Origin of the sequence: Luteimonas panaciterrae (assembly GCF_020511115.1) — a bacterium.
In the GTDB taxonomy this organism is placed as follows: Bacteria; Pseudomonadota; Gammaproteobacteria; order Xanthomonadales; family Xanthomonadaceae; genus Luteimonas; species Luteimonas panaciterrae.
Genome location: NZ_JAJAVH010000015.1, coordinates 57,672 through 115,342, shown reverse-complemented (window position 1 = coordinate 115,342; position 57,671 = coordinate 57,672). Strand labels below are relative to the sequence as shown.

Annotated in this window: 53 protein-coding genes (2 of these 53 cut by a window edge); 29 read left to right on the top strand and 24 right to left on the bottom strand. The window is 62.5% G+C overall.

Features of this window, described 5'->3' with window-relative positions; translation table 11 throughout:
* Together LG367_RS16135 and LG367_RS16130 are read left to right on the top strand one after the other, a co-directional pair.
* A protein-coding gene (locus LG367_RS16135; RefSeq protein ID WP_425490992.1) for a glycoside hydrolase family 94 protein crosses the window boundary here: on the top strand, window positions 1–4,180 show its end. Its footprint begins 4,544 nt before the window's first position; 4,180 of the gene's 8,724 nt are visible here — the last part of the coding sequence; the start codon falls outside the window, past its left edge; it ends in the stop codon at window positions 4,178–4,180.
* 379 nt (window positions 4,181–4,559) lie between these two features.
* Window positions 4,560–5,234, top strand: coding sequence for an SRPBCC family protein (locus tag LG367_RS16130; protein ID WP_226470291.1), 675 nt, complete (start codon window positions 4,560–4,562; stop codon window positions 5,232–5,234).
* A gap of 3 nt (window positions 5,235–5,237) precedes the next feature.
* On the opposite strand, the gene LG367_RS16125 is transcribed toward LG367_RS16130, so the two are convergent.
* The gene (locus LG367_RS16125; protein WP_425490994.1) at window positions 5,238–6,380 is read right to left on the bottom strand and encodes a phytase; all 1,143 of its coding nucleotides are present in this window, start codon (window positions 6,378–6,380) and stop codon (window positions 5,238–5,240) included.
* Between the two features lie 21 nt (window positions 6,381–6,401).
* Here LG367_RS16125 and LG367_RS16120 point away from each other — a divergent pair, with 21 nt between their 5' ends.
* Entirely contained in the window at window positions 6,402–8,867 is a 2,466-nt protein-coding gene (locus LG367_RS16120) for a TonB-dependent receptor plug domain-containing protein (protein WP_226470290.1), read from the top strand.
* 51 nt (window positions 8,868–8,918) lie between these two features.
* On the opposite strand, the gene LG367_RS16115 is transcribed toward LG367_RS16120, so the two are convergent.
* The 4 genes from LG367_RS16115 to LG367_RS16100 all read right to left on the bottom strand — a co-directional run bounded on the left by LG367_RS16115 (window position 8,919) and on the right by LG367_RS16100 (window position 12,524).
* Window positions 8,919–9,416: a DUF2306 domain-containing protein gene (locus tag LG367_RS16115; protein ID WP_226470289.1), complete on the bottom strand. Its 498-nt coding sequence runs from the start codon at window positions 9,414–9,416 to the stop codon at window positions 8,919–8,921.
* Window positions 9,417–9,586: 170 nt separating this feature from the next.
* Window positions 9,587–10,915, bottom strand: coding sequence for a sensor histidine kinase (locus LG367_RS16110; protein WP_226470288.1), 1,329 nt, complete (start codon window positions 10,913–10,915; stop codon window positions 9,587–9,589).
* Window positions 10,912–11,652, bottom strand: a complete 741-nt coding sequence (locus LG367_RS16105; RefSeq protein WP_226470287.1) for a response regulator — start codon at window positions 11,650–11,652, stop codon at window positions 10,912–10,914. Before LG367_RS16105 ends, LG367_RS16110 begins: the two co-directional genes overlap by 4 nt.
* An 89-nt stretch (window positions 11,653–11,741) precedes the next feature.
* The gene (locus tag LG367_RS16100; protein ID WP_226470286.1) at window positions 11,742–12,524 is read right to left on the bottom strand and encodes an alpha/beta fold hydrolase; all 783 of its coding nucleotides are present in this window, start codon (window positions 12,522–12,524) and stop codon (window positions 11,742–11,744) included.
* Between the two features lie 296 nt (window positions 12,525–12,820).
* On the opposite strand from LG367_RS16100, the gene LG367_RS16095 reads away from it, so the two are divergent.
* The 7 genes from LG367_RS16095 (at window position 12,821) to LG367_RS16065 (ending at window position 17,714) form a co-directional block, all read left to right on the top strand.
* A complete protein-coding gene (locus LG367_RS16095; RefSeq protein WP_226470285.1) occupies window positions 12,821–13,561 on the top strand; it encodes an SDR family NAD(P)-dependent oxidoreductase in 741 nt (246 codons plus the stop codon).
* Between the two features lie 130 nt (window positions 13,562–13,691).
* Complete coding sequence (locus LG367_RS16090; RefSeq protein ID WP_226470284.1) at window positions 13,692–14,738, top strand: alpha/beta fold hydrolase; 1,047 nt, start codon at window positions 13,692–13,694, stop codon at window positions 14,736–14,738.
* Window positions 14,739–14,760: 22 nt separating this feature from the next.
* Window positions 14,761–15,264: a cytochrome P460 family protein gene (locus LG367_RS16085; protein WP_226470283.1), complete on the top strand. Its 504-nt coding sequence runs from the start codon at window positions 14,761–14,763 to the stop codon at window positions 15,262–15,264.
* Between the two features lie 31 nt (window positions 15,265–15,295).
* Window positions 15,296–15,712, top strand: coding sequence for an organic hydroperoxide resistance protein (locus tag LG367_RS16080; protein ID WP_226470282.1), 417 nt, complete (start codon window positions 15,296–15,298; stop codon window positions 15,710–15,712).
* A gap of 132 nt (window positions 15,713–15,844) precedes the next feature.
* Entirely contained in the window at window positions 15,845–16,549 is a 705-nt protein-coding gene (locus LG367_RS16075) for a cytochrome c biogenesis CcdA family protein (protein ID WP_226470281.1), read from the top strand.
* A gap of 2 nt (window positions 16,550–16,551) precedes the next feature.
* Window positions 16,552–17,109, top strand: a complete 558-nt coding sequence (locus LG367_RS16070) for a thioredoxin family protein (RefSeq protein WP_226470280.1) — start codon at window positions 16,552–16,554, stop codon at window positions 17,107–17,109.
* Window positions 17,110–17,129: 20 nt separating this feature from the next.
* Entirely contained in the window at window positions 17,130–17,714 is a 585-nt protein-coding gene (locus LG367_RS16065) for a MarR family winged helix-turn-helix transcriptional regulator (protein WP_226470279.1), read from the top strand.
* Between the two features lie 94 nt (window positions 17,715–17,808).
* On the opposite strand, the gene LG367_RS16060 is transcribed toward LG367_RS16065, so the two are convergent.
* The 4 genes from LG367_RS16060 to LG367_RS16045 form a co-directional block, all read right to left on the bottom strand.
* The gene (locus LG367_RS16060) at window positions 17,809–18,342 is read right to left on the bottom strand and encodes an Ohr family peroxiredoxin (RefSeq protein ID WP_226470278.1); all 534 of its coding nucleotides are present in this window, start codon (window positions 18,340–18,342) and stop codon (window positions 17,809–17,811) included.
* Between the two features lie 126 nt (window positions 18,343–18,468).
* Window positions 18,469–19,248 carry an SDR family oxidoreductase gene (locus LG367_RS16055; RefSeq protein WP_226470277.1) on the bottom strand — a complete coding sequence of 260 codons (780 nt, stop codon included), beginning with the start codon at window positions 19,246–19,248 and terminating at the stop codon, window positions 18,469–18,471.
* 151 nt (window positions 19,249–19,399) lie between these two features.
* Window positions 19,400–20,443 (bottom strand): LysR family transcriptional regulator, encoded by a 1,044-nt coding sequence (locus LG367_RS16050; protein WP_226470276.1) that lies wholly within the window; start codon window positions 20,441–20,443, stop codon window positions 19,400–19,402.
* Window positions 20,440–20,706, bottom strand: a complete 267-nt coding sequence (locus tag LG367_RS16045) for a sigma factor-like helix-turn-helix DNA-binding protein (protein ID WP_226470275.1) — start codon at window positions 20,704–20,706, stop codon at window positions 20,440–20,442. Before LG367_RS16045 ends, LG367_RS16050 begins: the two co-directional genes overlap by 4 nt.
* A 175-nt stretch (window positions 20,707–20,881) precedes the next feature.
* Between LG367_RS16045 and LG367_RS16040 the strand changes: the two genes are divergently transcribed.
* The 4 genes from LG367_RS16040 to LG367_RS16025 all read left to right on the top strand — a co-directional run bounded on the left by LG367_RS16040 (window position 20,882) and on the right by LG367_RS16025 (window position 24,750).
* Complete coding sequence (locus tag LG367_RS16040) at window positions 20,882–21,361, top strand: carboxymuconolactone decarboxylase family protein (protein ID WP_226470274.1); 480 nt, start codon at window positions 20,882–20,884, stop codon at window positions 21,359–21,361.
* Window positions 21,362–21,446: 85 nt separating this feature from the next.
* Window positions 21,447–21,860, top strand: a complete 414-nt coding sequence (locus LG367_RS16035; RefSeq protein ID WP_226470273.1) for a cupin domain-containing protein — start codon at window positions 21,447–21,449, stop codon at window positions 21,858–21,860.
* An 86-nt stretch (window positions 21,861–21,946) separates the two neighbouring features.
* Window positions 21,947–22,837 carry an RNA polymerase sigma-70 factor gene (locus LG367_RS16030; protein ID WP_226470272.1) on the top strand — a complete coding sequence of 297 codons (891 nt, stop codon included), beginning with the start codon at window positions 21,947–21,949 and terminating at the stop codon, window positions 22,835–22,837.
* Between the two features lie 365 nt (window positions 22,838–23,202).
* The gene (locus LG367_RS16025; RefSeq protein WP_319004031.1) at window positions 23,203–24,750 is read left to right on the top strand and encodes an MASE1 domain-containing protein; all 1,548 of its coding nucleotides are present in this window, start codon (window positions 23,203–23,205) and stop codon (window positions 24,748–24,750) included.
* On the opposite strand, the gene LG367_RS16020 is transcribed toward LG367_RS16025, so the two are convergent.
* Window positions 24,693–25,181 (bottom strand): hypothetical protein, encoded by a 489-nt coding sequence (locus tag LG367_RS16020; RefSeq protein WP_226470270.1) that lies wholly within the window; start codon window positions 25,179–25,181, stop codon window positions 24,693–24,695. The two genes, LG367_RS16025 and LG367_RS16020, sit on opposite strands and share 58 nt — an antisense overlap.
* A 639-nt stretch (window positions 25,182–25,820) precedes the next feature.
* Here LG367_RS16020 and LG367_RS16015 point away from each other — a divergent pair.
* Entirely contained in the window at window positions 25,821–26,321 is a 501-nt protein-coding gene (locus LG367_RS16015; protein WP_226470269.1) for a DUF6496 domain-containing protein, read from the top strand.
* A 30-nt stretch (window positions 26,322–26,351) separates the two neighbouring features.
* Here LG367_RS16015 and LG367_RS16010 read toward each other — a convergent pair whose 3' ends face one another.
* Window positions 26,352–26,588, bottom strand: a complete 237-nt coding sequence (locus LG367_RS16010) for a hypothetical protein (protein ID WP_226470268.1) — start codon at window positions 26,586–26,588, stop codon at window positions 26,352–26,354.
* Between the two features lie 283 nt (window positions 26,589–26,871).
* On the opposite strand from LG367_RS16010, the gene LG367_RS16005 reads away from it, so the two are divergent.
* Window positions 26,872–28,398, top strand: coding sequence for a Gfo/Idh/MocA family oxidoreductase (locus LG367_RS16005; protein WP_226470267.1), 1,527 nt, complete (start codon window positions 26,872–26,874; stop codon window positions 28,396–28,398).
* A gap of 34 nt (window positions 28,399–28,432) precedes the next feature.
* On the opposite strand, the gene LG367_RS16000 is transcribed toward LG367_RS16005, so the two are convergent.
* From LG367_RS16000 to LG367_RS15985, 4 genes are all read right to left on the bottom strand, one after another.
* A complete protein-coding gene (locus tag LG367_RS16000) occupies window positions 28,433–29,161 on the bottom strand; it encodes a M15 family metallopeptidase (RefSeq protein ID WP_226470266.1) in 729 nt (242 codons plus the stop codon).
* Window positions 29,143–30,717, bottom strand: coding sequence for a serine hydrolase (locus tag LG367_RS15995; RefSeq protein WP_226470265.1), 1,575 nt, complete (start codon window positions 30,715–30,717; stop codon window positions 29,143–29,145). Before LG367_RS15995 ends, LG367_RS16000 begins: the two co-directional genes overlap by 19 nt.
* Before the next feature lie 99 nt (window positions 30,718–30,816).
* The gene (locus tag LG367_RS15990) at window positions 30,817–33,825 is read right to left on the bottom strand and encodes a TonB-dependent receptor (RefSeq protein ID WP_226470264.1); all 3,009 of its coding nucleotides are present in this window, start codon (window positions 33,823–33,825) and stop codon (window positions 30,817–30,819) included.
* A gap of 69 nt (window positions 33,826–33,894) precedes the next feature.
* Window positions 33,895–35,349 (bottom strand): transglutaminase-like domain-containing protein, encoded by a 1,455-nt coding sequence (locus LG367_RS15985; RefSeq protein ID WP_425490989.1) that lies wholly within the window; start codon window positions 35,347–35,349, stop codon window positions 33,895–33,897.
* A 383-nt stretch (window positions 35,350–35,732) separates the two neighbouring features.
* Between LG367_RS15985 and LG367_RS15980 the strand changes: the two genes are divergently transcribed.
* The 8 genes from LG367_RS15980 to LG367_RS15945 all read left to right on the top strand — a co-directional run bounded on the left by LG367_RS15980 (window position 35,733) and on the right by LG367_RS15945 (window position 43,487).
* Window positions 35,733–37,154: a C40 family peptidase gene (locus tag LG367_RS15980; protein WP_425490988.1), complete on the top strand. Its 1,422-nt coding sequence runs from the start codon at window positions 35,733–35,735 to the stop codon at window positions 37,152–37,154.
* A gap of 33 nt (window positions 37,155–37,187) precedes the next feature.
* Window positions 37,188–38,285 carry a dipeptide epimerase gene (locus LG367_RS15975; protein ID WP_226470262.1) on the top strand — a complete coding sequence of 366 codons (1,098 nt, stop codon included), beginning with the start codon at window positions 37,188–37,190 and terminating at the stop codon, window positions 38,283–38,285.
* Window positions 38,286–38,301: 16 nt separating this feature from the next.
* Complete coding sequence (locus LG367_RS15970; RefSeq protein WP_226470261.1) at window positions 38,302–39,153, top strand: MurR/RpiR family transcriptional regulator; 852 nt, start codon at window positions 38,302–38,304, stop codon at window positions 39,151–39,153.
* A gap of 6 nt (window positions 39,154–39,159) precedes the next feature.
* A complete protein-coding gene (locus tag LG367_RS15965; RefSeq protein ID WP_226470260.1) occupies window positions 39,160–39,957 on the top strand; it encodes a L,D-transpeptidase family protein in 798 nt (265 codons plus the stop codon).
* 15 nt (window positions 39,958–39,972) lie between these two features.
* Window positions 39,973–41,256, top strand: a complete 1,284-nt coding sequence (locus tag LG367_RS15960; protein WP_226470259.1) for a dicarboxylate/amino acid:cation symporter — start codon at window positions 39,973–39,975, stop codon at window positions 41,254–41,256.
* A 99-nt stretch (window positions 41,257–41,355) separates the two neighbouring features.
* Window positions 41,356–42,063: a deoxyribonuclease V gene (gene nfi / locus LG367_RS15955; RefSeq protein ID WP_226470258.1), complete on the top strand. Its 708-nt coding sequence runs from the start codon at window positions 41,356–41,358 to the stop codon at window positions 42,061–42,063.
* Window positions 42,064–42,121: 58 nt separating this feature from the next.
* A complete protein-coding gene (locus LG367_RS15950) occupies window positions 42,122–42,526 on the top strand; it encodes a hypothetical protein (RefSeq protein ID WP_226470257.1) in 405 nt (134 codons plus the stop codon).
* 100 nt (window positions 42,527–42,626) lie between these two features.
* Window positions 42,627–43,487, top strand: a complete 861-nt coding sequence (locus LG367_RS15945; RefSeq protein ID WP_226470256.1) for a pirin family protein — start codon at window positions 42,627–42,629, stop codon at window positions 43,485–43,487.
* A 61-nt stretch (window positions 43,488–43,548) separates the two neighbouring features.
* On the opposite strand, the gene LG367_RS15940 is transcribed toward LG367_RS15945, so the two are convergent.
* From LG367_RS15940 to LG367_RS15925, 4 genes are all read right to left on the bottom strand, one after another.
* Complete coding sequence (locus tag LG367_RS15940; RefSeq protein ID WP_226470255.1) at window positions 43,549–44,208, bottom strand: ankyrin repeat domain-containing protein; 660 nt, start codon at window positions 44,206–44,208, stop codon at window positions 43,549–43,551.
* 83 nt (window positions 44,209–44,291) lie between these two features.
* Window positions 44,292–45,362: a Tle-like phospholipase domain-containing protein gene (locus LG367_RS15935; RefSeq protein ID WP_226470254.1), complete on the bottom strand. Its 1,071-nt coding sequence runs from the start codon at window positions 45,360–45,362 to the stop codon at window positions 44,292–44,294.
* 423 nt (window positions 45,363–45,785) lie between these two features.
* Window positions 45,786–47,018, bottom strand: coding sequence for a Tle-like phospholipase domain-containing protein (locus LG367_RS15930; protein ID WP_226470253.1), 1,233 nt, complete (start codon window positions 47,016–47,018; stop codon window positions 45,786–45,788).
* Between the two features lie 86 nt (window positions 47,019–47,104).
* Window positions 47,105–47,764 carry an ankyrin repeat domain-containing protein gene (locus LG367_RS15925; protein WP_226470252.1) on the bottom strand — a complete coding sequence of 220 codons (660 nt, stop codon included), beginning with the start codon at window positions 47,762–47,764 and terminating at the stop codon, window positions 47,105–47,107.
* A 265-nt stretch (window positions 47,765–48,029) separates the two neighbouring features.
* Between LG367_RS15925 and aqpZ the strand changes: the two genes are divergently transcribed.
* Together aqpZ and LG367_RS15915 are read left to right on the top strand one after the other, a co-directional pair.
* On the top strand, window positions 48,030–48,752 hold the full coding sequence (gene aqpZ / locus LG367_RS15920) for an aquaporin Z (RefSeq protein ID WP_226470251.1): 723 nt from the start codon (window positions 48,030–48,032) through the stop codon (window positions 48,750–48,752).
* A 100-nt stretch (window positions 48,753–48,852) separates the two neighbouring features.
* Window positions 48,853–49,305, top strand: a complete 453-nt coding sequence (locus LG367_RS15915; RefSeq protein WP_226470250.1) for a hypothetical protein — start codon at window positions 48,853–48,855, stop codon at window positions 49,303–49,305.
* A gap of 16 nt (window positions 49,306–49,321) precedes the next feature.
* Here LG367_RS15915 and dapE read toward each other — a convergent pair whose 3' ends face one another.
* The 5 genes from dapE to map all read right to left on the bottom strand — a co-directional run bounded on the left by dapE (window position 49,322) and on the right by map (window position 55,255).
* Window positions 49,322–50,455, bottom strand: a complete 1,134-nt coding sequence (gene dapE, locus LG367_RS15910; protein WP_226470249.1) for a succinyl-diaminopimelate desuccinylase — start codon at window positions 50,453–50,455, stop codon at window positions 49,322–49,324.
* Between the two features lie 38 nt (window positions 50,456–50,493).
* Window positions 50,494–50,847 (bottom strand): Spx/MgsR family RNA polymerase-binding regulatory protein, encoded by a 354-nt coding sequence (locus tag LG367_RS15905; protein WP_226470248.1) that lies wholly within the window; start codon window positions 50,845–50,847, stop codon window positions 50,494–50,496.
* Entirely contained in the window at window positions 50,844–51,764 is a 921-nt protein-coding gene (gene dapD / locus LG367_RS15900) for a 2,3,4,5-tetrahydropyridine-2,6-dicarboxylate N-succinyltransferase (RefSeq protein WP_226470247.1), read from the bottom strand. The genes LG367_RS15905 and dapD overlap by 4 nt, the downstream gene beginning before the upstream one ends.
* Entirely contained in the window at window positions 51,761–54,403 is a 2,643-nt protein-coding gene (gene glnD, locus LG367_RS15895; protein ID WP_226470246.1) for a [protein-PII] uridylyltransferase, read from the bottom strand. The genes dapD and glnD overlap by 4 nt, the downstream gene beginning before the upstream one ends.
* Window positions 54,404–54,478: 75 nt before the next feature.
* Window positions 54,479–55,255, bottom strand: coding sequence for a type I methionyl aminopeptidase (gene map, locus LG367_RS15890; RefSeq protein WP_226470245.1), 777 nt, complete (start codon window positions 55,253–55,255; stop codon window positions 54,479–54,481).
* 468 nt (window positions 55,256–55,723) lie between these two features.
* Here map and LG367_RS15885 point away from each other — a divergent pair, with 468 nt between their 5' ends.
* The 3 genes in view from LG367_RS15885 to LG367_RS15875 are tightly spaced (at most 10 nt apart) and all read left to right on the top strand, a layout consistent with a single transcriptional unit that may run on beyond the window.
* On the top strand, window positions 55,724–56,248 hold the full coding sequence (locus LG367_RS15885) for a Csu type fimbrial protein (protein ID WP_226470244.1): 525 nt from the start codon (window positions 55,724–55,726) through the stop codon (window positions 56,246–56,248).
* 10 nt (window positions 56,249–56,258) lie between these two features.
* A complete protein-coding gene (locus LG367_RS15880; RefSeq protein WP_226470243.1) occupies window positions 56,259–57,059 on the top strand; it encodes a fimbrial biogenesis chaperone in 801 nt (266 codons plus the stop codon).
* 1 nt (window position 57,060) lies between these two features.
* Window positions 57,061–57,671, top strand: the beginning of a protein-coding gene (locus tag LG367_RS15875; protein ID WP_226470242.1) for a fimbria/pilus outer membrane usher protein. It continues 1,846 nt past the right edge of the window; 611 of the gene's 2,457 nt are visible here — the first part of the coding sequence; it begins with the start codon at window positions 57,061–57,063; its stop codon lies beyond the right edge, outside the window.

The following is a 57,671-nucleotide window of genomic DNA, read 5'->3' as shown; positions in this document are numbered from 1 at the left end:
GCCGCATGGGCAGGAATACGTGGTGGTCCGCTCCTTCATGGCCCACCACCAGGGCATGGGGTTTCTTTCACTCGCTCATCTGCTGCGCCAGCAGCCCATGCAGCGACGCTTCGTGGCCGATACTGAGTTTCAGGCGACCTTGCTGCTGTTACAGGAACGCATCCCGCATACCGGCGTGTTCCACCCGCACGAGGCCGAGACTCTTGGGGCGCACGCGGCACTGGTCGAAACTGAAACACAGCTACGCATTTTCCGAAATCCGAGCGCCTCGCGCCCGGCCGTGCAGTTGCTCTCCAACGGGCGTTATCACGGCCTGCTGACAAGCGCCGGCGGCGGTTACAGCCGCCAGAAGGACATGGCGGTGACGCGCTGGCGAGAGGATGGAACGCGCGACCACTGGGGCAATTTCTGCTATCTACGCGATGTGGAAAGCGGCGAGTTCTGGTCCACCTCGTTGCAGCCGACCTGTGTGCCAGTGGAGCAGTACGAAGCGATTTTCTCTGATGCCAAAGCCGAGTTCCGCGGACGCAAGCGCGGCTACGAAAGTCACCTGGAGATCGCAATATCCGCCGAAGACGACATAGAGCTGCGCCGGCTGCGCCTGAGCAACCGCAGCCGACGCACGCGAACCATCGAGATCACCACCTACGCCGAGGTGGTTCTGGCACCCGCCATCGCTGACGAACTGCATCCGGCCTTTAGCAATCTGTTCGTGCAGTCGGAAATCGTACGGGAGAAGCAAGCGCTGCTATGCACGCGCCGGCCTCGCGCGCACGACGAGGTACCGCCGTGGATGTTCCACCTGATCGCGGTACATGATGCCGACATCAGCGCGATCTCATATGAAACCGACCGTGCGCGCTTCCTCGGTCGCGGCAATACACCACGTGCGCCTCATGCGCTTCGTGCAGAAGAGGAACTCTCGAACAGCGAAGGATCGGTGCTGGATCCCATCGCCGCAATCCGCTGCCGCATCGAGCTGGCACCGGGACAAACCGCCATGATCGACATGGTGTACGGCGTGGGAATGGATCATCACGTCTGCGACGAGCTAATCGACAAGTACCGCGACCGCCGCCTGGCGGACCGTGTTTTCGACCTGGCCTGGACTCATAGCCAGGTGGTCAGACGCCAGATCAATGCATCTCAGGCCGATGCGCAGCTCTACGAGCGCCTGGCCGGGCTGATCGTCTATGCACATCCACTTCTACGCGCGGACGCGGATGTCCTGCTACAGAACCAACGTGGTCAATCCGGGCTGTGGGGCCATGCGATCTCCGGTGATCTGCCTATCGTGCTGCTGCAGATCTCCGACGCGGACAACATCGAGCTGGTCCGCCAGATGGTGCAAGCACATGCGTATTGGCGCCTGAAAGGACTGCGCACCGACTTGGTGATTTGGAACGAAAGCCAAGCGAGCTACCGGCAGCAGTTGCAGGACCATATCCTGAGCATGATCTCGGCCGACCCGGAAGCCAATGTGCTGGACCGCCCCGGCGGCATCTTCGTGCGGCCCAGTCACCAGATGTCGCATGAAGATCGCATCCTGCTGCAATCGGTGGCGCGAGTGATCATCAGCGACCAACAGGGAACGCTGGCTGCGCAGCTCGGCCGTCACGAGCCAACGGAGCGGACGATTCCGCCCCTGCTGCCCGAAGGCCCGCGAGAGGAACCGCGCGACATCGGCCAGTTAGAGGCACTGACCGGCCTCCCCTCTCCCAGCGATGCGAGGAAAGCGACAGACACATGGCCATTCGATGCCGTGGCTGATGATTTCCTCTACGACAATGGCACCGGCGCCTTCTCCGCCGACGGGCGCGAGTACGTGATCATCACGCGTGCGGATGCCCCGACACCGGCGCCGTGGTCCAACGTGCTGGCAAATGAGAAGCTGGGGACAGTGGTCAGCGAAAGCATGGCCGGCTACACCTGGTTCGAGAATGCGCATGAGTTCCGCCTGACCCCATGGCACAACGACCCGATCGTCGACAGCGGCGGCGAAGCGTTCTATCTACGCGATGAGGATACCGGGCACGTGTGGTCGCCCACCCCTCTGCCATATCATGGACGTGGTGCTTATCGCACGCGGCACGGCTTCGGTTATAGCGTGTACGAACATTTAGAAGACGGCATTGCCAGCGAATTATGGCTCTACGTGGCGCTCGAGGATGCGGTCAAGTTCTCGGTGCTGAAGGTGCGCAATCTTTCCGGCCGAGAACGCCGCCTTACCGCGACCGGTTATGTGGAATGGATACTGGGCGACCTCCGCAGCAAATCACAGATGCACATCATCAGCGAACAAGATGCCGCTAGCGGCGTCCTCACCGCGCGCAATCCTTACAACACGGAGTTCGGCGGACGCGTCGCCTTCTTCGATACCGATGCCAGTGGTTGCAGCTTCACCGCCGATCGCACGGAGTTCCTGGGCCGTAACGGGAGCCTGAGCGATCCGGCGGCCTTGCGCCGCGAGCGCCTGTCCGGCCGGTTGGGTGTGGGACTGGACCCGTGCGCCGCCATCCAGGCTCCGCTGATACTGGCCGATGGACAGGAGTCAGAAACGATCTTCCGCCTGGGTATCGGCAAGGACCATGGTGAAGCACTGCTTCTGGCCCGCAGAGTGGAAGGTGCGCAGTGTGCGCACGATGCGCTAGATGCGGTTCGGACCCATTGGCACAAGCTGCTGACCACCGTGCAGGTGAAAACGCCAGATCCGAGCATCGATGCATTGGCGAATGGTTGGTTGATGTATCAGACGTTGGCATGCCGCTACCTGGCACGCAGTGGTTACTATCAAAGTGGTGGCGCGTTCGGCTTCCGCGACCAACTGCAGGACACTATGGCGAGCGTTCATGCGAAGCCGGCGCTGACCCGTGAACACCTGTTGCTGTGCGCGGCCCACCAGTTTCCGCAAGGTGATGTGTTGCACTGGTGGCATCCACCCCAGGGCCGCGGCGTGCGCACGCGTTGCTCGGACGACTACCTGTGGCTACCTCAGGCAGCCTGCCGCTACCTGCAGATTACCGGCGACCTCAGCGTGCTGGATGAAGAGGTTCGCTTCATCGATGGACGTTCCGTCAACCCCAATGAAGAGTCTTACTACGACACACCCATCGCATCCAACATACAACAATCGTTCTACCAGCACTGCGTGCTAGCGCTGCGACGCGGATGTGATCTTCTGGGCGAACGCGGCCTGCCGTTGATCGGCACCGGAGACTGGAACGACGGTATGAACCGGGTCGGCGAAGCTGGCCGTGGCGAAAGTGTGTGGTTGGGTTTCTTCCTCTACGACACTCTGCAGCAGTTCGTAGATGTGGCACGCGCACGTGGCGATGACGCATTTGCCGGCTATTGCCTGGAACAGGCGCAACGCCTGCGCGAGAATCTGGAATCCCATGCCTGGGACGGTCAGTGGTATCGCCGCGCCTGGTTCGACGATGGCACGCAGCTTGGCTCTGCCCAAAGCGATGAATGCAAGATCGATTCGATCTCGCAGAGCTGGTCGGTGCTGTCGGGTGCCGCCGACCCCGCGCGTGCGCGACAGGCCATGACATCGCTGGAGCGCCACCTGGTGAAGCGCGATGCTGGAATCATCCAACTACTAGACCCACCCTTTGATAAGACGCCAAAAGATCCAGGCTACATCCGCGGCTATGTGCCCGGCGTACGCGAGAACGGCGGCCAGTACACGCATGCTGCGGTGTGGGCGGCAATGGCGTTCGCCCAGCAGGGAGATGCGGTACGGGCGTGGGAGCTGGCACGCATGATCAATCCCATCCATCACACCCAGGGCACAGACGCCACCGCGATCTATAAAGTAGAACCGTATGTGTTGGCCGCGGATGTTTACGGCGTGGCGCCGCATGTCGGCCGCGGCGGATGGACTTGGTATACCGGCTCGGCAGGCTGGATGTACCGACTCTTGATCGAATCCCTTCTGGGACTGCAGCGCAAAGGCGACAGACTGTCGCTGAAACCTTGTCTGCCTGCCGACTGGACGGAATACCAGCTGCAGTATCGACATGGGACCGGCCTCTACTCAATCCGGGTAATACAGTGCGATGCAGGGCCCGCAATGCTGCGACTGGATGGACGAGATCAGCCTGACTTCCAATTCCAGCTGGTTGATGATGGCGCCGCGCATCAGGTAGAGGCGTATTGGCCGCGCCATATGACATGAATACGCGGGCGCAACTAGACACGGAACTCGATCACCTGGCAGACATGCTCCCATCATGGCTACAGACCCCTCGCCATGAAAAATTGTTCTGGCCACAGTTCAGTGCGCTTGCGCAACAGATACTGGATCACGTTGAAGAGCATGATCGGCCTTATGTGCTACAGCGCCTGGATGCCATGCTCATGGCGAATCGAGTGACACGACAGAGCGGCTGGATGTTTGATTTCAGCCAACAGTGACCGCGTCTTGAATCAAGACCTTAGAGACAAGTTTGGCGTGAGTCTGAACACAGCGCCACCATCAAAACCGTCAGCTGTCTTGACCCTGTCATGACCTTGGCATCGAATCCGCGCAACAGCTCAGGTGCGGGAGACGAGAAATGGATTCGCTCCATACACGAATCACATATCAGAATCCGACCATTCCGCAGTGGATCACCCAGGCCTGGGCGTGCCTCCTGTTCTTGTCGGCGGCATGGCCGGTGACCGCCGACGCACAGACCCAGCAGTGGCGAACCGTCAGCGACAAGAACGGTATCCGGATGGAGGCCCGACGCATTGCAGGCGAACGTTTCGATGAGCTTCGTGTCACCACCTCATTGAAAGCTTCGCCGGAAATGATCGCGGACTACATGTTCGGAAAGTATCTCGATGAGAAGAACAAGAACATCAGCCGTACGTTTGTCCAGCGAGGGCCGGATGTTACGGTCTGGTCCGACGTCCTCAGCGCGCCGATGATCAGCGAGCGTTGTTACTCCATGCGCTTTGAACGGCAGGCTCTTGCCAATGGCGAGATACGGGTGAAGTTCGCATCCCTCGACTATGTCGGGAAAAAGCCGAAGCCTGATTGCATTGCGCTACGCTCGCGTGGCGAGTGGCTCATGACTCCGACAGGCACCGGGACGCGATTGACATATACATCGCTGACAGACATCGGCGGCAAGGCTCCCGCTGTTTTAGCGCGCGGTTCACTTTCGTCTGCCGCCCTCTCGAGCATGCGCAAGGTGGTCGCGGGCGCATCTGGATTAACGCTGCCCCGGGGAATCGGCGACTGATCATCACATGCACTCCGGCAGATTCAGCGCCTTACTGATGTCACGCCAATCGAACGCGGATACCGCTATGTCCAAGTGCGAAGCGTAGAACACGCCCTGCGGGAAACGCGCATCGCCGCGCCTGTCCAACCACACGCCATCGGTCAACCCGGTACTGTGGCCGACAAAGGAACCGACGTGTTCCAACGTCTTGCGATCGAACAGGTGGAACACAGTGCGGTCATTGAACTGATCGCTGGCGATCCACCAGCCGCCGCCCCCCTTGCAATCCATCAATGCAATACCTTCAGCTTGTGCCTTGTAATTGGCCGCGCCGACATCACGGCCAGCGTACTTGCCATCGAGCGTGTATTCGCGCAATCGGGTTCCCGTGGCCACGTCTTCTTCGGCGATCAGCAGCCGATTGTTGGCTTCGTCGCCAAACAGCGATTCGGCCACCCGAATCGCACCAGCCTTGCTGGTGTCGCCAAAGTAACCATTGGCGCTGGCCACCCATCCCCGCCCCTCCTGATGCACCTCATAACGACGGAAGCGCTTGCCCAGCTCTACTAGCGGCGGAATGATGTCGTCGCCATTGGCGTCTTCTCCCATCGTGTAATTGTCACTGACAATCACTTCGTAGCCTTCGCTCCGTTTGCGCACCCACAGACCATAGGGCTGGATGAGGTCGGCGTCGGCGAAGGTCAGTAGCGGCTGGAAATCCGGCAAGGCGAACATCTGCACACGGTGGTTGTCGCGCTCGACGACGAACACATATTTGTCGTCCACCGTGGCAATGCCATTGGGACGGTTCAATTTCCCCAACCCATTGCCGGAACCACCCACGGTGCGCAAGCGTTGCCCCGTATCGCCGTCGTAAATGATGAGCTGGTCGGTGGACTTGGCCGTGGCCGCGACCATCATCTTGCCGTCCTGCAACCAGCTGGCTGGCGAATCGACATTGTCTTCTGGCTTGATTGTGCTGATCCAAGCCTCTTTCACCACGACATGGGGGATGTCGGCCTGGTGCTTGCTGAAAAGGAGATCATCCTTGTCCTTCTCGTCGCCCTCGCTCTCATGCACAGCCTGCACAGCAGGGGCGACAGATGGCGACGTAGTAGAACAGGCCGCGAGCCACAGCAGCGCGACAAAAGAAAGTATACGGATCGTCACTGCGGTGTCCCCATCGTGTCAGAACAAACGGCCGAATGTATGCATGATGCATGTCGGTCATGTTTCACGCGACCAACTCATTCGGCAATCCGGTCATATTCCGGCCATCTTCCCTACGTACAAAGGTCGTTTAGCTTTACTTACGGGGATCCCTGCATGAAATACCACGCCTTGGGCCTCGGCCTTATGCGCGCGCTTGCCTGTGTCACACTCTTTCCCGCAGGCCATGCATGGTCACAGACCGTCGCCCCAGACGGTTCCGCCGACACGGGGGTGAAGGAACTCGACAAGGTTGTGGTGCAAGGCGAGATCGCCTACCGCAACCGGACCACCGACATCGAGCCAGTCCTGTCTTACGACTTGGAATACTTCCAGCGTTTCGAGCCGAATACCGTGGGCGACATGCTCAAGCGCGTTCCCGGTGTGACCTTCGTCGGTTCCGACATCATGGAATTCGATGGCGCGATGATGCGTGGCATGGCTGCCGGGTACACCCAAGTGCTGATCAACGGTAAGAAAGTGCCAGGCGCTGGCGACGACCGCTCGTTCTGGGTGGACCGCATCCCCGCCGAAATGGTCGATCACATCGAAATCCTACGCAGCAACAGCGCCAACCGCAGTGGCGACGCGATCGCTGGCACGATCAATATCGTACTGCGCGATGCCTACGCTTTCGATGGTAGTTATATCCGCATCGGCGTTAATCGCTGGTACGACGGTGAAGTGAATCCCACCTTCGGTGCCGTGACCAGTGGCGAGGCCCTGGGCGGTCGCATTCTTGCCGGCATCAATGTGCAAGACCGTTATCGCGCCAAGACCAAGCGCTCCGACCGCTTCACGGATCCCTCGCGTGCGGAACTGGCTAGTTGGGAGGATCAGACCGAAGTGAAGGACGGCCGCGACTACTCGGCCAACATCTCCTACACCGCCGACGTCGGCCAGACCGGACGCATCAGCATCGACGGTTTCTACGTCAAGACCGACCGCGACGTCAAAGAAGTCTCGCATGAGGTCGAGTTCGACGACGAGGACGTGATCGAAGCCAATGTGCCTGGCTTCAACCCCATCGACCAGAAGAACTGGGGCATTGGCGCGGAGTACAAGTTCGACATGGCAGGCGGCACCACCGAATTAGATCTGGGCTACGCCAAGTTCGAGGATGATAGCGCCGAGCGCGAGGAGTCGCACGAGTACGTCAATGGCGAGTGGGACGCATCCGAAGCCGAGGCCTCGGCGGTGGAAGCCGACGACACCGAGACCAGCTTCAAGATCGCGCACAAGCGCCCCGCCGGCAATACTGAGCTCGAATTCGGCGTGGACTACCGCAAGAAGAAACGCGATATCGCCTACACCAATTACGAGTGGGAAGGCGAGGAAGAAGGCGAACCGGTCGTCTACGAACTAGACAACACCATCGGCTCGTTGATCGAGGAGACCCGTGTTGATCCGTACATCATGCTTTCGGGAAAAGGCGAGGTATTCTCATGGGAAGCCGGCCTGCGTTACGAAACCACCAAATCCAAGATCCGCTATAGCGAAGACGACGAAGTCGAAGGTTCCGCCAGGAACGACTACAACGAGCTGCTGCCCTCACTGCACCTGAAGTGGGATCTGACCGATGCCGACCGCATCAGCCTGTCGCTGGCCAAGAGCGTCAAACGGCCAAACTTCAACGAACTGATCCCAGCCTTGCTGAACGGAGAATTCGGCGACAACGACTACATCGGCAACCCGCATCTCGATCCGGAAACCGCCAACGGCATCGACCTGGGCTTTGAACACCGCCTCGGCAAGCAAGGCGTGATCGGTGTGAACTTCTTCTATCGCGACGTGAAGAATCTGATCGAACTGGTCAACACCGGTAATTGGAGTGAGGACGCGCAAGACAGCTACCAAGAAGATCTGGAGGAATTTCTCGAAGAAAACCCTGGCTCGACCGAAGCCGATTTCGAGTTCGATCCGGAAAGCTGGCTGTTCACATCAGCCAATGTGGGCGACGGCAAGGTTTACGGCGTCGAATTCGACTTGTCGACTCCGCTGACCGCGCTCGACATGCCCAATACCGGCGTGTTCCTCAACTATACCTACCTCAACAGCAAGGTCACGGACTTCCTCGGCAAGCGCCGCTTCAACGATCAAGCCAAGAACGTCTACAACATCGGCTTCATCCAGGACTTGCCTTCGTTGGCCGCCAGCTTCGGCGCGACCTACCGCAAGCAAGGTAACGCCTTCAGCCGCATTCTGTCCGAAGAAGTAACCACCGAATACGGTGCGGATCTGGAAGTATTCGTCGAGAAACGCTTCGGCCAGACACTCTCGGTTCGCCTGAGTGCCGCCAACCTACTGGACGCATCGAAGGACGAATTCTTCCACAAGTTCGATAACCTGGCCGACCAGATCGACCGTGATTACGACGAGTACGAACTGGAAACCGAAGAAGCAGGACCAAGCTACCAATTGGTCATGCGGTGGGCGTTCTGATCGGACTCGTCTTACTCGGTCTTACTCATGGGGAAAGACGCGACCAATGGCTCAGGTGGAGATCGCCAACCGGCGCGAGCGCCGAATACGCGCCACCTGCACCGCCGCACCTACCAGGTAGACGAAAAAACCGGCACCGACGAGTGCCTTCAGCGTCGGATCTTCCGGACCGGTAAAAGCAGGATCACCGATCGGCACGCGTGTCCCGGTTTCAGTCAATCCCGGGATCAGATGGAAGAACAGCGTGAGCGAGTAGCCAAGCACGGCCAGATAACGTGCAACACCGGAACCGCTGTACCGCTCGGCGGCATAGGCGATCGCCAGCACAAGCAACGTCAGGATCGCCAGTATGTGTGGTGGGCCGAAACCGCCGTGCCGGAAGATGAAAAGACCGGTGATGGCCGTGGCCACGGTCAACCAGACGTAAAGCGCACCGGACCGCGTGCGGGTGCCGATCTCGCCATAACGAAACAGTGCGATGAGACCAGAGATCACCGCAATCAGCGCGATGAAGGTGTGGAACATGCCGAACGGACTGATATTCAACATGGCAGAAGCTCCGAAGTTGACGGGCGTTTCCCAACGCTACAACGGGCCGCCGCTTAGGTGACCTTGGACATCAAGGGCACCACCCCAGGCGGCTTCTGTAAACACTACTCTTGTCTGGAAAGCGATTCATCCCCGAAGGAGTGCCCACCGGACAAATGTGCGTCCGGTCACTACGCCTTCGTCCCGAGCACGGCCGTCGCCTGTAGTCCGCCGCCTTCGCGATTGGCCAGCCGCAGATGGCCGCCCAGCGCACTGGTGAGTTGTTGCGCGATGGCCAGGCCCAATCCCGTGCCGCCACTGGAACGGCCACGCGAAGGCTCCAGGCGGCGGAAGGGTTGCAGCACCGCCTCCAGTTGGTCCTCGGGGATGCCCGGACCGCGGTCCAGCACGTCGATGCACACGTGGCCCTGGGCATCCACCCGCAGCCGCACTTCCGCACTGCCGGCGTAGGCCAAGGCGTTGTCGATGAGATTCTGCACGACGCGACGCAAGACCTGCGGGTGGGTTTGCAGCGAGGCGCTATCGCCCTCGATGCCATGCACGGCCTTACCCACGTCCTGATAGTCGCCCACCACACTATCGAGGAAGGCTTGCACGTCGAGGCGCATCGCAGGCCCCATTGCGACGTTGGCGCTGCGCGCATAGTTCACGCCCTCACGCACCAACTGGCTGACCTGATCAACATCCTCGAGCAAGCGCGACTGCACGAGGCTTTCGTCCATCGATTCCACGCGCAAGCGCATGCGCGTGATCGGGGTTTGCAGGTCGTGCGAGATCGCAGCCAGGATCTGCATGCGCTCCGATACATGGGCGGCGACGCGCGACTGCAGGACATTGAGCGCCTGCGCCGCTTTCGTCACTTCCAAGGGACCATCCTGCGGCAAGGGATCGCCGGTACCGGCCGGATCCATACGTTCGGCGGCCGCGGCCAATCGCGCCAGCGGACGGATGGCCAGGCGCACGGCCAGCCAGGCGCAGGCCAGCAACAAGACGACCTGTGCCATCAAAACCCACGGCAACCATCGCGCGATCGGCATCAGCGACGGCGTGACTTCGATGGTCAGCGGTTGCCCGTCGGCCAGCGTCAGTTCCACTTCGTAGCGCTCGGGCGAGACCGATACGGCGCGTGGCCGCAGTGCATATCGATGGCCCAGGGCATCGTCGATCAGTCTCGTCACCTGTCGTGCGCGATCGCTGGCCAGCGGCGTGCCCGGTTGCGCGGGACGCAGGAGATAACGATAGGTACGGCGCTCCAATCGCGAGACCCACTGTGTCCGTTCGGCCGGGGGCAGGTGTTCAAGCAGCGCCACGCTCAAGGGGATGTCCTGTTCGAGGCTGGTCAGCATCATCGATCGCGTGGCGTCGGCGCGCTCGTAGAACAACAGCGCGAAGGAAAGTGCGTGCGCCAATAGCAGACCGGTCGCCAGAATCAGGGCCAGCCGCGCGCTCAGCGTGCGCGGCAACCAGCGTGTGCGACGCCTGGCCTCGCTGATGCTCATGCGTTCTCGCCGATCAGCACGACCGGTTGGCAGAACACGTAGCCTTCATTGCGCACGGTCTTGATGTAGGTCTGCTCGCGCGCGCCGTCGCCCAGGCGCTGACGCAAGCGGCTGACCAACAGATCGATGGAACGGTCGAACACTTCCGCATCGCGCCCCTGGGTCAGATTGAGCAACTGGTCACGGCTCAGCACACGCTGCGGATGGTCGATGAAGACGCGCAGCAGGCGGAACTCCGCGCCACTGAGCGGATAGGCGGTGCCGCTTTCGTCCAGCAGGTGACGTGCGGTGGTGTCCAGTCGCCACTGGCCGAAGCCGATCAACTGCACGGCCTCGCTCACCTGCAGGTTCGGCGGGAGCATGCGCGTGCGGCGGATCACGGCGCTGATGCGCGCCAGCAACTCGCGCGAGGAGAACGGCTTGATGACGTAGTCGTCCGCGCCCATTTCCAGACCGATGATGCGATCGGTCTCGTCGTCGCGGGCCGTCAACATGACCACGGGCACCGCACGATGCTTGCCGGCGCGTAGATTGCGGCACAGGGTGAGTCCGTCTTCGCCCGGCATCATGATATCCAGCACGATCAGATCGATGTCGCTGGTCTCCAGCGCCGCCCGCATCTCGCGCCCGTCCGCGGCCAGGCTGACCCGTAGGCCATTGCGGCGCAGGTAATCGCCGACCATCTGGCGGATATCGCGATCGTCATCAACGATCAGAATGTGGTCTGTGTGGGACATCGTGTCTGGTCTTCAAAATGTAGCGATCGGACGGTGTCTGGCCGTGCATGGTGATAGTAGCGCCTGGACGGCCACAGCCTGCGTGCTGGCTACGGTGCGCCGTCAGCCGCCCTCCTCTCCAGCGGCGTGCCATCGACCGGCTTCAGGCCGCTGGCTTCGAGGATCGCATCGGCGACGTCGCGTGGCGCCGACAAGGGCGACACATGACTGGCCGCGATCGAACGCGTGTGAGCGCCGATGCGCGACGCGGTGGCTGCCTGCAACTGTGGCGACAGCATGCGGTCCTCGCGGGACACCACATACCAGCTCGGTTTCGACTTCCATGCGGCAACGCGGACCGGTTCGGAAAGCGCCGCCGCCTTCAAGGGCAACTGATGTTCGAAGACCCGCCGCGCCACGGCCGGCTTGAGGTCCTGTGCAAAGCCGGACGCGACCGCTTCCCGCGACAGGGATAGATAACCGTCATGCTCCTGCAACCGCTGCAGGCCCGGCGCGACGGGAAAATGCTCGCCCTGCTGCGCAGACGTCTGCCCGACATCCGGGGCGAATGCGGCCACGTACACGAGTGCGCTGACCTTGGGATCGTCGCCGGCCGCCGTGATCACCGTGCCACCCCACGAATGCCCCACCAGCACCACCTTGCCCGGTGCCGCATCGATCGCGCGTCGGGTGGCTGCGACATCATCCTCCAGCGAGGTCAGCGGATTGTCGACCGCGACGACCGGAAGTCCTTGCCTGGTCAAACGCATTACCACCTTGTCCCAGCTGGACGCATCGGCGAACGCGCCATGGACCAGGATCACGGTGGGCTTTCCGGAATCGACATGACGCGCGCTCGCCTCGAGGGCGGTGGCGGCCAGGGGTGCGGTCATCAACAAGGCCAGAAGAGTGGATCGCAACATGGGGAAGACGCCTCGCGGTTAAGGAAACGCCATTGCACTGCCTCGCTGTATCGGCGCGTTGTCGCTCGCGCCGCGCTTCGTAAGCGATCGCGTCCCGGAGCCTTCCGTACACATTCGGATACAAATCCTCGTGATTTGTATCGGCATGTATCGGAGGCCTCATTTGTGCCAATGCCTGACAAATCCAGGGCACTGAGGACACGCAGGCGATACGCCGGCTGGATGCAATGGCCACCTCGCCAACGGCTCCCCCACAGAACACTCCCATGCACTCCACTCCCCCCTTCCCTGCAACATCCGCCCTCGTCTTCGGCGGTTCGCGCGGCATCGGCGCCGCCATCGGCGAGCGCCTGGCTCGCGAGGGCCACGCCGTCGCGCTGACGTATGTCTCCCGCCCGGACAAGGCCGCCGAGGTCGTCGCCCGGATCCAGGCCAGTGGCGGCCAGGCCATCGCGCTCCAAGCCGACAGTGCCAATGCCGATGCGATTTCCAATGCGGCCGCCGAAGCCGTCCATCACTTCGGTCCATTGCAGGTCGCCGTAGTGAATGCAGGCGTCTATCGTGGAAGCCCGCTGGACCAGTTCCCGCTGGAAACATTCGATCAGATGCTGGCTGTCAACGTGCGCGGCGTCTTCCTGGCGATCCAGGAAGCCGCGAAGCGCATGCGTGACGGCGGCCGAATCATCACCATTGGCAGCAACACGGCCGTGCGCGGCGGCATCGTGGGCAGCAGTGTCTACGCCATGACCAAGGCGGCCGTCGCCACGCTGGTGCGCGAACTCGCCCTGGACCTCGCACCGCGGCGCATCACCATCAACAACATCCAGCCCGGCCCCATCGAAACCGACATCACTTCCGGTTTCCTCGACATGGTAGTCGCGCGCAGTCCCGCCAAGCGTGTCGGCCGACCGGAAGAAGTCGCCGCACTGGCGGCATACCTGGCCGGCGACGACGCCAGTTACATGACAGGTACCAGCCTCACCCTCGATGGCGGATGGGTGATCTAGCCCGCCGCCCATTCCGGCCCGTTCCACGCAATCCGCATATCGGCAGACCTCGCGGCCAAGCGCGTTGTCTCCCGCATCCCTCCTCCGACCGCACAGACCGCTGCGCTCATCCCATCCAGGAAGAATGTCCATGCAATCGAACATCACCCCTCGTCGCCCGTCGGCACGTCCACTCCGTATCGCTTTCGGGCTCGCCACCGGGCTGCTCGTCACGCAACTGTTCCTTGCCAGCCTCGCTAGCGCGGCGCCGCTGTCACCCACGGTCGCGGCAATACACACCGCGTTGATCGCCGACAAACACGTAGAGGCCGGTGACTTGAGCATCGGCTATGCGGAACTGGGATCCGCCGGAAGCGATGTCGTCATCCTGCTGCACGGCTGGCCATACGACATCAACAGCTATGCCGAAGTCGCGCCGTTGCTGGCGGCCAAAGGCTATCGCGTGATCGTGCCGCATCTGCGCGGTTACGGCAGTACGCGCTTCCTCTCGGCCGACACGCCGCGCAACGGCGAACCCGCGGCGCTTGCGTCGGATGTCGTCGCACTGATGGACGCGTTGAAGATCAAACGCGCCACGCTGGCAGGCTACGACTGGGGCGCCCGCTCGGCCGACATCGTGGCTGCCTTGTGGCCGGAGCGCGTCAAGGCGCTGGTCTCGGTGAGCGGCTACCTGATCGGCAGCCAGGAAGCCGGCATGAAGCCATTGCCCCCTAAGGCGGAGCTGCAATGGTGGTACCAGTTCTACTTCGCCACCGAGCGCGGCCGCGCCGGCTACACCCGCTACACGCACGACTTCGCCAAGCAGATCTGGCAGCTGGCCTCGCCACGCTGGGCCTTCGACGACGCCACCTTCGATCGCAGTGCCGCGGCGCTCGACAACCCCGACCATGTCGCCATCGTCGTGCACAACTATCGCTGGCGCCTGGGCCTCGCCGAGGGCGAACCCAAGTACGCCGAACTGGAGCGGCGCCTGGCGGCATCGCCAGCGATCACGGTGCCCACCATCACCATCGAAGGTGATGCCAACGGCGCCCCGCATCCGCTGCCGGAGACCTATGCCGGCAAGTTCATCGGCAAGTACGAGCACCGCACCTTCCACGGCGGCATCGGGCACAACCCGCCGCAGGAAGCGCCACGGGATTTCGCCCAGGCCGTGATCGACGCCACTCACCTCTGACACGCGACGCAGGCGCACCCCGATGAAGCGCATCCATCTCATTCTCCTTGCACTTGCCACAGGCCTCACGGCGATCCTGACCGGAATCGCGATAGGACACGACAAACGCCCGGCCGCTCCGATCTACGGCGTGAAGCTTCCCGATGGTTATCGCAACTGGCCGGTGATCGCGCCAGCACAGGAAGCCGCGCCGTTGAACGAATTGCGCGTGGTCGTGGGCAATCCGAAAGCCATGCGTGCCTACCGCGACAACATCCGTCCTTTCCCGGACGGCACGGTGCTGGTCAAGCTCGCCTGGAAACACACCCAGTCTCCGGATTTCGCACCCGCTTCCATTCCTGGTGCGGCCACCACCGTGCAGGTCATGGTCAAGGATTCGAAGCGCTATGCCGCAACGGGAGGCTGGGGTTACGGGCGCTTCATCGATGGCCAACCCGTGGACGAAGCGCAACACCGCACCTGCCATGCCTGTCACGCCGCCCGCGTGAAGGATCGCGACTACGTTTTCACCCGCTACGCGCCATGAGCACGGCGCCATACCCATGAGGAACATTCTAATGACCACGCTCGATACCATTCTGTACACCGGCAAGACCCACACCGTCGGCGGCCGCGAGGGACGCGCCCGCAGCGACGATGGGCAACTCGACATCGCCCTGTCTCCACCCGGAAGCGGACGCCCCGGCACCAACCCGGAGCAATTGTTCGCCGCCGGTTGGTCTGCCTGCTTCGAAGGCGCGATGAAGAAAGCGGCGCGCAAGTTGCAGATTCCCTTTCCGACCGCGGCCGCCATCGATGCCGAGGTCGATCTCGGCATGGTCGGCGAAGGGTTCCAGTTGCAAGCGCGACTCACCGTATCGCTGCCAGGACTGGAGCCCAGTCAGGCACAGGCGCTCGTCGACGAGGCCCACCGCACGTGCCCTTACTCGAAGGCCACGCGCGGCAATATCGACGTGCAAATCCGGGTGGCATGAGGCCGGCGTGTAACCGCATGCCTCCGCGCCGGCATCCGCGCGACAACGGATACAAAAACGCCGTTCGCGAATAAAGACCGGCGACATGCGCGCGGTGGAATGCCGCTTCCACCGCGCAACTAGGCGAATCCCATGATCGAGTACGCACTGGCCATCGTTGCTGGCATGGCCACCATCCTGTCTCCCTGCATCCTGCCCATCCTGCCGATCATCCTGGCCACGAGCGCGGGCCGTGGCTCCAGTGGTCCGCTACTGGTGATCATCGGGTTCACGGGCACCTTCGCCGCCAGCGGATTGCTGATCGGCGCGCTATCGGCATCGTCCGGCGACCTGCAAGGCGACATCCGCACGATATCCATCATCGTGTTGCTGTTTGCGGGCCTGGTGTGTTTCTGGCCCGCGCCTTTCGATGCACTGGTCGCGCGCGTGCAGCAATGGCACGCGAAATACATCCCCGCCACCGCGCACCGTCCACCCGTCGCCGGTGCGTTGGGTGCACTGCTGATCGGCGCCTCGCTGGGACTGGCGTGGACGCCGTGCGCCGGGCCCGTACTGGCTTCGGTACTGGCGTTGGCGGCCAGTGCACAAGCACCGGCCAAGGCATCCGCACTTCTGGGTTTGTACGCCGCCGGCGCCGGATTGCCGATGTTGCTGATCGCCTATGGCGGCAACTGGGTCACATCCCGGCTCGCGCTCTTCGGTGCGCACACCACGTTGTTCCGCCGGCTCTTCGGTGCCATCGCCGTCGGCGTTGCCGTGCTGCAGCTGTTGCAGTACGACGTCCTCGTCTCGGCCTGGGCTACCCGATGGCTTCCCTCCATTGCACAAGGATTCTGACCATGAACAAGACTGCCCCCCTCATCCCCCTGCTGGCCGCCTGCATGATCACCGCCGCCTGTTCGCCGAATGTCCAGGCCAACCAGACTCAGACCGACCATGCATCGCGAGCGCCGATCGCACCCGAATTCACAGGCATCGGCCATTGGCTCAATGGCCCTCCACAAACCTTGAGCCAGCTGCGCGGGAAAGTGGTTCTCGTGGAGTTCTGGACCTACTCCTGTATCAACTGCGTGCACGTCATGCCCTACGTCAAGGCATGGCACGCCAAGTATCGCGACCAAGGTCTTGTGGTGATCGGCGTGCACACGCCCGAGTACGGCTATGAGAAGAAGCTGGACAACCTGCGCGCTGCGGTGCAGCGCTTCGACATCACCTACCCGGTGGCACAGGACAATGCCTATGCGACCTGGAATGCCTACGGCAATCGGTATTGGCCGGCGCTGTATCTGATCAACCAGGAAGGTCGCATCGTCTACCAGCATTTCGGTGAGGGCGAGTACGCCACGACCGAGGCAAAGATCCGGGAGCTGCTGAATGCTGGCGCCCAAGATGGCTAAACAGGCCGCGAAACACTGCGATGATGCCGATGCGAGAGCATTCGCCAGAATCTTCACGTCAAGATACTTGCCGTGGATATACTTTGACCATGGCAAAAAAGCAACGCGAAAATATATCTCCGGATCTCATCGATCGGTTGCTGGACGATTGGCGACACGAGCGCCCGGATCTGGATGCTTCGGCGATGTCGGTGGTCGGACGCATCCTGCACCTGGGACGCTTGTTGGAAACCGCCGCGAATGAATGCCTGCGGGGAACCAGTATCAGCTATACCGACCTCGACGTGCTGGCGACGTTGCGTCGCTCCGGTGCGCCCTATCAGCTGACACCGACGGCGTTGCGGAAGTCGGTGTTGCTGACTTCCGGAGCAATGACTGCATGCCTGAACCGTCTGGAACGTCGCGACCTGATTTCACGCAATGCCGTCCATGGTGACCGCCGCTCGCTGGCCGCCGCTCTCACCACCAAGGGACTGAAGCTGATCGACAAGGTGATCGCCATCCGTTTCGAGCAAGCCCGGCAGGTCGTGGAGATATTGAGTGGAAGCGAACGCACCGAACTGGCGCGTTTGCTGCGCAAGCTGCGACTGAGCTTGCCGAGCTAACGGACCGGGCATATCTAGACCACGATATCGTCCATCAGCCTGGACGACACCGGCACGCTTCCCACATGCATGAGCGCACCTCCCGATGCAGTCGTCAGCGGGATGCTTCGTCGTCGAAACCCGGCGATTCGTGGTCGAGCGCGACCGCCACCACATGATCGATGCCGTGGCGGGACATCTTGGCGTAGGGGCAGATGCGCTCGGTGTTGCGGACCAGCTCCGCCGCGAGTGCACGGTCGAGGCCGGGAAGACTGACGCGGATGTCCGCCGACAACAGGAACAGACCGTCCATCGGATCTCGCGCGAACGTCACCGCGGCATCCACGGTGAGATCCGTGAGCACGATGTCCGCCCGCTTTGCCAGCAGCGTCAGCGCGCCGTGGAAACAGGCGGCGTAGCCCGCCGCGAGCAGTTGCTCCGGATTGCTGCCGCCGCCGGGTCCTCCGAGTTCGATGGGCAAGCGCAGGTCCACCTCGAGCGCGCCGTCGTCGGATCTGACGACGCCCGATGCGCGCCCATGCGCAGCCTCGCCTCCCGTCACGCGCACGCGACCGATGTAGAGCGGCTGGGCTTCCTCGCCGTGGTACTTGTCCAGCAGGCTTGTCGGTGGTGGCTGCAACGGGCTCATGAGTTCGTGATGCCCCTGTCGTTGTCGCCGAGCACGGCGTGGCCGCGCTGACCAGTGCTGACTTCCGCGCGCTGATTCATGAGCCGGCGCAGTGGACGGCTCAGCCTGGAATGCCCACGCCGTTCGTTATCCGGCCTGCGCACGCGGCGCGTAGCGGGCATATTCGGATTTCTCGAGCCAACGCTCGAAGTTCAACGCGCCCTGCCAGGTCGCCTGCGCCGGGACCAGCGTGTCGTCCTGCAACTCGGCACCGAAATAGCGCGCATGCGCATCGCTGATCAATTCGCGCGGGTCCTGGACGATGCTCATGAATCGCTGCGCGAGACCGGACAACGGCTCGCGTTCGGGCCCCGCGATCTCCACGATGCCATTGGCCGGCGCTTGCATGGCCAGACGCGCGACCGCATCGGCGACATCCTCCGATGCGATAGGCTGCACCAGCGCGGGCGACAGGCGAACCGTTCCGCCCTCGGCTCCGGACTGGATGATGCCGGGCAGGAATTCGAAGAACTGGGTCGAATGGATGATGGTGTAGGGAATGCCGGATGCACGGATCAGTTGTTCCTGCGCGTTCTTGGCGCGGAAGTAACCGCTGGCCGACAGCTTCTCCGTGCCCACGACCGACAGCGCCAGGTGATGGCCGACTCCCGCCTTCGCTTCGGCCATCAGTAGATTGCGGCCGGCCGTCTGAAAGAAGTCCATGACCGCCGCATCCTCGAAGGATGGCGAATTGGCGAGGTCCACGACGACATCGGTGCCCGCCATCGCGGCATCGAGTCCCTCGCCCGTCAGGATGTTGATTCCGGTCGACGGTGCCGCGGCGATCACTTCATGCCCCTGGTCGCGAAGACGCGAGACCACCTTGCTTCCGATCAATCCGGTACCGCCGATGACGACGAATTTCACGATCCACCTCTCGTGTGTGTTGGGGGAGCAAGCCGTTGTTCTGTTGAACACGGCCCGGCGCGTACAAGGACGATGCTAGGAGTCCCGCTTCGCCCGCAGTAGCCATCCACCCGGATGCACGATGTTTACCAACGCGCACCAATCACGCGCGTCAGGCCGCGACGCCGGCATGACTGTCGCGGCGCATGTCTTCGCCGGGGATCGAATCGCTCCGGATCTGTGTCATCTCGATGGCATGGTCCAGATTCAAGGCGCGCACCTGCGTGGTGATGAAGTCGATGAAGGCGCGGATGCGTTTGGGCAACTGCCGCCGGCTCAGGTAACACAGATAGTGCCCCCGATCGTCGGGCGCGAATTGGCCGAGGCACGCCACCAACACTCCTTTCCGCAGTGCGTCGCAGACCTGGAACGCCGGCAGCTGCGCGAGCCCCTGCCCGTCCATCACGGCCTGCAGCAGCAGATCGTCATCGTTGAGGACGATATCGCCCTGCGGCATGACGCTGTGCGGGCGTCCGTCGATCTTGAACTCCCAGCTCTGCAGGCGGCCGTTCGGCAATCGTCGACTGATGCAGGCGTGCGTCTCCAGTTCATCGATCGACGTCGGCAACGCATGCCGGCGCGCATAGTCCGGCGATGCGCAGACGAACATCTGCATGGGGATGAGCTGCTTGGCGATCACCTGGCTGTCGTCCAGGCGGCCATCGCGAAATGCCACATCGACGCGATCCACGGCCAGATCGACCGCGCGCTCGTCCAGCATCAGTTCGATCCCGATGCCGGGATAGCGCATGCGGAACTCGGCCATCAGCGGCGCCAGCACCTTGCGGCCGAAGCCATGCGGCGAACTGATCCGCAATTGCCCGCGCGGCGGGCCTTCGCGCAGATCCCGCATCTCTTCCAGCGCCTGCACGATGCGCTCCACACCGGGGCGGCAGTTCTCGAAGAACAGCTCCCCTTCGCTGGTCAACGAAGTGGAGCGTGTCGTGCGCGAGAACAATCGCGTGCCGAGCTGGCCTTCGAGTTTCTGCACGCTGCGGCTCACCGCGGAACGGCCGACACCCAGGCGATCCGCGGCGCGCGCGAAGCTGCCTTCGGTCGCCACGGTGATGAATGCCACCACGCCGGCATAGCTGGCGGAGAAGCTGGACGATAACGAATCGCGGTGATCCGCTGGAATCTGGGGCACTGCGTTCATCGCGATGGCACCTTCGCTTGCCCGTACGGCATGCGTGGCAACGCATGCTCGCGGGCATATTCGACATGGCCACGGCACGTCTCCGCCGGCTGCCCGATCAATCTGGCGATGTCGTCGTAGTTGGTCTCGAATATCTCGTGCAACAGGAACGCCGCGCGGACATCCGGCGCGAGCGTATCCAGCGCCGCCATGAATTCGGACCAGATCCGATCGGCATTCGACGACGTGGGACGGGCATCCTGATCGAGTTTTGGCGTCGCCATGCATCAAGGTCGTTCGAGCGACCAGGTTTGTGACACGGCCGCGCATTGGTGCGCCCTGCTCAACACCGCGCGTCCGCGCGGATGCCTACCGACCCATCATGGTGGCGCCTAGATTGTCTCCGAATCGATCGCGATCACCCGCATCGGTTTTCCCCCAAGCGATGGAGATTTCGTCATGAGTCAACGCCTCGATTACCAGCAGCAGTCCCCGGAGCTGTTCAAGAAGTTCGTCGAGTTCAGCATGCTCACCAAGAATTCGACGATCGAACAGCCGATCCGTGATCTGGTGAACATTCGCGCCTCGCAGATCAACGGCTGCGCGTTCTGTCTGGACATGCATATCAAGGAAGCCACCATCCACGGCGAGCGCCCGTTGCGCTTGCACCATCTCGCGTCCTGGCGCGAGTCGACGCTGTTCGCTCCCCGCGAGCGCGCGGCCTTGGCCTGGACCGAAGTGCTGACGCAGCTGCCCGCGCAGGGCGTGCCGGACGACGTCTACGAGCGCGTGCGCACGCAGTTGTCCGAGAAGGAGATCTCCGACCTCACGTTCGACGTGATGGCGATCAACGCCTGGAACCGGGCCAACGTCGGTTTCCGCACCGTGCCAGGAACCGCCGACAAAGCCTTCGGCCTCGACAAGGCCGAGCTGTCCTGATGTCGAATCACCGGGCGCCACGTGCGTCCGTCGGATTCGATGCATCCTCACGCCGCCTCGCGACGGCAGACACAGGAGTCATCGCATGCGCATCCATCCTCTACTGAGCCTGCCGGCGCTGCTGTGGGCAGGCAGCGTCGCGGCCCACGGCCAGCCAGGCAACGACGCCCCTCCCCCCGCCGTCACCGAGGTCATGACCCAGGCGCTGCCCGAGTATCCGGGCAAGGAAGTCCTGATGCTCACCGTGGAATACCCGCCGGGCGGCGCCGACCCGGTCCATCGCCACGACGCGCATGGCTTCATCTACGTGCTCGAAGGCTCGATCGTGATGGGCGTGGCCGGCGGCAAGGAAGTCACGCTGACGCCCGGGCAGAGCTTCCACGAGGGGCCCGAGGACGTGCATACGGTCGGCCGCAACGCCAGCAAGGAGAAGTCCGCGAAGTTCCTCGTGTTCCTGTTGAAGGATGCCGGCAAGCCCGCGCTGATCCCCGTGCCCTGACCGGGGCGTGGCGGTTGTTTGGCGGGCGACACGCCCGCCGGGCACCGGACGCGTCACAATCCGGCCTTCTGGTCCGTCCTGGTTGCATGGAAGGTCCCACACACATCTTCACCCAGCTGCAGCCGCGCCTGCTCGGCGTGGCCTATCGCATGCTCGGCTCGCTGGCCGAGGCCGAGGACGTGGTCCAGGACGTCTGGTTGGGCTGGAATGACACCGATCCCGGCCAGGTGACCGATCCGGAAGCCTGGCTGGTCACCGCCACCACGCGGCGTTCCATCGATCGCCTGCGCCGGGCGCGCACGGATCGCGAGCACTACGTGGGCATCTGGTTGCCGGAGCCCATCCTCACCGACGGCCCGGCCACGCCCGAGGAGATGCAGGAAGCCTCGAGCGACCTGTCGATCGCCTTCCTGACGGTGCTGGAGCGGCTCGCGCCGGAAGCGCGGGCCGCGTTCCTGCTGCGCGAGGTGTTCGATGCCGACTACATCGACATTGCCAGAACCCTGGACAAGAGCGAGGCCAGCTGCCGCCAGATCGTACACCGCGCCAAGAGCCAGCTGCGCGAGGAACGGCCACGCTACGTCGTCTCGGCGGAAGCCCACCAGCGCCTGATGCGGCGCTTCGCCGAGGCCTGGTCCAACGCCGACCTCAAGGCCATGAAGGAAATGATGGCCGAGTCCGCCACCCTGGTCGGCGATGGCGGCGGTATCGTGACCAGCTTCCCGAAACCCATGATCGGCGGGCAGCGCGTCGCCCAGCTTCTCTTCGCCTGCACGCTGCGCCGCAAGCATGAATTGCGGATCAGGCTCGCTCCGATCAATGGCCGCCTCGGCGTGCTGCGCTATTTTGGCGAGGAGCTCGAGTCGGTACAGGCCTACGACACCGACGGAGAGCGCATCCTGCGCATCTATGTGCAGCGCAATCCGGAGAAGCTACGGCGCATTGCTGCCGCCAATCGCGCATCTTTTTTCAACTGATGTCCGCTATCCGGGGCTGACGAGCTTTCGTCGGTTTTGATCTCAGGAATCCGATTCCTCATTCCTTGCGAAGGCTCGATATCTTCGCGCCAATCAACAAGTATCCAATTGTCTACTTCGGCTTATCGCCCGCATTCATCGATGTGGAGATCATCATTTGTGGGATCGTGATGCGCATTCCCCGACCGAGTTCGCTTGACGGATGGGGCCGTGGGAAGGGATTCTCTCGTGCGGTGGGTCGGCATCTTCGCAGTTTCATAACACGCCCCTGACTCACCATTTCAGCAAAAGGGGGGCTGATGACCGCACGATTTGCTTGGCTTGAAAAGGAACTTCGCCTGAGCTTGAGGCCGAGTGGCCTTCTGGTGTCCGTGGCTTATGCGGTCTGCTACTTGGTCCTGCGCCAGATCTCGATGGACCAGTGGTATCTGCCGGCGGGCTTGCGCGTCGCGGCACTACTGCTCTTCCCGTATCGCACCTGGCCTTACCTGCTTGTCGGGGAATACCTGGCGTTCGCCTATTTCCGTCATTCGATGGTCGATGACTTCGGAATCATCTGGGCGATCGTGGCATCCGCCGTACTGATGCCGACCGTGGGATACATCGTGTACAAGCACGAAAAAATTCGTGCGTCAGGCCGTCAGGATTGGCTGCTTTCGGTTGCCGCGCTCGCCGCTGTTTCAGTGAGCGCCCTGAACATTGCAGCGACCTACTTCCTCATGTCGCCCAAGAGCGAGCCGGTGTCTTGGGAGATCTGGTTCAGATTCTTCATCGGCGATTACCTCGGCATCCTGATGCTGGCGCCGCTGGCCCTGCTGTGGAAGCAACGCAATCAGTCTTTTCCTTCCGCCCGAAAACTGCGCCTGGATGCGTTCTTCGCGCTCTTCACCATCTCGTTCCTGCTGGGCCTCTATCTGGTCCAGGCGCCGGATGCGAATGGTCTGCAGGCAAACAGCATTCGGGTCTTGATGGTGTTGCCCGCGATCGCGCTCACCTGCCTGCATGGTTGGCGGGGCGCGGCGATCGGCGTCATCGGTGTAAACCTGGCCATCGGCGCGACGATGAACAATCCGTGGGTACGCGGATTCCATGACGCGGAAGCATTCATCGCCCAGGAAATCCTCGCCGTCATGGGAACGGCGCTGCTGTGGTTCGGCGCGACGATCTCGCATCACTATCACAAGTTCACGCACCATCGCCTGATCGAAAAACAAGCGATCACCATCGCCAGGACCAGCATCATCTCCAGCGAGCGCGAGATGCGCGAGCGCGCGATCCGGATGAAGATCATCGGCGAGGACATGGACATCTCCTTCCGCAAGGCGGTGCAATGGCTGCAAGGGCGTGGCCACCACGCCGCGGCGATGGACATGCTGCGCACCAGCGTCATCCAGTCGCGCCTGTTCCGGGAACAGCTGAGTCTGGTCTACCCGTCGGAAATCGAGCACTACGGCCTCTACCTGGTGCTGGAATCCAGCGCCATCGCCGGCGTGTGGGAACAGACTGGCCGGCTCGCCACGCCACGCTTGAAAGGTGACCCCTGCCAGCTTGGCCTCGGCATGCAGCTGGCGGCTTATCGCAGCGTCAGTGACGCCGTCGCGCTCTTGCTGGAATTGGAATCCGGGACGATCCTGATCCGGGCGCGTTGCGGACAGCGAGGCGCGCATCGTGGCATCGCCATCACCGTGTCCCTGCTCGACACCTCACTCAATCTTGGACCTGAAACATCCAGGCGCGCCGTCGAAACGTTGGCGGGACGTGCTCTGGCTTACGGCGGCACCGTCCGCTGCCGCCGTAATCGCATCTGCCTGTTGCTGAGCGAACCTGTCGCTAAAACAGCGACAGCCTCGCCGACTTACGGGGTACCGTCGGATTCTTCGACCGCCCAGACGACACCATTGGTGCCAACGTAGGCAACGAATTCGAAGTCCGGGGTGTGATAGACCACCGAGCGCGTGGCATTCGCCGGCGTGACCAGACGGCGCTGTGACGTGGATACCCGGCCAGCATCCCGGCCCATCGGCAATGTCCAAACAGTGCCATCAATGATGCCCAGGGTGACCCGCACGTTTCCGTCGCCGTCGTTCACCTGCAGGTATTGAATGCCGTCCTGCTCGAACTTATAGGCATGCCAGCGAGGATCCCGGCTGATGTCAGGGGTCTGCGGCTGAGGCTGCCCCATGCCGGCGGTCGTGACAGGAGGTGGCGGCACCACCAGACCGTGCCCACCGGACGAACTTCCCCCGCTGCCATCCCCATCCCCAGCAGCCAAAGCTGGTCCAACCGTCGGTATCAGCAGACTTGCAGCGATCGCATAGATGAGTGTGTTGTGCGGTGTGGCCATATTGCCCCCAGTACTCGTGGGTAAGGTAACGAAAACCGAAACGACCCGCCTGGACCTTATTCCATCGTCCTACAGAACGGCTCGCATGCGGCAGATTATGCGCCATCGATTGCAAGCTAGCACAAGCGATCGCTTCCCTCTGTGGTCCCCGCCCCGGCGGGTTCACTTTTGATACGCCAGGCCCATGGCGCTTGAGGCATAAGCTCGGGTTTGGGGCCATTTGTGGGGTTAGAGCAACCCCGCCTTGGTGCCATGTCCAAGCTTTCTCTTCGGTACAGATACATCCGCATCCCATCATCTCGGCGGAAAACGTTTTCTGCGACCGCGCCCATGCGATTCACACATTCTTCCCCTATCGATTACGCGCCATAGATGCGCGATTCACCGATGGCGAACAGCCGCGGTGCGACAGTGAATCAACAGCTGGCGAGTTCGAAGGAGGTTTCGCAGGACTGCTGAAGCCGGCCGCTTCGACCGGTTCGTCTTTGCGTCCCGCCGACAAGCGCTCAGTCCGGACGCTTTCCATTGCAACGATCGGACATTCGCTCGGAAGCGAACAGGAACGGGTTTGACGCCCGTCATAAGACCGATCGCCCATGAAAGCCCCGGCACCGGCTGAAACCGCAATGGAGTCAGATCATGCCAGAGAAGAAAACCCTCGATCGGGCCAAGCAGGACAAACGCGAAGGCAAATCGCCAAGTACCCAGGCGGGAGAGTTCGTCCACGAAGAAATCGAACATATCCGGAAAGGAAAGCATGGCGCCAAATCGACCAAACAGGCGATCGCCATCGGGCTCTCGAAAGCGCGTCGCGCTGGCGTCGAGCTTCCGGCTCCGAAGAAAGGCAAGAAAGCGACCCGCAAAAAAGCAAAGAAAGATCTGACGGCAGCCAAGAAGACCACGAAGAAAGCACCATCGCGCACACGGTCGAAGGCTGTGAAAAAAGTGCTCAAGCGTGCCGGCAGCCAGTCCGCTTCCAAACAGGCGCTTTCACGTCAGGCGAAATCGGCGGCCAAGAAGCGAACCGCCAAGGATCGCTCCGCGGCAGCGAAGAAAGCGGCCAGGACCAAGGGCCCGCGGCAACGCTCCGCGGCCGCGAAAAAGGCGGCAAGGACGCGCGCCAGGAAGAGCAGCCACTGAAACCACCATTTCCATTAGTGCACAGATGTGTCACCGCTGGAACAGCCAACAACCGAGGTATCCCCCATGAGAAATCCCAAACCCCAGACCCAAACCCAGACCGACCGTAACCACACGCCTCCCCGGCACCCGGAACAACCCAATCCAAGCCGGGCGCAGAACCCGCAAATGGATCGTGACATACAGGAACAGCAGCGTCGCAACCAGACTGGACGCGATCAGGATCGCGACGGTGTCGTCGGCAGTGAAAACGATGACACTCGCCATCACTGAGCGGCCCCCGATTCGGATCTGACGCATTACCCATCAAGATTCGAACAAAGATCACGGCCGGAGCCCAAAAAACTCTGGCTGAATGCACGAGCCAGAGTATCGCCACCGAAGGTGATACGCCTCGAACTCTGCCCCCGAAAAAACGGGGGCAATTCGTGTATTCTCTTCCCTCACGATTCCCAGAACCGGCGATTCTTTCGTCGGTTTTTTTGTGCCCGCCCGGCCCACGATCGACCTAGCATCCACGAACCCAAACCCCGCGCTTCCCGCGTCCGGTATGACTTCCAGCACGACACCCCACTCCACCGCAGCACGCTCCATCCAGGAAGTCGTCAACATCCTCCTGATCGGACTCGGACCACATGCGCAACGCACCTATGTGCGCCACACGCACGAACTTGCGCAACGCGACGGCCTCGCGGTTCGGCTCTCGGGCATCGTCGAACTGGAAAGCGAACGGGAACGGATCGACACCCTGGTCCGCTCGCAGGAGCTCGACGCCGATACGTTGTTCGTGTCGCCGTTCACCGAAGAACTCCCCGCGAACGTCGAGTCGGAACTGAATCGCATCACCGATCAACGCGGCATCAATGCCGTCATCATCAGCACCGAGCCGCTGAGCCATCGGGCTTACGCACTCTGGGCGCTGTCGCGCGGTCTCAGTGTGCTGCTCGACAAACCGGTCACCACGCGTGCGAACGCGGTCAGCGACGCGAGGCAGGCACAGCTGATCGCTGACGATGCGACCGAGATCCTCGCCTGCTACGAACGCGCCGCCGCCAAAAGCCCGCTCTGCCTGATCGTCAACAGCCATCGCCGCTGGCACCCGGCCTTCGACCTCACCCTCTCCCTGATCCGCGAGATACGCGATCTCACCGGCTGCCCGGTCACCTCGGTCTCGTCGTCGCACTGCGACGGCAAATGGCGTTTCCCGACCGAGATCCTGCAAATGAACTATCACCCGTTCAATCAGGGGTACGGCAAGGTCTCGCATTCGGGATACCACATCATCGATGCCGTCTACCGCTTCTTCAAAGCCGGCTACACGCGGGAAACCGCACCGGATGGCGCCTCCGTCTATTCCAGCTTCCTGCAACCGGCCGGATTCGTGAAACAGGTGCGCCGGCAGGAATACGAACGCATCTTCGGCGACGAGTACGCAGGTGCGGCGCTCCATTCGGACGCCGAAGTCGTGGCCGCCTCGCCGAAGATCGGCGAGATCGACGCCAAGACGCTGATCGAGTTCAGTGCCGGCGGCGACATCATCGGACAGGCGCAGATTGACCTGCGCCACAACGGCTTCTCGCGCCGCCACTGGCTGTGGCCCCGCCCCGATCTCTACAAGGCCGCCGGCCGGGTAAAGCATGAGACGCACGAAGTGGTTTGCGGCCCGTACCAGACCATCGTGCTGGAATCCAGGCAAGCGAACGACAAGCACGAAACCAACGATCACACCGACATGCATGCCGGTGGAAACAACCACTTCGACGTGAAAGTGTTCCGGAACTCGGCCATCACCGGGGACAAGGAACCTTATCGCCTGTACCGCGCCGGCGACCTGGCCAAATTCGACAACAGCAGGCTGCACATCGAACAGGTCAAGAAGGAAGCGCTGCGGGAATTCGTCTTCTTCATCAGCGGCAGGATCGATCGATCGCAACTGAAGTCGAACATCGATGACCACATCATCCCGGCCAGGCTGATGAGCGCGATCTATCTTTCCCACGTCAACCGGACGCTTGGCGCGAATCCGGTCGCTTCACTGGCCCTGGGCAACAGCGACCTCATCGAACGTCCCGCGTGACCGCACCGCCTCGAAACGCCGCCCACGACGAACTTCATTTCACGGGGAAGTCATAAGCCGTCTTCGGCGTCGGTTCCGGCACCAGGCTGTAGTGCCACCATTCGTCCGGGTAGTTGCGAAATCCTTCCCGCTCCATCGCGGCCCGCAGTGCATGCCTGTTCTCGCGCTGCGCCTGGGAGACATTCGGAGAATCCGTGTGTGCGAGTTCGCCGAAATAATCGAAGCTGGTTCCCATATCCAGCGGCGTGCAGTGCGCATCCGCGTCGCACTGCATCAGGGTCAGATCGATGGTCGCTCCGCGACTATGGCCGGAACGCTCCGCGATGTATTGCGGGACCAGACGGGATTTATCCAACGCCGGATAGAACTCGGCTTTGTGAGCCTGATCGCCAGAATCGCGCGCCCAGCGCATGAAATGCGCAACTGCCCGGACCGGACGATAGCAATCGTAGATCAATAGCCGCTGCCGCTTTTCGCGCAACGCCTGCTCCACCCTCTGCAAGGCTTCGGCCGCGGGCCGCAACAGATAACACTCCGACGCCTCGTAACCCTCGATCGGCGTACCGACGAAATTGTGGCTTCCAGCATAACGAATCTCCATCCTGAGATCGGGGACAAGCGCCCGCATGCTGACGAAGCCTGCTTCCTCGGGCGTCCTGGCGTCGTTGACTTCAGGCGCATCCTTCGTGGACACACTCGCGCAGCTTGCGAGGGCCACGAGAACCATGGCGGAGCACCAGCGTTTCAATGCAACCCTGGGCATGCGCCGATCCGTTCAAATGCAAGATCCTCGAAGTCGTTGCTGAAATCGCCTTCCGGATCGACCTTCGACATTTTCAACGCGGTGCCGCTGCCATCGGCAGGAGACGAGAAATCCAACCAGGCCCCGACGTCTGGCCCATCACTTTCCCACTCCACGAGCCAGCGCTGACCTGCCCGCATCACTTCGCCCCGTATTCTCGGCGACTTCCGTGCCGAGAAAACCACACTCTTTCCCACCGGACAGATATCGACTTCGCCCAGCCAGGGATCGCGATATACACCAAGCTTGCTCCTGATTTCAGCGACCGAAGCCGGCTGCCGCTCTCGTACTTCCGCCTTCTTTTCATCCTTTTCAGAGGCACCAGCCTCCGCTTCAAGGAGATCGGCGTAATACGCCACCGTCCGCTTCTGTTCGGGCGCCGTGAAGTATTTGACCAGCACCTGATTGAGCACGGTACGCGCATCATCGGCGTCGCCATTGATCAGGATCACGAAGCCGGCGTTCTTTTCGGGCAGCAGGGTCACCGCCGAATACATGCCGGACAAGGTTCCGGTATGGGATACCTTTTGCGTGCCATCGACATCGGCCAGACGCCAGCCATAGCCGTAGGCGGAGTAATGACTGTCGTCCCAGTCCCGCATGCGCTGTGTGAGCGTCATGATCATCTGCGAGGACCAGACCGCCTTGCGTTGTTCGGCGGATAGCCATGGCTTTCCGTCGATCAGACCGGACCTGTCCGGCTCCAGCCACATCGAGATCCACTTCAGCATGTCATTCAAGCTGCAGCGAATTCCGCCAGCCGGGGCCATCGGGATGTTTAGGATGACCTCGTCATCGACGCGTCCCGGCACATACCGCCCTTCCTTGCGGACATGCGGTTGCGCGACATTGCCGACCACATCCCGCTTCCACTCCCCGACCTGGCATCGTGTCATGCCCAACGGCTCGAACAACTCCTTTCGCACCAATGCTTCATAGGGCATACCGCTGGCCGCGGCCGCCACCTCTCCCGCGACGATATAGAGAGAATTGTCGTAGGCATAACGGGAACGAAAACTGTAAACCGGCTTCAGGAATCGCAAGCCATGAATCACATCCTCGCGCGTGAACAGATTCGGCTCCGGCCACAACATCAGATCGCCGGCGCCGGCACCGAGGCCACTGTTATGGATCAGCAGATCGCGCACCTGCAGCTCGCGCGTCACCCACGGGTCGTACATGCGGAAATCCGGCAGGTACTTGATGACCGGATCATCCCATTTCAGTTTTCCGGCATCGACTAGGCGCGCCAATACCGCGGCAGTCATGGCTTTGCTGTTGGAGGCGATCTTGAAGAGGGTGTCGGCATCGATTCTGCGATTACTACTCGCGTCACCAACAGCACGAGCATAGACGACCTCCCCCTCCTTAACGATGCCTACGGCAAGACCGGGCAATCGATAACGAGCTACAACATCATCATATATCTTGTCGAGACTTTCCTTTGAATTCGTTGAGATCGCCGAAGATTCAGCCGGCAATGAGAAGACAATCGCAATGACGCACAGCAGCGTCACCCCAGCGAAGCACCTGATCCTTCTCAACAACATCTGCCTGCCTCAGTTATCGGCAGGCATGGCAATCTGTTTTCACGATGCCATGCCTGCGTCAATCCATCAAAAATTCCAGTTCACAACCAACTGCGCATAACGAGGAGATTGGAACGATTCGCCATAGCCGAACAAAGGATTATTCGTACCAATACTGTCTTGCGGTTGAAGATCTTGATCCACAGTCAGCACGCGCTGCTGATTCAACACGTTGTAGACAGCCAGCTTCACCGTCAAGTCGGTTGGGATCGGAACCTTATAGGCAAGACTGAGATCCAAGCCATAAATCCATGGCGTCCTGCCACGCCCGCCGCGTGGCGAGTACTCATAAACACGTTGACTAGGGGCGTCACCACACCTTTCCACACAGATGTACTGGCTATGAAAATCGGTGGCGTCAAATGGATTGCCGGCGCCAAAGGCGGTGATCGGACCACCGGAATGAATATTGAGTGCTGCAGCCGCCGTAAGGTTTTCGGTAATGGCGTAGCTTCCGCGGAACTTGAACTGATGACGCCTGTCGTTAGCCAAGTATCCATAACTGCGATAATTGACCCAGGGATTGTCGAAGCTTTCCGTTCGTCCGCTATCGGCGAAATCGGTATCTGAATTGACCGGACCCTCGGCGTTACCTTCGCTATACGAGAGCGTATAGGAAGCATTCAATGCCCACTTTCCATCCCAGGCGCGATCTATCTGCAATTCTAGCGCCTTGTAGGTACGCTCCGGCTTCCCCCAGCCGCGCTGGCCGATGTAATTACCATCATCATCGTAGAGCGCCCATCCCTCCTTGGAGGTGTCAATATCGATCCATCCGTCATTGACCCCATCGCAGTTCGTATCACCAAAAACCGTGACAACCTTGCCTGGATTGGCCATTACGAACCCAGGCCCTCCGTCGCCGCATTGGGGAGTCGCGGTAATCTCCATATCGTCGATCGCATTATGCAGTTTTCGATATGTTCCGGTGACACCCCAGGACCATTTTTCGCTGATCATGGACTGGAGCCCAAGGATCAATTCGTCCTGATAGACCGAATCCATGTCGCGATCGACCTCCGAACGCAGGTCTCCCACGGTGCCATCGCCCTGAGAGTTGTCGACCCCCCCAATTTGACCGCCCAGAATCGGAAGCGCATAAGGCTGACCATAGCTCGCGCTTACTAGGTCTTGATAACCAAGAAATTCATACCATCGCCTCTCATCAAGAAAGGCGCCGGCTTGTTTGATGTTGATGACATTAGCCACGGGGAGGAAGTAACGACCTAGATTACCGAACACCTTAGTAGTGCCGTCACCCTTCATATCCCAAGAGAAGCCAAATCTTGGTGCATACATATCATCGATCTTGATATAACTGCGACCATCGCTATCCTGGTTGTCAAATGCCTCTTTGCGGATACCAATGTTCAGCAACAGATTGTCTGTTATGGACCAATTGTCTTCCAAATAGAGCGCGGAATTGATCGTCTTGAATGAGCCTTCGACCTCATTCTGGCGCGTCCGCACCACCAAGCCGCTCGCCGGCACGGTACCGCCATTTAGCGAAGATCCCGGCGTGCGGTAGTACACGTCATAGCGGAGCCGCCTCGGACCTGGATAGTAGCGCTCCTGCACCGAGGTGTTTTCCTCACGATCCGCACCAAATCGGAATAAATGCGAGCCAATGCTCCATTCAAAATCCAATCTTGCAGCTTTTCGTGTATCGGTTGCGGTTACTACTTGAGTCGCAGTTGTACAACCACGATCCCCTCGCAGATTGGATGGAATTCCATTTGACGAAGTTCTGTTCTCGAAGACGCGGTTACACTCAATATCATTCGCACTACTAGCTGAACGCTCACGATCGTTCTCGCCGTAGAGTGCCTTCATCGAGAAGTTATCGGTGAAGCTTCCAATATAGGTGACCGCCCAGTTCTTTCCTCCGCTATCCTCAACAGTCTGATTGGTCTGACCTTCCACTCTGCTCGTATCGAAATCATAGTCATACACATCCGTTACGGTTTTGTTCTTGTCGGAGAACCCAAAGAACGAGAGCGAATGGCGATCAGTGATCTGCCAGTCGAGCTTCCCGCCCCAGAATGGATCATTGGCTTGACCCGAATAGAAGATTGATCCGGCATCATTCGTGCTATTCGGCCGATAATCACGCACCTCATACATCGCGAAAAAAAACAAACGGTCACGAATGAGTGGACCAGAGGCGTAAGCATTGAGCTTTGTGCGCGAGTAATCGTCTTCGCTCGAGGTGATATAGCGTTGACCATTGCCATCATATCGATTCCTTGCCGAAGACTGCCAAGCACGCGGCTCGAACGTCAGGCCCAGACCGGACCTGAACTCATTGCTACCGGATTGGGTAATGGCATTGATGACACCGCCAGTGCTACGACCAAACTCGACCGAATAGCCGCCTGTCTTGACTTGAAATTCCTGAAAAAACGCGAACGGAACAGATGAAAATCCAACCCTATTGTAAAAGTCTGTGACATTCAGACCATTGATGTAGACCGTATTCTCGGCTACGGACGAACCGCCAAACGACAGCCCCTGCCCTCCCAGACTGGACTTCCCTTGCACCACGCCCGGAGCAAGCAAGGCAACCGAAGTCACATTCTGATCAACGGGCAAACGAGCAATCTCTTCACGCGTGACATTCGTCGCCGACTCCGTGGACGTGACATCCACCGCATTGATCACACGCGAGCCCGTAACCACGACCGTCTCCAAATCTTTCGCATCCGCCGACCCGATATTGACCGTAGTGGCGTTGCCGAGCGTTACGGTGATGGGGACGGCATTGCCGACAGGCGCGCCGTCCTTGCTGGTCTGCAGCGAGTAGTTTCCGGTCGGGAGCAACGCCAGTCGGTAGTTGCCGTTGGCGTCGGCGGTGACTGTGCGCGTATAGCCGGTCTGCGGATTGGTGATCGTGACCTGTGTGCCGGGCTCGGTGCGTCCGACCACCGAACCGGTCGTGTTCTGCGCCATGACGGGCATGGCCGTCAGCGATGCGAGGCATAGCCCCATCGCCATGCAGAGTGCGCGCTTGCGCGGATTCTTGTAGTGCTTGCTCATGACGCTCTCCCCGTCCGATGCCGTAATGAATGGTGGTGCCGATGGCGCTGCCATCAGCGAAACGTTGATTCAGTGCTTGCCCCGCTCTTCCTTGTCGCTGCCCGCCCCTGGCAGCATCTTCCATGCGAAGTCGTAATCCCATTGATCGAAATACAAATTGCCGCCGCGCCATTCGGCTTCGCCGCGCTGCAGGTCGACGGTCTCCGAACGCTCGAAGCGTTTGGGCGGAACGAAGTCGCGGCTGTAGTCGTCGTTGAACGCGATGCGGTAGGCGTCGAAGCCGCCGAGGTAGAAGTTCTCGATTTCGGGAGCGCCGCCCGTGAGCTTGCCGAAGGTGACGTCCATCGGCACCCAGCCGTAGGGCGCGAGATACAGCCAGCCCCAGTCGTGCATGTTGTCGTAGCCGACATCCGAATAGATCCAGCCCGACTGCCACTTGGCGGGAATGCCATTTAGGCGCAGCAGCGTGATGAGCAGCAGGGTCTGCTGTCCGCAATCGCCGTGGCCCGCATGCAGGGTGTAGTCGCTGATGTTGGTGATCGTGGAGTACTCGCGCGCGCCAGCCCACGGAATCCGGTCGACGGCGGCGAAGAGTTTCTGCGCGATGCGGTAAGGATTTTTTTCATCGCCGACCACCTGCGCCGAATACAGCCGCATGGCGTCGGTGAACACGACATGCGGTGGCCGCTCGGCGACGAAGGAAGCGAGCTCCGACGTGATCTTGGCCGGGACGACCCGCTCGGGATCGATGTCGACGTACTGGCCGTAGACCATCAGTTCGTAGGTGATCGAGAAGACGGTCGGTTGCCCCTTCCGCGCCGGTTTTTCCAGATAGACGGTGCGTTGCAGCGTGGATTCCGGCGCGATCTTGTGCCGTGCCGGCTCGCTGCGCAGGAAGCGGATGTCTTCCTGCTGTCCCGGCAGCGCGCGCGGATACGGAATCCAGGCACGCAACGTCTCACCCGGCGGCACCGCATCGGCATGCACGGTCAGCGACTGCGTCACCTGCAAGCGCCTGGGCGCGACGTGACGAGTGTGCTGCGCGAGCGCGGCGTCGCGTACCTCGCTGTGGTGCGGATTCGGCGATTCCATCGGGCCGTTGGCGTTGCCCAGCCGCGACAGTTGCGAATCGCGGCGGGACAGCGCTTCAGGGCTGAGCCGGAACAGATTCGAGGGCGCGCGGCTGAAATAGACGGTGCGGCCGTCGATGGTCATACGCTCGAACAGGCCGGCGGCATTCCACTTGGCGAATTCCGCGTCCGTCAGGTCGGGGATCTGCTTGCGCACGCGCTCCCGGACTTGATCCTCGATGAGGCTGAAATCGAGCAGGATGCGGCGCATGCGCTCGCGCTGGAACGCGTAGGCCGCTTTTTGCTTGGCCGTCAGCCGGGAATCCTGCAACGCCGCGGCGATATCCGATTCGGCGGCCTTGAAGTGGCCGGCATCGATGGCCGCGATGACCTCGGATAGCGGCGTCGGCGCCGTCTTGCCCATGCCAGCCAGGACGGGTGCGAACAAGACCATTAAGAAAAAGATGGCCGCCAGCCGGCGCCCGCGCGCCCACGGCACGCCGGGCGTTGGAGTCCGATTGGCCAAGGTGTGATTCACGCCATGCCGCGCCTGGTCGCCCCGTGACGGTCGGCCTGACGGCCGACGCTCAAATTCCCCTGTCACATCTGTTTAACATGGCGCCCTGCTAGGGTCAATAATTTATTCCATAAACTTGCAAGTTAAGAAATATGTATTCCATGATGCGCGCCGACGCCTTGAAGCGCTTGGCGGGCAGAGGGGGCATCGTGGGGGCCAAACAAGGATCTGATGGCGCGCAATTCGTGGTGCTCAGACCGTTCGTCCGTTCACAATGAACGCGCCAACATGACTCTCTTCATCTGCCCAGACCCGATGCCATGACTTCCCCACTCCGCATGCCCCAAAGACACGGGATATCCGCCTTCGTCGCCGCTCTTCTGATGCTATGCGCGGGCGCGCTCGCGCCGCTCTCGCCAGCACGCGCCGCCGGCGTGGCCACAGGCGTGGTCGGCGTGGACACTTCGCAACTGGACCCCGAGTACTGGATCAGCCGCCAGCCGCAGGCCAGCAAGGTGATCCTCGATCGCGGCGCCATCGCCGCGCAGAACCGCAAGCTGCAGCAGAACGATCCCTCCCTGCACAACATCGAGTCGATCCCCACCACGCTCGACAGCAAGCAGGTCACGGATTGGATCAAGGCGCTGTCGGTGCGACCGGCGCGTACGCTGTACGACAGCAGCGGCAAGGAGATTCCGAAGAAGACCGTCGACGGCTGGATCGATCGCCTCAACCTGCAGGCGGTCCCGCAATCGCAGTCGACGCGCTATGGCCTGATCGTGAAACGCGCCGACCTGCGCACCTTCCCCACCACGCAACGCGTGTTCAGCGCGCGTGGCGAGACCGACATCGACCGCTTCCAGGAAACCGCCTTCTTCCCCGGCACACCGGTGGTGATCGCGCATGAAAGCCGCGACGGCAAGTGGTGGTTCGTGGTCGGCACGTTCTATGCGGCCTGGGTGGACAAGGAAGCGGTGGCGGAAGGCTCGAAGACGCAGGTCTTCAGCTATGTGCGCAAGGTGCCGTACCTGATCGTCACCGGCGCCACCGTCCGCACCGTCTACACGCCGAACCTGCCGCAGGTCTCGGATCTGCAGCTCGACATGGGCGTGCGCGTTCCGCTTCTGAAGGAATGGCCCGGCAACCAAAGCGTCAACGGCCAGGCCGCCTATACCTCGTACGTGATCGAGCTGCCGGTGCGCAACGACGACGGCACACTGCGTACCGTGCCCGCGTTGCTGCCGCGCACGGCCGACGTTTCACCGGATTATCTGCCGCTCACACCGGCCAATCTGTTGCGCCAGAGCTTCAAGTTCCTCGGCGAACGCTACGGCTGGGGCAACGATTACGGCACGCGCGACTGCAGCAGCTTCGTCTCCGAGGTGTATCGCAGTTTCAACGTGCAATTGCCGCGCAACACCAGCGATCAGAGCGTGAGCCCGGCGCTGAACCGCCTCACCTTCAAACCTTCCGACCGCAGCAAGCGCGCGGCGGCGGTGAAGCAGTTGCAGATCGGCGATCTGGTCTACATCCCCGGCCACGTGATGATGGTGATCGGCAATGACAACGGCATGCCCTACGTCATCCATGACACCAACGGCGGTGCCTGGCTGGATTCGTCCGGCAAGCTGGTGCGCGGCGATCTCAACGGCGTCTCGGTGACGCCGCTGCCGCCGCTGCGCATCAACCAGAAGCAGACCTACGTCGACCGCATCACCAACATCCAGCGCATCCGGCCCTAAGACAATCTTGGACGAACGCATGAAGGCTCTCCCGTGAAAATCACCGACATCCGCTTCGGCATGCTGCGCGTCCCGCTGAAAACGCCCTTCAAGACGGCGCTGCGCACGGTGGAGACGGTGGAGGACATCGTCGTCAGCATCCATACCGATACCGGTCATGTGGGCTACGGCGAGGCACCGGCCACCGCGGTGATCACGGGGGATACGCACGGCTCGATCATCGAGGCGATCCGCAAGTTCATCGCGCCGCGCCTGATCGGCGAGGACATCGCCAACCTCAACCGCATCACGCGCCTGATCCAGACCGCGCTGGAGCGCAACACCAGCGCCAAGGCGGCGGTGGAAATCGCCGTCTACGATCTGTGGGCACAGCTGTACGACGCGCCGCTGTACAAGATGCTGGGCGGCGGTGAGCCGGTGATCACCACCGACATCACCATCAGCGTCGATCACATCGACAAGATGGTGGCGGATTCGCTTTCAGCCGTGGAACGCGGCTTCGAATCGCTCAAGATCAAGGTCGGCAAGGACATCGGCGTCGACATCGAGCGCGTCAAGGCGATCTACGCCGCCGTCGAGGGCCGCGCCCTGCTCCGCCTCGACGCCAACCAGGGCTGGACCGCCAAACAGGCGGTCTACGCGGTGCAGACACTCGAGGATGCCGGCGTCCGACTCGAGCTGCTGGAACAACCGGTGAAGGCACAGGACATCGACGGCCTGAAGTACGTCACCGACCGCGTGCACACGCCGGTGATGGCCGACGAAAGCGTGTTCGGCCCACTGCAGGTCATCGATCTGATCAAGCTGCATGCCGCCGACATCATCAATATCAAGCTGATGAAGACCGGCGGCATCTCCAACGCGGTGCGCATCGCCGACATCGCCGCGCTGTACGGCGTGCAATGCATGATCGGCTGCATGATCGAGACCAGCATCAGCGTGGCCGCCGCCGTGCATCTGGCGGTGGCGAAGTCGGATGTGATCACCAAGGTCGATCTCGACGGCCCCTCGCTGTGCGCGTTCAATCCGGTCGACGGCGGCGTGATCTTCAACGAGTCTGAAATCTCGATCAGCGATGCGCCTGGGCTCGGCATCCGCGAGATTCGCGGACTCGAAGCGATGACGGTCTGACAAGGGGCCCGCGGCGATGTCCCCGCTGCTGAAAATCCGCTCACAGCGCGACCAGATGTCGGCGATCGAACGCCGTATCGCCGATTTCCTGCTCGAGAACGCGCACCTGCTGCGCGACTACTCCTCGCAGCAACTGGCCAGCGCGCTCGGCATCAGCCAGTCGAGCGTGGTGAAGTTCAGCCAGAAGCTCGGCTACAAGGGCTATCCCGACCTCAAGTACTCGATCGGCGTCTCGGTCGCGCGCGGCGATGCCGGTGACGACAGCAACGGAACCACGCCGGACCCGAACGACACGCATCCACATGCGGCGCTCGCCGGCGAACTCTGGCACGCCAAGGCCCGCGCCGAGGAGGAAACGCGGCTGATCAATCCGCCGGAACGCATCGACGCCATCGCCGATGCCATCCGTGAGGCCGGCAAGGTGTTCGTGCTGGGCCAGGGGTCGGACGGCATCGCCGCGCGCGCGTTCGCCATGAAGCTGTCGCTGCTCGGCATCCTCGCCGTGCATCATTTCGATCCGGCGCTGATGCCATCCAGCATTTCCAGTGCCGGTGCCGGCGACGTGCTGATCGTATTCTCCGAGCACGGCCGCCAGGCCGCGCTGTGCCAGGTGGCGCACCTGTTCCGCGAACATCACGGCAGGGCCGTGGCGGTGACGCGTCACACGGCGAATCCCTTGCAGGCGCACGCCGATTTTTCACTGCTGGTCTCGGCGCACGACGACCGCGCGCATATCGAACCGCTGCTCTACCAATCCGCCCTGCAACATCTGCTCGATCTGATCTTCCTGCTGCTGTGCGAGGACGCGAAACACTTCGAGCAGTTGGGCATCAACCTCGAACGCATCCAGCCGATGCTGGACCACTGAGCGCCGATGAACCGATCTTCCGCTTTCAGCCGATTCGCCTCTGTTTCCCTCGCAATCGCCACGCTCGTGCTTGCCGCTTGCGCGCACCAATCGCCGAAGGCCGGTGGCGGTCAGGCGGTCGCATGGAGCAATGCCAGCCAGATGATCGTGGTCACCACGGCGGACTGGAACGCGGACAACGGCACGTTGCGTACCTACGTGAAAACACAGGACGGTGGCTGGCGGGCCGATGGCGACTCCATCCCGGTCACGATCGGACGCAACGGCTCGGCCTGGGGCTTGGGACTACATCCGCAGCCAATACAGGCCGACGCGCCGGTGAAGCGCGAAGGCGATGGACGCGCGCCCGCCGGCGTGTTCGCGATCGGCGAGGCCTTCGGCTACGGCGAACGCGCCGAGACCGCCCTGCCCTACGCGCAGATGCGGGACACGAACTGGTGCATGGACGTCCCCGCATCCCCGCTCTACAACCGCATCGTCGACGCGAAGCAGGTCGGCGAGGCCGCGGTGGAGGGTTCCAGCGAACCGATGCGCCTGGACCTGCACAACAGCGGCGATCAGCGCTACAAGAACGGTTTCGTCATCGAACACAACCGCGAAGGCCGCGCCGGCGCCGGCAGCTGCATCTTCGCGCATCTGTGGAAAGCGCCCGGGCAGACCACGGCCGGCTGCACCGCGATGGCGGAACCGGCGATGCAGCGCCTCTACGCCTGGCTGCGGCCCGAAGCACATCCGGTATTCGTGCTGCTGCCGCAAAACGAATACGATCGCCTCAAGACCACCTGGCAGTTGCCAGCGCCGTAAGGAGCACACCGCACGATGTCGATGACCACACGGGTCCTGCTGGGACTTCTGCTCGGCGCAGCGATCGGACTGGGGCTGGCGATCTGGGATCCGAGTGCCGCGAGCACCGCGGCCGAGTTCGTCAAGCCCATCGGCCGGCTCTGGTTGAACGCATTGCAGATGACCGTGGTGCCACTGGTGGCCGCGCTGGTGGTACTGGGCGTGAACACGGCCAGCAATGCCGCCGCGTCCGGACGCGTGGCGCGTAACGCCATCATCGTGTTCCTGATCCTCCTCACCCTGGCGAGCGCGTTCGCCGCTTTCGCCGCGCCGCTGTTGCTGTCACTGCTGCCGCACGACGAAGCCGCGGCCACTGCTTTCCGCACCGCGCTGGCACCGGCCGCTCCCAATGCCGACGCCACTACGCTCGGCGCCTCGATCGCGGCGATCATTCCCTCGAACGCCATCGCCGCCGCCGCGCAGAGCGCGATGCTGCCGCTGGTGGTGTTCTCGATGTTCTTCGGCTTTGGCCTGACCCGCATCAACGCCGAGCGCAGGGCGCGCATGCTGGAACTGGTGCAGGGCCTGGCCGACGTGATGATCGTGATCGTGCACTGGGTGCTGTGGGTGGCGCCGCTGGGCGTGTTCGCGCTCGTGCTCGCGGTCTGCGCGGAGGTCGGCTTGAAGACGCTGGGCGCGCTCGGCGGCTACATCCTGATGCAATGCTGCCTCTACATCTCGGTGACGCTGATGCTGTACGTCGTCGCGCGCGTCGCCGGCGGCGAACCGTTCAAGCGTTTCGCGTTAGCAATCCTGCCGGCGCAGACGATCGCCGCCAGCACGCAGTCGTCGCTGGCCTCGCTGCCGGCGATGATCGACAGCGCGCGCGAACGGCTCGGCTATCCTCTGCACGTCACCTCGCTGGTACTGCCCATGGCGGTGTCGCTGTTCCGCATCACCAGCCCGATCCAGTACATGGGCGTGGCCGCGTTCGTGGCATGGCTGTACGGCATCGAGATTCCGACCATGCATCTGGTCGCCGGCATCGGGCTGGCGGTGATCATCAGCATGGGTTCGGTCGGCCTCCCGGGACAAGTCAGCTTCATGTTCACCAACATGCCGGTGACGCAGGCGATGATGCTGCCGGTGGAGCCGCTGGCGGTGCTGATGGCGGTGGATACGATTCCCGACGTGTTCGCGACGGTGGGCAACGTCAGCGGCGGTCTCACGGCCACCAGCGTGGTCGCGAAGGGGGCATCCCGCGATGCCGAGCTTGCCGACCACGCGGGAGACGACCGGACGCGCGTTCCCGACGCCTGATCCCTCTGCAACGCCGCGCGTCGAACCATCCACATAACGATTCCACATGAGTCGCTCGCCGGGGTTGATCGCGACCATGATCGCCGCCATGGTATCGGGATGACGGCGAACGACATCTTCGGCGATTGGGACGGCAGTGTCGCCTCCGCGCGCGCCTTGCAGGCGGAGCTGGCGAAGGCGGTCGTGCTGCGCGACGAGTTCCCGAAATCCTTGCGTGTGCTGGCCGGATTCGATGTCGGCTTCGAGGATGATGGCGCGACCACGCGCGCTGCCGCGGTCCTGCTGGACGCGCAGACGATGCAGCCGATCGACATGCAGGTCGCGCGCCTCCCCACCTCGATGCCCTACGTGCCGGGCCTGCTGTCGTTCCGCGAGCTTCCCGCCCTGCTCAAGGCGCTCGAACAATTGCGGCAGAAACCCGACCTGGTGTTCGTGGACGGCCATGGCATCGCGCATCCGCGCGGGCTCGGCATCGCCGCGCATTTCGGCGTGGCCACCGGCCTTCCCAGCATCGGCGTGGCGAAGAAGCTGCTGACCGGCAGCGGCCCCGAGCCGCATCAGGTACGCGGCGCCTACACCGCTTTGCGGGAAGGCGGTCGCCAGATCGGCTGGATCCTGCGCAGCAAGCCGAACTGCAATCCGCTCTTCGTCTCGCCCGGACATCGCGTCGCGCTGGCTTCCGTCGCCGATCTGGTGATGCGCTACGTCACCACCTACCGGCTGCCGGAACCGACGCGGCTCGCCGACAGGCTCGCCTCGCGCCGCGATCGGGACAACGTTCACCCTGAGCCCGAACTCGACCTCTAGAATCAACCTCCACAGATCGCTACATCCGGATCGGAACCATCCCACGAGGAGATCGATCATGCGCCGTCGATTCGTACCCATGCTGTACGCGGGCTTCCTGCCGCTTCTGTTCGCCGCGTGTTCCACCTCGCCCGCCGGCGCCAGCGGCCAGCGCACCGTGCAGGACGGCGAAAGTTTCGCGATCGCGCACGGCGAACAGGTCGCGCTTCCCGACAAGAGCACGCTGCGCTACGTCAAGCTCGTCAACGACTCGCGCTGCGCACCGGACGTGCGGTGCGTGTGGGCCGGCGACGCGGAAGTCGAATTCGAATGGACAGGCGGCTCGGGCAGCCCGCAGTCCTTCATCCTGCACACCGGCCGTGGCGATCGCAGCAAGGATCTCGACGGCCGCCGCGTGACGCTGGAATCGCTGGCGCGCGGTGCCGATCCGCAAGCCCAGCTGCGATCGGAACCCACGCCTTAATTCCAAGATCGACCTACGGGACGATTCGTTGCGCGGCTCCCCATGCGCGGCGTTGCATGAAGTGCGATCCTGACGCCCTTCTTCCCCTCGGGATTCCGGCATGACCACTATCATTGCTCCCCGCGTCCATGACCTGGGCGGTTTCGAAGTCCGCCGCGCCGTGCCGACACTCCAGGCACGCAGCGTCGGTCCGTTCGTGTTCGTCGATCACATGGGGCCGGCGGTGTTCGAACGCGGGCGCGGCATCGACGTGCGCCCGCATCCGCACATCGGCCTGGCGACGGTGACGTTTCTGTGGAGCGGCACGATCACGCATCGCGACACGCTCGGCTCGGACCAGGACATCACGCCCGGCGACGTCAACTGGATGACCGCCGGCCGCGGCATCGCCCATTCCGAACGCACACCGCTGACGTTGCGCGAGCACGAGCATCCGGTGCACGGCATGCAGACCTGGGTCGGCCTGCCGAAGCCGGACGAGGAAACCACGCCGTCCTTCCATCACCATCCCGCCGCGACGCTGCCGCGCATCGCGCGCGGCGGCGCGTCGCTGCGCCTGATCGCGGGACGTGCCTACGGCGAGGAATCGCCGGTGCGTGCCTTCAGCGAGATCCTCAACGTGGCCATCGATCTCGAGCCGGACGCGGAAACCACGATCGATGCCGACCACGTCGAGCGCGCGCTCTACATCCTCGAAGGCGAAGCCCAGCTGGACGGCGCCGACATCCCGCAACGCCACCTGATCGTGCTCGACCCCGGCAGCCGTGCCGTGCTGCGCGCGAAAACGCCACTGAAAGCTATGCTGTTCGGCGGCGAACCGCTCGATGGCCATCGCCACATGTGGTGGAACTTCGTGTCCTCGTCGCAGGAACGCATCGAGCAGGCCAGACAGGACTGGCTCGAAGGCCGTTTCGGCAAGATCGCGGGCGACGACGAGTTCATTCCGCTACCGGAACGCTAATTCCGCGATTCCGCCTTCCACTCATGCCGCTTGCTGGCGCGGGGCTCCCGCGCCAGGATGATCAGCCATCCGCTCCTTGAGTCGGATGCGCGCGCAGCCAGGTCACCAAGGCATCCAGTTCGCGCTTCTTTTCTTCGTTCAGAAGTTCGGGATCGGTCACGAAAAGATATTCCTCGAACGTCGCGTTCTGCGCGTTCTTGGCCGCGGCGTTGGCGCCGGCCTCCAGCAGATCCATCGCGCGTTGCGGCCTGTTGATCAAGCCGGCGACGTGCAAGGCGGTATTGCCGCCATGATCGGGATGGTCGGGGTTCGCGCCCGCGGCGAGCAGCATCTTGAACTGATCGGTGCGATCGCCCATCAAGGCGGCGCTCAACGGCGTCGCTCCGTTTCCGGCGTCCGGAACGTTGGGATCGGCGCCGTGCGAGAGCAAGGCCTGGAGGTAGACAGGATCGTTCGCCGCCGCCGCCATGTGCACGACGGTGCTGTCGTCGACTCCCGTCTGCGCCGGATCGGCCCCCGCATCGAGCAGGATATTCATCGCCGACACGTTCTGGTTCAACAGCGCCCATTCGAGCAGCGTGACGTTCTGATCGCCTCTCGCGGCCAGATCGACTTTCGGCGCGAGTTGCCGCACGCGCGCATCGTCCTTCGCGGTGATCGCCTCGGCCAGTTCCGCGACCGACGGGTCTTCGAATATTTCGCGAATATCAATGCTTGCCATATCCAATTCCTGCTGTTGTCATGCCCCGAAACAGCGACGTGTTCCGGCGAGATCGTACACGGTCCTGCCACCTGGGTGACGGTTCAAAGATGCGGCCCTTGCCGGTGCTGCGACAGATCCTGCGCCGCCGCGATGTGCGGCGCCTGGTCACGGGCCTGCATGAATTCCAGGATGCTCTGCTGCAACGGTTGCGCCAACGCTCCTGCCGTGTTCATGGAAACCCGCTGATGCGCCGGGCTCTGCAAATCGCCCTGTAGGACGAAGAAATCCTTGCCGTTGAGACTCGGCATGATGCCGTCGATGCGCTCCAGCCCGTTGGCGTTGGCGACGACCATTGCCGCCGCCGCGGCATTCTGCAGTTCCCGCGGGTTCTTGATGTTGAATTTCTCGGGACCGGTCGCCTCGATCGCCTGCAGTGCCTGCTTGTAGAGCGGATCGGAAGAACCGAGCATTTCCATCGCACGCATTCTCGCGAGCGGATCGAGATACGGCGTGAGCCCGTCGATGACGTTCGACATGAAATGGGATTTGACGTCATGCACGGTCTTGTTGCCCGGCACGTACGACACCAGACCTTGACGCGGATTCGGATCGTCCAGCTTGATCTGATGACCAAGCGCGGTGGGCACCCAGCCCTGCCAATTTTCCTGCGTCCTGGTGAGGATTTCCTCGGCCACGGAATAGGCCCTGACCTGCCCGCCCTTGAGTATGTCCCGGACCTTTTCGGGATTGAGTCCCAGATCCGTGAGGGTCTTGTCGTGCACGCCCGCCGCATTGAAGGTGATCGCCGTATTGCCGGTCACCGCGGACGCCAGCGCCGCCTGACCGCCGCCCTTCGAATGTCCGACGAAGATCAGATCCTGTCCGTACGCTTTCTGCGCCAGCTTGGCCAACAGGACGCTCTCGTTGTGCTGAGGCGAATCCAGTCCGGCTCCCTGCTTGAGATTGGTCAGCCAATCCCTGGCCGAACTCGTGCCCTTGTACGCGAGAATGCCGCCCAGGTCCGGATCTTCGTACAGACGTGCCTGGAATCCGCTTCTCGTGGACATCATGCTGGGATCGATGCCCAGTCTCGCCAGCCTGTCATCACCCACCGGCCTCCAGGTGAGCATCGGGTTGATGGCGGGCGATCCATAGACTTCCTTCGAGAGCAAGGCGCATGTCATGTCCGCCAGCTTCGGCTCGACACCGCGGAATTTGCTCGCCAGGGAAACCGCCGAGCTCGTTCCCAGGTCGAGCGCCTCGAGGTTTCGCGCCAGCGGGAGGGCGGTGCTCGCTCTTGGTACGGCTGCATCGGCTGCACCGAGCGTGGCTCTCCATAAAGTTTGCCTCGCCATCTCGAATTCCCCTTGCCTTGGTTTGCGCTCAGTTGCGGGACGATAAGGTCACGGTGTTTTTTCTGCCGTGACGGAGGATTCATTTTTCAATCGGCGCAAAGTCCGCGCGGTCAGTCATCGGCTTCTCGCGACAGTCATTGGCGATGCCAAAGAATCACCATGCTCATTGAAAAACGGCGCACCGAAGGGTAGTCGCATGATCGCGACTACGCTCGGTGCGCCAAAAAGAAAACCAGCTAGTTAGACCGACATCGTGCGCCGCTGTTCGCGCTCGCTCTGCAGATGCTCGGGCTGTGGCGACTGCAGCTGCGCCGCGCTCTGTTCCATTGGCTGCGTGCGCGCCTTTTCTGCATCGACGAACACACGTCGATGCCCCGGATCGCTCAGGTCTCCGGCGATCAGGAAGAAGCCGCTGCCATTGCGATCCGGCACGAGATGGTCGATGCGATCGAAGCCATTGTTCTTCGCCGCCAGCGCGGCGCTCGCGGCGGCGTTCTGGACATCCTGCTCGCTGCGCAAGCCGAGAGCGGCCATATCGGTTTTCTGCAAGCCACGCAACGACTGGTCGAACAACGCATATCCGGGGTGATTGGGATCGGCGAGCGACGCTCCAGCGGAACGCGCACCGCTCGCTCCGTTGTCGGAGAGCACCGTGCCGCGATCCTGCGACCATTCCGGCTTCGCCAACGCCATCGCACTGATCACGGCATCGATGTAGTGGTTCTTGACGTCGTGCTTGATGTCGCTGATCGGATTCAATTTCTGCCAGAAATTCTGTGGATTCGGATCGGGCAGCTCGATCTTGTGACCGACCGCGTCCGGCATCGCCCACTTCAAGGGGATGCTCTTTTCCTGCAGGTCGGTGAGGATTTCGTTCTTCACCGCGTATCGTCGGACCAGGCCATCCTCGGCATACTCCTTGACCGCATCGGGATCGAGACCGAGACGACGGATCGTCTTGTCGTGCACGCCGGAGGCGTTGAATGTCACTGCGGGAATACCGCTGGCGATCGCCGCGGCGCCGGCCAGACCGCCACCGAGCGAGTGTCCGGTGATGACGACTTCGTCGCCGAAAGCCACGCGCGCGTCCTTCGCCAACGCCATGGCCTGGTTGTACTGTGCATCCTCGAAGCCGAGGCCCTGGCGGAAATTGGTCAGCCAGTCCTTGCCTTCGTCGGTGCCCGAGAACGCCAGCACGTAATGGCCCTTGCCATCGCCGTAGATCAGCGAACGGAAGCCCGAGCTTTCATCGTGCAATTTGTTCGGGTCGATGCCCACCGCTTTCAGCTGGTCGTCGCTCAAGGCGCTCCAGCCATCGACGTTGGTCGGACGATCGCGACCGTAGTGATCGTCGTACAGATCGGCCATGAGCTTCGCGAGCGTCAGGTCGATCTCCTTGGCATCCTGGCCACGCACCTGCGAAGCGAACGAAGGGCCTTCACCGGCCGCGGGAATACTGGTCTGCTGGCTCATCCTGAAATCTCCCCTTATGTCCTTAAAAGTTGTCGAGACTAGTTTTGTTACCGGAGATCGCCACGCGGCGTCTCCGGTGCTGTGAATCAATCCCCTTCCACCGGAATTCCGTGTTCGCGCAGCCAGGCCTGGACGGCCTCGCGATCACGCCGGCTCTCGTCCGTGAGCAGGTTGACGGGGGTCATGTTGAGATAACGCTGGAAGGTGGCGCCCTGCGTGTTGCGCGCGACCGGATCGGCGCCGGCCAGCAATAATTCGAGCGCATGCCCGGATTCGTTGATCTTGCCGGCCACGTGCAACGCGGTGTTGCCCTGGCGGTCGACGTGGTTGGGATTCGCGCCCGCCGCGAGCAATGCCTTGAACTGGATGGGACGCTCGCCCATCAGCGCGGCGCTTAGCGGCGCGGCGCCGGTCTGGCTGTGCGGCGTGTCGGGATGGGCGCCATGCGCCAATAGGGTTTGCAGGTAGATCGGGTCTTTGGCCATCGCCGCGAGATGCACGACGTTGCTGCCATCGATGCCTGTCTCGGCGGGATCCGCGCCGGCGACGAGCAGCGCGTTCAAACCCTTCGGACTCTGATTCAACACCGCCCATTCGAGCAGCGTGACGTTCTTGTCGCCATGCGCCTGCAGGTTGGTGCCCTGTGCCAGGCGCTGCACGCGCGCGGCATCGCCTTCGGCGACCGCCTCGGCCAGTTCGGCCACGCGCGGATCGGCGAATATCTGGTGAACATCCACTTCCGTCATCTTCTCACTCCTCCTGAGCGCAGCTCGAAGCTGCCGGCAAGGCCGACATCATAAGCATGGACTTCGGTACGAACGAGACGGAATGACCACGTCCCGCGTCCCTGATCCCCACACGGCCTCCATGCCGCGATGTGATGAGGATAGCAAGCTTTCAAAGCCGTTGTGAACTCCGTGACGGCCTTCACGTAACAGCAACATTCTCACCCTTTGTTTGGATTAGGGTTTGCACCGGCCGGTTGGCGGCTTTTCCACGGGGGTTCCCTCAATGCAACTTACGAAACGGTTGGCGGCCGAATTCCTCGGCACCTTCTGGTTGGTGCTGGGCGGCTGCGGTAGCGCGGTATTGGCGGCCAAGTTCGGAGGCGACGGCAATCCGCTCGGCATCGGACTGCTCGGCGTCTCGTTGGCCTTCGGCCTGACGGTGCTGACCGGCGCCTACGCGTTCGGCCACATCTCCGGCGGACACTTCAACCCTGCCGTCACCTTCGGCCTGTGGGCCGGCGGACGGTTCTCGGTCAAGGACGTGGTGCCCTACGTCGTGGCCCAGGTGGTCGGCGCGATCGCCGCGGGCTGGGTGCTGTTCCAGATCGCCAGCGGCGCGAGCGGCTTCACCATCGACCCGACCTCGGCCGGCGCCTTCGCCACCAACGGCGTCGATGCCTTCTCCCCCGGCGGCTACTCGGCCGCGGCCGGCTTCCTCACCGAAGTCGTGCTGACCGCGGTCTTCCTGATCGTGATCATGGGCGCCACGCACGCACGCGCACCGGCGGGCTTCGCCCCGATCGCGATCGGCCTGGCCCTGACCCTGATCCACTTGATCAGCATCCCGGTCACCAACACCTCGGTGAACCCGGCCCGCTCCACCGGCGTGGCCCTGTTCGTCGGCGGCGGCGCCGTCGCGCAGCTGTGGCTGTTCTGGGTGGCGCCGATCTTGGGTGGATTGATCGGCGGGATCATCTATCGGTGGTTGGGCAACGAGCGCGCTTGACATCCCATGTCGGTTCACGCAAAAGCCACGCCCATGGGCGTGGCTTTTTTCTGCGTGCCACTTAAATACTCAACAGATCGGAATATTTCGATATCAAGCCATGGCCAAGAAGGAAATCCCCCTCAAAATCCCAGGGGAAAACGACTGGATAGGCTACGAATCAGATCTAGACGTGAAGTACGCCCATCGACTGATGTATGGCAAAAGCAACGAAGAGATACTGCATTTATTCGGCGGCACCCAATCGATTGATCGCGCAGACGAACTCCTGTTCATGCCCAGGCGCGCATTTCAATACTACATATTTGCATTCGCGCAGTATCTGATGTCTTCAGAAGCCAAAGGGAATTCGGATGCAGCCAGCCCGTTTCTGAGACTTCTCATTGCACGTGAAGAGCGCGACCCAAGCAGCGTCTCCATGATCTATCGGAAGCTGCAGCCGATTGTGGATTATGTCGCCACCCATCAAGAGTGGTTCGATGCGGACCCAGACATCTATGGCAGTTTCCTTGAACTCGGAACGCGACTTCACGAATTGTGTGAAGTCACATGACACCCAAGCAAAAGAATCAGCTATCGAACAACAGCTTCCGAATCAGCGCTAGATACAAACTTGGCAGCGCCTCAAGATCCCCCACCGCCACATGCTCATCCACCTTATGGATGCTTGCATTCACCGGCCCCACCTCGATGCACTGCGCCCCAAGCGGCGCGATGAAACGCGCATCGGAAGTCCCGCCGCCCGTGCTTTCCTCGGGCTGCGTACCCGCATAGCCAGCGAGCACCTCGCGCGCCGCCGCACGCAACGGACCTTCCGGCGTATAGAACGGTTCTCCTCCACGATGCCAATGGATCGAATATTCGAGTCCATGCGCGCGCAGAACCGCTTCGCACTCGCCTTCCAACCGCGCCGCATCCCAGTTCGGGTTGTAGCGCAGATTGAACAGCACCTGCAGCTCGCCGGGAATCACATTGTTGGCCCCGGTACCGGCATGCGCATTGCTGATCTGCAGACTGGTCGGCGGAAACGTCTCGAAACCTTCGTCCCAGCGGCGCGCGGTGAGTTCGGCCAGCGCCGGCAATGCCTGATGGATCGGATTGCGCGCCTTCTCCGGATAGGCCACGTGCCCCTGCACGCCTTTCACCGTCAACGTCGCCGACAGCGTGCCGCGCCGACCGACGCGCAGTAGATCGCCGAGCTTTTCCTTGGAAGAAGGCTCGCCGGTGATGCACCAATCGATGCGTTCGCCACGACCACGGAAGGTCTCGGCGACGCGGCGCACGCCGTCGATCGCATCGCCCTCCTCGTCCGAGGTCAGCAGCAGCGTGACCGTACCGGGATGATCCGGATGCGACGCCACGAACTGCTCCAACGCGACCACGAACGCGGCCACGCTGCCTTTCATGTCGGCCGCGCCGCGTCCGTACAACACATCATTGCGGATCGTCGGTATGAACGGACCACTCGTCCAGGCTTCAGGCGGTCCCGGCGGCACCACATCGGTGTGCCCGAGCAGGACGAGCACCGGACCGCCATTGCCGTGCGTCGCCCAGAGATTGTCGACGGCGCCGTAGCGCAGATGCTCACAGACGAAACCGGCCTGTTGCAGCCGCTCAGCGATCAGGGACTGACAGCCGGCATCCTCCGGCGTCACCGAAGCGCGCTGGATCAGCGCCTGGGCAAGTTGCAGCACGTCGGTCATGGCAATGCCTCGCGGAAACCTCTCATCGGAAACGACCCTCAGATTCCGAACCGTTTCTTGAAGCCGTTGTCGCTGAAGCCTTGCGTGACGACGCCGTCGTCGGTCACCACCACCGGACGCCGGATCAGCTGAGGATATTCGCGCAACAACAGCTTCCACTCGGATTCCGAACCCGGCGACTTGCGGTTGTCCGGCAACTGCCGCCAGGTCGTCGAGGACTTGTTGATCAGCGCGTCGAAACCGCCGACCTGGCGCGCCCATTCCACCAGCGTCTCCGGCAAAGGCTTGTTGTCGCGATAGTCGACGAATTCATAGGCCACACCGAAACGGTCCAGCCACTTCGTCGCCTTCTTGCAGGTATCGCAGTTCTTCAGCCCGTAGAGCGTGGTCATTGCGCATGACCCCGCAACAAATCATTGACCGAAGTCTTCGCCCGCGTCTTCGCATCGACCTGCTTGACGATCACCGCGCAATACAACGAGTGCGAACCATCCGCCGCCGGTAGCGAACCCGCCACCACCACGCTGCCCGGCGGCACGACGCCATAGGAAATCTCCTTGGTCGCACGGTTGTAGATGCGCGTCGACTGCCCCAGGAACACGCCCATGCCGATCACGCTGTGATGGCCGACGATCACGCCCTCGACCACTTCCGAGCGCGCGCCGATGAAGCAATGGTCCTCGATGATCGTCGGCGAGGCCTGCAGCGGTTCGAGCACGCCGCCGATGCCGGCGCCACCGGAAATGTGGCAATCCTTGCCGATCTGTGCGCAGGAACCGACCGTCGCCCAGGTATCGACCATCGTGCCGGGGCCGACATGGGCACCGATGTTGACGAAGCTCGGCATCAGCACCACGTCCTTGCCGATGTGCGCGCCGCGGCGCGCGACCGCGCCGGGCACGACGCGCACGCCGAGCTTGCGGAAGGCATGTTCGTCATAGCCCGCGAAGCGCGCCGGAATCTTGTCCCAGAACGGCGCCGGATCGGCGTCGACGACTTCCATCTCCTGCGTGCGGAAATACAGCAGCACGGCCTTCTTGAGCCATTCGTTGACGGCCCAGCCGCCCTTACCGTCCGGTTCGGCGACGCGGAATTCGCCGCTTTCCAGGCCGTCGATCACGCGCTCCACGGTCGGACGCGTCGAACCGTCGATCTCGTCCGGCGTCAGCATCGTGCGCCGTTCCCAGGCGCTTTCGATCATGAATTTCAGTTCGTCGGCGCCGGGTGCCTTTGGTGCGACTTTCTTTTTCGGCGTCTTCTTCTTCACGGATTCGGGGGCCGTCTTCTTGGCGCTCCGGGGGGGACTCATGGGGGAGATTCTCCATCGATATGGACTAACAATGCGGTATGCAGCGCCGCGCAGGCGGTATCGTCCAATGCGCGGTTGCCGGTGTCACTGATACGGAACACGTCCTCGGCTCGCTCGCCGAAAGTGGCGATGCGCGCGTCATGTACGCGCACGCGTTGGCTGCGCAGGGCGTGGGCGATGTCGGCGAGCAGGCCGGGGCGGTCGTTGCAGATCAGACTGAGCACGGTGTTGCGGCCGTCGGGCGCGGCATCGAAGGTGATGCGCGGCGCGAGACGGAAATGGCGCAGATGACGCGGCTGCGCCCGGCGCGCCGGCTGGATGCGATCGAGCGGGCCATTGAGCGCTTCACGCAGGCGGTTTTCGATGCCACGGATGTCGGGCGTGGCGCGCGCATCGCTCGGCAGCACCTGGAAATTGTCGAAGATGGTGCCGCCGGGGCCATCCAGCGCACGCGCCTGCTGGATCGCCAGGCCGAGCCGGTCGAGCGAGATGACGATCGCCGCGAACAGGCCGTCGCGATCGGGCGAATGCACGAAGACTTCCAGCGCATGATCGCCCGCAGCGAGCGAACGCACCGCCACCGCGATCTCGCCGGGTTCGCAGTTGCGCAGCGCCAGCGCCTGCCAGGCGATCTGGTCGGGGCGCGCACGCAGGAAGCTGTACTCGGGAAAACGTCGGAACAGGGCATCGATTTCCGCGAAGCCGACCTGCTGCAGCGCGAGCATGCGGCGTGTTTCGGCGCGCGTCTCCTCGATGCGCTCGGCGGCAGCGACCGGATGCTCCAGCCCCTGCCGCAAGGCCAGACGCGTGGAGATGCGCAGATCGGCGAGCAGGCGATCCTTCCATGCGTTCCAGAGTTTCGGCGACGTGCCGGCGATGTCGGCGCAGGTGAGCAGATAGAGATAATCCAGCCGCTCGCGATCGGCGACTTCCGCGGCGAAGCGATGGATCACCGCGGGATCGGAGATGTCCTGCTTCTGCGCCGTCACCGACATCAGCAGATGCTTGCGCACCAGCCATTCGACCAGCGCCGTGTCGCTGTCGGACAAGCCGTGAGCGAGACAGAACTCGCGCGCATCGTCGGCGCCGAGTTCGGAATGATCGCCGCCGCGTCCCTTGGCGATGTCGTGGAACAGCCCCGCGAGCAGCAGCAGTTCCGGCCGGCGCAGCGTCGGCCACACTTCGTGCGCCATCGAGAAACGTTCGTCGGCGGTACCGGAGGAGAAGATGGCGAGATTGCGCAGCACCGCCAGCGTGTGCTGATCGACGGTGTAGACGTGGAACAGGTCGAACTGCATGCGCCCGGAGACCTGCGCGAACGCAGGCAGCCAGCGTCCGAGCACGCCGAGCCGTGCCATACGTTCGAGCGTCTTCACCGGTCGCGGACCACGCAGCAGCGCCATGAAGGCATCGCGCGCGCCCTGCCCTGTCGTGTCGTAAGCCGGCAGCTTGGGCAGCGCCTCCGCGAGAGCACGCGCTGTCTGCGAATGCAGGCCGCGCAGGCTGTCGTGCGCGGCCCATGTCGCGAACAAGGCGAAAACCTCGTCGGGGCTCGTATATGCGCCGCTGTCGTGCGGCCACTGCGGATCGGTGGCGGCGAGATAGTCGCGGCGCGATTCGAAGCGCAGTTCCGTATGCGGGGTGTCGAGCGGCTGCGGCGTCGCGGCACCGTCGAAGTGCTCCTCGAACCGTTGCAGCAGGCGCTCGCTGATCCGGCGCACGATCGCGGCGCTGCGGTAGAAGCCCTGCATCATCTGCTCAACGCCGAGATTCTGCGCGTCATCGGCGAAGCCGAGATGCGCGGCCAGCGCTTTCTGATAATCGAAACCGAGACGTTCCTCGTGCCGGCCGGCCACCAGGTGCAGACCGTAACGCAGGCGACCAAGATTGCGGCGCTCGCGCTCGAGCGCGACGGCCTCGTCGGCACCGAGATGGCCGAGGCCGATCAACGGTTCCAGCTCGCGCACGCCGAAGCTGCGCAAGGCCATCCAGCCCAGGGTGTGTAAATCACGCAAGCCGCCCGGGCCATCCTTGAGATTGGGTTCGAGGTTGTCGGAGGTGTCCCCGAAACGCGCGTAGCGTTTGCGCTGCTCCTCGACTTTCGCCAGGAAGAACGCACGCGCCGGCCACACCTTGTCGGGCGCGATGGCTTCGGCGAGCGCGCCGCGATCGGCGTCCCGCGCCACCAGCGGACGCGCTTCCAGCAAGGCGGTCAGCACGGTCTGATCGGCCGCCGCCTGCGTGCATTGCGCGAGCGAGCGCACGGCGTGGCTCGCCTGCAAGCCCGCGTCCCAGAGCGAGGCGAAGAAGCGGGACACGTGATCGCCGTAATCGAGCTGTGCGTTTTCGTCGGCCAGCACCAGCAGATCGATGTCGGATTGCGGAAACAACTCACCGCGTCCATAGCCGCCGACCGCGAACAGCGCCAGCGGGGAATCCTCGGGAATGCAGCGCGACCAGGCCTGCCGGATCAGTTCATCGACGGCGCGCGCACGCAGCGCCACCAGCCGTTCCACGCGCTCGCCCTGATCGAAGCGCTTCGCCAATCGCGCATCGGTTTGCGCGAGCGCGGCGCGCGCCTCCTGCGCCCACTGCGTCTCCGCGCTTGTCGCCGCATCATCGGAGACGGCAGTCTTCATGTGATGCGCGCGCTTCCGCAAAAGCCCGCACACCTCGCCGCGCGGATGGCACGGCTGCGATCTGCGGGCTTCTCGCTAGAGCTCATTGTCGTCGCCCGGCAATCGGGTGAGGATCTCCACGCCGGTCTCGGTCACCGCCACGGTGTGCTCCCACTGCGCGGACAGCTTGCGGTCCTTGGTCACCACGGTCCAGCCATCGGGCAGCACCTTGGTGTAGCGCGAACCTTCGTTGATCATCGGTTCGATGGTGAAAGTCATGCCCGGCTGCAGCACCACACCATCGCCGGGGCGGCCGTAGTGCAGCACCTGCGGTTCGTCGTGGTAGACCTTGCCGATGCCGTGTCCGCAGTATTCGCGCACCACGCTGAAGCGTTCGCCTTCGGCGTAGCTCTGGATGGCGTGACCGATGTCGCCGAGCGTGGCGCCCGGCCGCACCATGCGGATGCCGCGGAACATCGCCTCGCGCGTAACTTCCACCAGTCGCTTCGCCATCACCGAGGGCGTGCCGGCGTAGTACATGCGGCTGCTGTCGCCGTGCCAGCCGTCCTTGATGACGGTGACGTCGATGTTGACGATGTCGCCTTCCTTCAGCACCTTCGCTTCGCTCGGGATGCCGTGGCAGATCACGTTGTTGACGGAAGTGCAGATGGTCTTCGGATAACCGCGATAGCCGACGTTGGCGGGGATCGCCTGCTGCACGTTGACGATATGGTCGTGGCAGATGCGATCCAGCTCCTCGGTGGTGACGCCGGGCTTCACGTGCGGAGCGACGATCTGCAGCACTTCGGCGGCCAGACGGCCGGCGATGCGCATCTTCTCGATCTCGTCGGGAGTTTTGAGTTGTATGGACATGCCGGGATTATCGCCGATCGAGTCAATGCCTGAATGGACTCGTGCCTTTGCGGCAGGAACCGCGCTTCAGGCGGCAGAGTTCATTCCCGCGCTCGCTGTCATCTGGGCCGCGCGCCGGGCGTCTCCCACGGTGGCCGCATCCCTGGCTGGCGGGTGGCATGAAGCGAAATAGTTAATTTTTCGTCAAAAAGTGACGCATTTGGAGCTTTAGCCCCCTAAAATCACCAATTTTCCGGCCTTTAAAATCAGCTAGTTACAATCTGTTTTCATAAAGCGTGAACTTGATCAAACTGAATCAACAAGTTACAGAGGCAGATTCCTGTCGTTGATGACACCCTCGCAACATCCGGCATTGAAAAATGCCGCCGGTGCGACACGGACGCAGGCACTGGCATGCAACGTGCTTCGAATCCGGTTACCCGGCAATTCCGCCGGCCCGCACCCCGGTTCATGGCTTCGGAGACTCCAATGCGTCTGCTGACTTCCACCCTGCTCGCCACCGCCCTGCTCGCCGCCGGCAGTCAGGCGTTCGCCGCGGATACCACCACCTTCAACGTCAAGATCACGATCCTGAAGGCCTGCACGATCACCGCCGCCGCCGCGACCGACGTCGATTTCGGCAGCGTCGCCAACGACTCGACCGCCAACGTCGACGCCAATGGCAGCGTCACCGCTCGCTGCAGTCCGCTGACGCCGTACAACATCGCGCTCAACGCCGGCCTCAATGCGTCCACGGCCAACGACGTGAACACCCGTCGCATGAAGAACACGGACGGCGCGGTCACCACCAACAATTTCGTCGCCTACCAGCTGTATCAGAACGCCGGACGCACCGCGGTCTGGGGCAGCACGGTCGGCACCAACACCCTGGCGGCTACTGGCACCGGCTTGAACCAGGCCTACCCCGTCTACGGCCGCGTCGCCAATCCGAGCACCAACAACGCCGCGCCGGGTGCCTACCTGGACACGATCACCGCCACGATCATCTACTGAGTAACGGCGCATGGCACGGAACGGCCATCGCCTCGGGGTGCCGCGTTTCCCGGCCGCACCATGCTTTCCGGCCGCACCATGCTTTCCGGCCGCGATAAGCGCGGCCGGTCTCCTGTGGCTGCTGGCCATTCTGTGGTCGGGGACAGCAGCCGCGGCCAGCCTCCAGGTCGCACCGACCTCGCTGACCATGCAGGGCCGCCAGAACGCCGACGTGCTGTGGCTCAGCAACAGCGGCAAGGCGCCGGTGCAGGTACAACTGCGCGTGTTCCGCTGGACGCAGGCCGACGGCAAAGAATCGCTCGATACCACCCATGATCTGGTCGTCAGTCCGGCGACGCAGACGCTGACGCCAGGCCAGAAACAGCTCGTGCGGATCATCCGCACGACACCGGAAGCGGTGGCGGCGGAAACGACCTATCGCGTCATCGTCGATGAATTGCCCACGGCGACTCCCGAGCGTCCGGGCCTGCAGTTCGTGCTGCGCTATTCGATCCCGATCTTCGTGGTGCCGGAAGGCGCGACAGGAACGCCCGCGCTCGAAACCCGCCTGATCAGCGGCGAGGACGGCATCGGCGTTCTCGAAGTGCGCAATCGCGGCACGCAACATGCGCAGATCGCCGATCTCGCTTATGGCAAGGATGCCCAGACCGCCTCACCGGTCATGCCTGGCCTGCTCGGATACGCGCTCGCCGGACAAACCATGCGCTGGCCGCTGAAATCTCCCGCCTCCCATTTCACGGGCGGCACCTTCATTGCGAGGATCAACGGTGCGGCCACTCTCCAGCCGTTGGCTTTGCAGGCTGCGCCCTGAGTTGCTGCTGCCGTCCGCCTTGTTGCTGACGGGGTTGCCCCAGAGTGCCGCTGCGGAAGAAAGCGCTCGACTGCTGGCGGATGTCACGCTCGATCCGGCGATGGCGCCCGCGCGTACCGATCGCGATGAAGAGTTGTACCTGCAGGTGACGCTCAACCAGAGCGACACCGGCCGGCTTTCCCGCTTCGTACGCGGCGCGGACGGGCGGATGCGCGCGAGCACGGCGACATTGCGCGAAATTGGTTTTGCCCTGCCCGGACGCGATCCGGCGGAGATGATCGATCTGGGCACGCTGCCCGGCCTGTCCGTGCGTTACGACGCGGCATTGCAACGCATCAGTCTCGATGCGCCGCTGTCGCTGCTCTCGCTCGACACGGCGGTGTTGAACCGGCCCTCGGGCGCCGCCTCGAATCCAGCCGGCGCCTCGCCCGGCATGCTGCTGAACTACGATCTGTACGCCAGCCACGAGCGCGATGCGAGCAACCTCACCGCCACCGCGGAGTTGCGCGTGTTCGGCATCGGCAGTGGCGTCTTCAGCAATTCGGCGGTCACGCGCGCCTATCGCGAGCGTACTGACGACGGGCACGCTTATAACGAGCACGGCCCCCGCGA

Excerpts from the sequence above, each read along its gene's own strand:
- LG367_RS16130 (WP_226470291.1), top strand. The coding sequence starts at position 4,560 with ATGGATTCGCTCCATACACGAATCACATATCAGAATCCGACCATTCCG.
- LG367_RS16115 (WP_226470289.1), bottom strand. The coding sequence starts at position 9,416 with ATGTTGAATATCAGTCCGTTCGGCATGTTCCACACCTTCATCGCGCTG.
- LG367_RS16110 (WP_226470288.1), bottom strand. The coding sequence starts at position 10,915 with ATGAGCATCAGCGAGGCCAGGCGTCGCACACGCTGGTTGCCGCGCACG.
- LG367_RS16105 (WP_226470287.1), bottom strand. The coding sequence starts at position 11,652 with ATGTCCCACACAGACCACATTCTGATCGTTGATGACGATCGCGATATC.
- LG367_RS16100 (WP_226470286.1), bottom strand. The coding sequence starts at position 12,524 with ATGACCGCACCCCTGGCCGCCACCGCCCTCGAGGCGAGCGCGCGTCAT.
- LG367_RS16095 (WP_226470285.1), top strand. The coding sequence starts at position 12,821 with ATGCACTCCACTCCCCCCTTCCCTGCAACATCCGCCCTCGTCTTCGGC.
- LG367_RS16090 (WP_226470284.1), top strand. The coding sequence starts at position 13,692 with ATGCAATCGAACATCACCCCTCGTCGCCCGTCGGCACGTCCACTCCGT.
- LG367_RS16085 (WP_226470283.1), top strand. The coding sequence starts at position 14,761 with ATGAAGCGCATCCATCTCATTCTCCTTGCACTTGCCACAGGCCTCACG.
- LG367_RS16080 (WP_226470282.1), top strand. The coding sequence starts at position 15,296 with ATGACCACGCTCGATACCATTCTGTACACCGGCAAGACCCACACCGTC.
- LG367_RS16075 (WP_226470281.1), top strand. The coding sequence starts at position 15,845 with ATGATCGAGTACGCACTGGCCATCGTTGCTGGCATGGCCACCATCCTG.
- LG367_RS16070 (WP_226470280.1), top strand. The coding sequence starts at position 16,552 with ATGAACAAGACTGCCCCCCTCATCCCCCTGCTGGCCGCCTGCATGATC.
- LG367_RS16065 (WP_226470279.1), top strand. The coding sequence starts at position 17,130 with ATGATGCCGATGCGAGAGCATTCGCCAGAATCTTCACGTCAAGATACT.
- LG367_RS16060 (WP_226470278.1), bottom strand. The coding sequence starts at position 18,342 with ATGAGCCCGTTGCAGCCACCACCGACAAGCCTGCTGGACAAGTACCAC.
- LG367_RS16050 (WP_226470276.1), bottom strand. The coding sequence starts at position 20,443 with ATGAACGCAGTGCCCCAGATTCCAGCGGATCACCGCGATTCGTTATCG.
- LG367_RS16045 (WP_226470275.1), bottom strand. The coding sequence starts at position 20,706 with ATGGCGACGCCAAAACTCGATCAGGATGCCCGTCCCACGTCGTCGAAT.
- LG367_RS16040 (WP_226470274.1), top strand. The coding sequence starts at position 20,882 with ATGAGTCAACGCCTCGATTACCAGCAGCAGTCCCCGGAGCTGTTCAAG.
- LG367_RS16035 (WP_226470273.1), top strand. The coding sequence starts at position 21,447 with ATGCGCATCCATCCTCTACTGAGCCTGCCGGCGCTGCTGTGGGCAGGC.
- LG367_RS16030 (WP_226470272.1), top strand. The coding sequence starts at position 21,947 with ATGGAAGGTCCCACACACATCTTCACCCAGCTGCAGCCGCGCCTGCTC.
- LG367_RS16020 (WP_226470270.1), bottom strand. The coding sequence starts at position 25,181 with ATGGCCACACCGCACAACACACTCATCTATGCGATCGCTGCAAGTCTG.
- LG367_RS16015 (WP_226470269.1), top strand. The coding sequence starts at position 25,821 with ATGCCAGAGAAGAAAACCCTCGATCGGGCCAAGCAGGACAAACGCGAA.
- LG367_RS16010 (WP_226470268.1), bottom strand. The coding sequence starts at position 26,588 with ATGGCGAGTGTCATCGTTTTCACTGCCGACGACACCGTCGCGATCCTG.
- LG367_RS16005 (WP_226470267.1), top strand. The coding sequence starts at position 26,872 with ATGACTTCCAGCACGACACCCCACTCCACCGCAGCACGCTCCATCCAG.
- LG367_RS16000 (WP_226470266.1), bottom strand. The coding sequence starts at position 29,161 with ATGCCCAGGGTTGCATTGAAACGCTGGTGCTCCGCCATGGTTCTCGTG.
- LG367_RS15990 (WP_226470264.1), bottom strand. The coding sequence starts at position 33,825 with ATGAGCAAGCACTACAAGAATCCGCGCAAGCGCGCACTCTGCATGGCG.
- LG367_RS15985 (WP_425490989.1), bottom strand. The coding sequence starts at position 35,349 with ATGGTCTTGTTCGCACCCGTCCTGGCTGGCATGGGCAAGACGGCGCCG.
- LG367_RS15980 (WP_425490988.1), top strand. The coding sequence starts at position 35,733 with ATGACTTCCCCACTCCGCATGCCCCAAAGACACGGGATATCCGCCTTC.
- LG367_RS15970 (WP_226470261.1), top strand. The coding sequence starts at position 38,302 with ATGTCCCCGCTGCTGAAAATCCGCTCACAGCGCGACCAGATGTCGGCG.
- LG367_RS15965 (WP_226470260.1), top strand. The coding sequence starts at position 39,160 with ATGAACCGATCTTCCGCTTTCAGCCGATTCGCCTCTGTTTCCCTCGCA.
- LG367_RS15960 (WP_226470259.1), top strand. The coding sequence starts at position 39,973 with ATGTCGATGACCACACGGGTCCTGCTGGGACTTCTGCTCGGCGCAGCG.
- nfi (WP_226470258.1), top strand. The coding sequence starts at position 41,356 with ATGACGGCGAACGACATCTTCGGCGATTGGGACGGCAGTGTCGCCTCC.
- LG367_RS15950 (WP_226470257.1), top strand. The coding sequence starts at position 42,122 with ATGCGCCGTCGATTCGTACCCATGCTGTACGCGGGCTTCCTGCCGCTT.
- LG367_RS15945 (WP_226470256.1), top strand. The coding sequence starts at position 42,627 with ATGACCACTATCATTGCTCCCCGCGTCCATGACCTGGGCGGTTTCGAA.
- LG367_RS15940 (WP_226470255.1), bottom strand. The coding sequence starts at position 44,208 with ATGGCAAGCATTGATATTCGCGAAATATTCGAAGACCCGTCGGTCGCG.
- LG367_RS15930 (WP_226470253.1), bottom strand. The coding sequence starts at position 47,018 with ATGAGCCAGCAGACCAGTATTCCCGCGGCCGGTGAAGGCCCTTCGTTC.
- LG367_RS15925 (WP_226470252.1), bottom strand. The coding sequence starts at position 47,764 with ATGACGGAAGTGGATGTTCACCAGATATTCGCCGATCCGCGCGTGGCC.
- aqpZ (WP_226470251.1), top strand. The coding sequence starts at position 48,030 with ATGCAACTTACGAAACGGTTGGCGGCCGAATTCCTCGGCACCTTCTGG.
- LG367_RS15915 (WP_226470250.1), top strand. The coding sequence starts at position 48,853 with ATGGCCAAGAAGGAAATCCCCCTCAAAATCCCAGGGGAAAACGACTGG.
- dapE (WP_226470249.1), bottom strand. The coding sequence starts at position 50,455 with ATGACCGACGTGCTGCAACTTGCCCAGGCGCTGATCCAGCGCGCTTCG.
- LG367_RS15905 (WP_226470248.1), bottom strand. The coding sequence starts at position 50,847 with ATGACCACGCTCTACGGGCTGAAGAACTGCGATACCTGCAAGAAGGCG.
- dapD (WP_226470247.1), bottom strand. The coding sequence starts at position 51,764 with ATGAGTCCCCCCCGGAGCGCCAAGAAGACGGCCCCCGAATCCGTGAAG.
- glnD (WP_226470246.1), bottom strand. The coding sequence starts at position 54,403 with ATGAAGACTGCCGTCTCCGATGATGCGGCGACAAGCGCGGAGACGCAG.
- map (WP_226470245.1), bottom strand. The coding sequence starts at position 55,255 with ATGTCCATACAACTCAAAACTCCCGACGAGATCGAGAAGATGCGCATC.
- LG367_RS15885 (WP_226470244.1), top strand. The coding sequence starts at position 55,724 with ATGCGTCTGCTGACTTCCACCCTGCTCGCCACCGCCCTGCTCGCCGCC.
- LG367_RS15880 (WP_226470243.1), top strand. The coding sequence starts at position 56,259 with ATGGCACGGAACGGCCATCGCCTCGGGGTGCCGCGTTTCCCGGCCGCA.